Origin of the sequence: Shewanella sp. 38A_GOM-205m (assembly GCF_000518445.1) — a bacterium.
Lineage (GTDB): Bacteria > Pseudomonadota > Gammaproteobacteria > Enterobacterales > Shewanellaceae > Shewanella > Shewanella algae.
Map to the genome: position 1 here is coordinate 57,672 of NZ_JADP01000004.1, position 57,671 is coordinate 115,342.

General features: G+C 54.6%; 50 protein-coding genes (1 of these 50 only partly in view). 30 read left to right on the forward strand and 20 right to left on the reverse strand.

The window, feature by feature from the left end; all coding sequences use genetic code 11:
- Positions 1-71 precede the first annotated feature (71 nt).
- The 6 genes from N512_RS0104785 to N512_RS0104810 form a co-directional block, all read right to left on the reverse strand.
- Positions 72-869, reverse strand: a complete 798-nt coding sequence (locus N512_RS0104785) for a Crp/Fnr family transcriptional regulator (RefSeq protein ID WP_025009260.1) — start codon at positions 867-869, stop codon at positions 72-74.
- Positions 870-1,012: 143 nt separating this feature from the next.
- Positions 1,013-1,663: a TorD/DmsD family molecular chaperone gene (locus N512_RS22260; RefSeq protein WP_051472660.1), complete on the reverse strand. Its 651-nt coding sequence runs from the start codon at positions 1,661-1,663 to the stop codon at positions 1,013-1,015.
- A gap of 44 nt (positions 1,664-1,707) precedes the next feature.
- A complete protein-coding gene (locus tag N512_RS0104795) occupies positions 1,708-2,373 on the reverse strand; it encodes a DMSO/selenate family reductase complex B subunit (protein WP_025009262.1) in 666 nt (221 codons plus the stop codon).
- A gap of 14 nt (positions 2,374-2,387) precedes the next feature.
- Positions 2,388-4,937, reverse strand: coding sequence for a DMSO/selenate family reductase complex A subunit (locus N512_RS0104800; RefSeq protein ID WP_028779591.1), 2,550 nt, complete (start codon positions 4,935-4,937; stop codon positions 2,388-2,390).
- Positions 4,938-4,964: 27 nt separating this feature from the next.
- On the reverse strand, positions 4,965-6,959 hold the full coding sequence (locus N512_RS0104805) for an MtrB/PioB family decaheme-associated outer membrane protein (protein WP_028779592.1): 1,995 nt from the start codon (positions 6,957-6,959) through the stop codon (positions 4,965-4,967).
- Positions 6,960-6,974: 15 nt separating this feature from the next.
- Positions 6,975-7,919, reverse strand: a complete 945-nt coding sequence (locus N512_RS0104810) for a DmsE family decaheme c-type cytochrome (protein ID WP_028779593.1) — start codon at positions 7,917-7,919, stop codon at positions 6,975-6,977.
- Positions 7,920-8,687: 768 nt separating this feature from the next.
- Here N512_RS0104810 and N512_RS0104815 point away from each other — a divergent pair.
- Positions 8,688-9,128, forward strand: coding sequence for a hypothetical protein (locus N512_RS0104815; protein WP_028779594.1), 441 nt, complete (start codon positions 8,688-8,690; stop codon positions 9,126-9,128).
- 17 nt (positions 9,129-9,145) lie between these two features.
- On the opposite strand, the gene N512_RS0104820 is transcribed toward N512_RS0104815, so the two are convergent.
- The 3 genes from N512_RS0104820 to arfB all read right to left on the reverse strand — a co-directional run bounded on the left by N512_RS0104820 (position 9,146) and on the right by arfB (position 10,587).
- Entirely contained in the window at positions 9,146-9,526 is a 381-nt protein-coding gene (locus N512_RS0104820) for an acetyl-CoA carboxylase biotin carboxyl carrier protein (RefSeq protein ID WP_025886813.1), read from the reverse strand.
- Positions 9,527-9,567: 41 nt separating this feature from the next.
- Positions 9,568-10,011 carry a type II 3-dehydroquinate dehydratase gene (gene aroQ, locus N512_RS0104825; RefSeq protein WP_025009265.1) on the reverse strand — a complete coding sequence of 148 codons (444 nt, stop codon included), beginning with the start codon at positions 10,009-10,011 and terminating at the stop codon, positions 9,568-9,570.
- 159 nt (positions 10,012-10,170) lie between these two features.
- The gene (gene arfB / locus N512_RS0104830) at positions 10,171-10,587 is read right to left on the reverse strand and encodes an alternative ribosome rescue aminoacyl-tRNA hydrolase ArfB (protein WP_028779595.1); all 417 of its coding nucleotides are present in this window, start codon (positions 10,585-10,587) and stop codon (positions 10,171-10,173) included.
- A gap of 171 nt (positions 10,588-10,758) precedes the next feature.
- On the opposite strand from arfB, the gene N512_RS0104835 reads away from it, so the two are divergent.
- The 7 genes from N512_RS0104835 to N512_RS22275 all read left to right on the forward strand — a co-directional run bounded on the left by N512_RS0104835 (position 10,759) and on the right by N512_RS22275 (position 18,869).
- Positions 10,759-11,124, forward strand: a complete 366-nt coding sequence (locus N512_RS0104835) for an STAS/SEC14 domain-containing protein (RefSeq protein ID WP_025009267.1) — start codon at positions 10,759-10,761, stop codon at positions 11,122-11,124.
- A 79-nt stretch (positions 11,125-11,203) separates the two neighbouring features.
- Positions 11,204-11,380, forward strand: coding sequence for a DUF3012 domain-containing protein (locus N512_RS23990; protein WP_037436315.1), 177 nt, complete (start codon positions 11,204-11,206; stop codon positions 11,378-11,380).
- Between the two features lie 99 nt (positions 11,381-11,479).
- Positions 11,480-11,875 (forward strand): hypothetical protein, encoded by a 396-nt coding sequence (locus N512_RS0104845; RefSeq protein ID WP_037474285.1) that lies wholly within the window; start codon positions 11,480-11,482, stop codon positions 11,873-11,875.
- 274 nt (positions 11,876-12,149) lie between these two features.
- Positions 12,150-13,424 (forward strand): TolC family protein, encoded by a 1,275-nt coding sequence (locus tag N512_RS0104850; protein ID WP_028779597.1) that lies wholly within the window; start codon positions 12,150-12,152, stop codon positions 13,422-13,424.
- Between the two features lie 80 nt (positions 13,425-13,504).
- Positions 13,505-14,563 (forward strand): efflux RND transporter periplasmic adaptor subunit, encoded by a 1,059-nt coding sequence (locus N512_RS22270; RefSeq protein WP_231473522.1) that lies wholly within the window; start codon positions 13,505-13,507, stop codon positions 14,561-14,563.
- A 10-nt stretch (positions 14,564-14,573) separates the two neighbouring features.
- Positions 14,574-17,780 (forward strand): efflux RND transporter permease subunit, encoded by a 3,207-nt coding sequence (locus N512_RS0104860; RefSeq protein WP_028779598.1) that lies wholly within the window; start codon positions 14,574-14,576, stop codon positions 17,778-17,780.
- Positions 17,781-17,954: 174 nt separating this feature from the next.
- A complete protein-coding gene (locus N512_RS22275; RefSeq protein ID WP_051472663.1) occupies positions 17,955-18,869 on the forward strand; it encodes a cation diffusion facilitator family transporter in 915 nt (304 codons plus the stop codon).
- 1 nt (position 18,870) lies between these two features.
- Here N512_RS22275 and N512_RS22280 read toward each other — a convergent pair whose 3' ends face one another.
- The 3 genes from N512_RS22280 to N512_RS24320 form a co-directional block, all read right to left on the reverse strand.
- Complete coding sequence (locus tag N512_RS22280; RefSeq protein WP_197021431.1) at positions 18,871-19,452, reverse strand: TetR/AcrR family transcriptional regulator; 582 nt, start codon at positions 19,450-19,452, stop codon at positions 18,871-18,873.
- Positions 19,453-19,524: 72 nt separating this feature from the next.
- Complete coding sequence (locus N512_RS22285) at positions 19,525-20,076, reverse strand: carboxymuconolactone decarboxylase family protein (RefSeq protein WP_051472665.1); 552 nt, start codon at positions 20,074-20,076, stop codon at positions 19,525-19,527.
- Positions 20,064-20,351, reverse strand: coding sequence for a hypothetical protein (locus N512_RS24320; protein WP_156029065.1), 288 nt, complete (start codon positions 20,349-20,351; stop codon positions 20,064-20,066). The genes N512_RS22285 and N512_RS24320 overlap by 13 nt, the downstream gene beginning before the upstream one ends.
- A gap of 318 nt (positions 20,352-20,669) precedes the next feature.
- On the opposite strand from N512_RS24320, the gene N512_RS23695 reads away from it, so the two are divergent.
- From N512_RS23695 to N512_RS0104905, 5 genes are all read left to right on the forward strand, one after another.
- On the forward strand, positions 20,670-24,347 hold the full coding sequence (locus tag N512_RS23695) for a DUF4132 domain-containing protein (protein WP_028779600.1): 3,678 nt from the start codon (positions 20,670-20,672) through the stop codon (positions 24,345-24,347).
- A 66-nt stretch (positions 24,348-24,413) separates the two neighbouring features.
- On the forward strand, positions 24,414-25,466 hold the full coding sequence (locus tag N512_RS0104890) for an AAA family ATPase (RefSeq protein ID WP_028779601.1): 1,053 nt from the start codon (positions 24,414-24,416) through the stop codon (positions 25,464-25,466).
- Entirely contained in the window at positions 25,454-27,664 is a 2,211-nt protein-coding gene (locus tag N512_RS0104895; RefSeq protein ID WP_028779602.1) for a DUF5682 family protein, read from the forward strand. Before N512_RS0104890 ends, N512_RS0104895 begins: the two co-directional genes overlap by 13 nt.
- On the forward strand, positions 27,649-28,758 hold the full coding sequence (locus N512_RS0104900; RefSeq protein WP_028779603.1) for a VWA domain-containing protein: 1,110 nt from the start codon (positions 27,649-27,651) through the stop codon (positions 28,756-28,758). Before N512_RS0104895 ends, N512_RS0104900 begins: the two co-directional genes overlap by 16 nt.
- Positions 28,755-30,593 carry an SWIM zinc finger family protein gene (locus tag N512_RS0104905; RefSeq protein ID WP_028779604.1) on the forward strand — a complete coding sequence of 613 codons (1,839 nt, stop codon included), beginning with the start codon at positions 28,755-28,757 and terminating at the stop codon, positions 30,591-30,593. Before N512_RS0104900 ends, N512_RS0104905 begins: the two co-directional genes overlap by 4 nt.
- Before the next feature lie 40 nt (positions 30,594-30,633).
- On the opposite strand, the gene N512_RS0104910 is transcribed toward N512_RS0104905, so the two are convergent.
- The 3 genes from N512_RS0104910 to N512_RS0104920 all read right to left on the reverse strand — a co-directional run bounded on the left by N512_RS0104910 (position 30,634) and on the right by N512_RS0104920 (position 33,723).
- The gene (locus tag N512_RS0104910; protein ID WP_037474246.1) at positions 30,634-31,308 is read right to left on the reverse strand and encodes a TorF family putative porin; all 675 of its coding nucleotides are present in this window, start codon (positions 31,306-31,308) and stop codon (positions 30,634-30,636) included.
- 15 nt (positions 31,309-31,323) lie between these two features.
- The gene (locus N512_RS0104915; RefSeq protein WP_156029068.1) at positions 31,324-32,673 is read right to left on the reverse strand and encodes a hypothetical protein; all 1,350 of its coding nucleotides are present in this window, start codon (positions 32,671-32,673) and stop codon (positions 31,324-31,326) included.
- A gap of 75 nt (positions 32,674-32,748) precedes the next feature.
- Complete coding sequence (locus N512_RS0104920; RefSeq protein WP_028779607.1) at positions 32,749-33,723, reverse strand: LysR family transcriptional regulator; 975 nt, start codon at positions 33,721-33,723, stop codon at positions 32,749-32,751.
- Between the two features lie 313 nt (positions 33,724-34,036).
- Between N512_RS0104920 and pnuC the strand changes: the two genes are divergently transcribed.
- From pnuC to N512_RS0104940, 4 genes are all read left to right on the forward strand, one after another.
- Positions 34,037-34,768 carry a nicotinamide riboside transporter PnuC gene (gene pnuC, locus N512_RS0104925; protein ID WP_269149838.1) on the forward strand — a complete coding sequence of 244 codons (732 nt, stop codon included), beginning with the start codon at positions 34,037-34,039 and terminating at the stop codon, positions 34,766-34,768.
- A complete protein-coding gene (locus tag N512_RS0104930; protein WP_037474249.1) occupies positions 34,768-35,499 on the forward strand; it encodes a nucleoside phosphorylase in 732 nt (243 codons plus the stop codon). The genes pnuC and N512_RS0104930 overlap by 1 nt, the downstream gene beginning before the upstream one ends.
- 62 nt (positions 35,500-35,561) lie before the next feature.
- The gene (locus N512_RS0104935) at positions 35,562-36,239 is read left to right on the forward strand and encodes a Crp/Fnr family transcriptional regulator (RefSeq protein WP_025009282.1); all 678 of its coding nucleotides are present in this window, start codon (positions 35,562-35,564) and stop codon (positions 36,237-36,239) included.
- 109 nt (positions 36,240-36,348) lie between these two features.
- Positions 36,349-37,056, forward strand: coding sequence for an MliC family protein (locus N512_RS0104940; RefSeq protein ID WP_028779609.1), 708 nt, complete (start codon positions 36,349-36,351; stop codon positions 37,054-37,056).
- Positions 37,057-37,097: 41 nt separating this feature from the next.
- On the opposite strand, the gene N512_RS0104945 is transcribed toward N512_RS0104940, so the two are convergent.
- Together N512_RS0104945 and N512_RS0104950 are read right to left on the reverse strand one after the other, a co-directional pair.
- On the reverse strand, positions 37,098-37,562 hold the full coding sequence (locus N512_RS0104945) for a YhcH/YjgK/YiaL family protein (protein ID WP_028779610.1): 465 nt from the start codon (positions 37,560-37,562) through the stop codon (positions 37,098-37,100).
- 216 nt (positions 37,563-37,778) lie between these two features.
- Positions 37,779-40,172 carry a TonB-dependent receptor plug domain-containing protein gene (locus N512_RS0104950; protein ID WP_028779611.1) on the reverse strand — a complete coding sequence of 798 codons (2,394 nt, stop codon included), beginning with the start codon at positions 40,170-40,172 and terminating at the stop codon, positions 37,779-37,781.
- A 458-nt stretch (positions 40,173-40,630) separates the two neighbouring features.
- Between N512_RS0104950 and N512_RS0104955 the strand changes: the two genes are divergently transcribed.
- From N512_RS0104955 to N512_RS0104980, 6 genes are all read left to right on the forward strand, one after another.
- Positions 40,631-41,686, forward strand: coding sequence for a hypothetical protein (locus N512_RS0104955; protein ID WP_028779612.1), 1,056 nt, complete (start codon positions 40,631-40,633; stop codon positions 41,684-41,686).
- Between the two features lie 168 nt (positions 41,687-41,854).
- On the forward strand, positions 41,855-42,442 hold the full coding sequence (locus N512_RS0104960; RefSeq protein WP_025009287.1) for an LON peptidase substrate-binding domain-containing protein: 588 nt from the start codon (positions 41,855-41,857) through the stop codon (positions 42,440-42,442).
- Positions 42,443-42,524: 82 nt separating this feature from the next.
- Positions 42,525-43,460 (forward strand): pseudouridine synthase, encoded by a 936-nt coding sequence (locus tag N512_RS0104965; RefSeq protein ID WP_028779613.1) that lies wholly within the window; start codon positions 42,525-42,527, stop codon positions 43,458-43,460.
- A gap of 257 nt (positions 43,461-43,717) precedes the next feature.
- Complete coding sequence (locus N512_RS0104970) at positions 43,718-45,109, forward strand: hypothetical protein (protein WP_156029071.1); 1,392 nt, start codon at positions 43,718-43,720, stop codon at positions 45,107-45,109.
- Positions 45,102-46,430, forward strand: a complete 1,329-nt coding sequence (locus N512_RS0104975; protein ID WP_028779615.1) for a glycosyltransferase family 2 protein — start codon at positions 45,102-45,104, stop codon at positions 46,428-46,430. The genes N512_RS0104970 and N512_RS0104975 overlap by 8 nt, the downstream gene beginning before the upstream one ends.
- Complete coding sequence (locus N512_RS0104980; RefSeq protein ID WP_028779616.1) at positions 46,430-47,482, forward strand: HlyD family secretion protein; 1,053 nt, start codon at positions 46,430-46,432, stop codon at positions 47,480-47,482. Before N512_RS0104975 ends, N512_RS0104980 begins: the two co-directional genes overlap by 1 nt.
- Positions 47,483-47,618: 136 nt before the next feature.
- On the opposite strand, the gene N512_RS0104985 is transcribed toward N512_RS0104980, so the two are convergent.
- From N512_RS0104985 to N512_RS22300, 3 genes are read right to left on the reverse strand one after another with little or no spacing between them, the layout of a single operon-like run.
- A complete protein-coding gene (locus N512_RS0104985) occupies positions 47,619-48,218 on the reverse strand; it encodes a TlpA family protein disulfide reductase (RefSeq protein ID WP_028779617.1) in 600 nt (199 codons plus the stop codon).
- The gene (locus N512_RS22295; protein ID WP_051472667.1) at positions 48,215-48,613 is read right to left on the reverse strand and encodes a cytochrome c-type biogenesis protein; all 399 of its coding nucleotides are present in this window, start codon (positions 48,611-48,613) and stop codon (positions 48,215-48,217) included. The genes N512_RS0104985 and N512_RS22295 overlap by 4 nt, the downstream gene beginning before the upstream one ends.
- Complete coding sequence (locus N512_RS22300; RefSeq protein WP_051472668.1) at positions 48,606-50,531, reverse strand: heme lyase CcmF/NrfE family subunit; 1,926 nt, start codon at positions 50,529-50,531, stop codon at positions 48,606-48,608. The genes N512_RS22295 and N512_RS22300 overlap by 8 nt, the downstream gene beginning before the upstream one ends.
- Before the next feature lie 389 nt (positions 50,532-50,920).
- On the opposite strand from N512_RS22300, the gene N512_RS0105000 reads away from it, so the two are divergent.
- From N512_RS0105000 to N512_RS22310, 7 genes are all read left to right on the forward strand, one after another.
- Entirely contained in the window at positions 50,921-52,957 is a 2,037-nt protein-coding gene (locus N512_RS0105000) for a multiheme c-type cytochrome (protein WP_028779618.1), read from the forward strand.
- A 53-nt stretch (positions 52,958-53,010) separates the two neighbouring features.
- Positions 53,011-53,457: a rhodanese-like domain-containing protein gene (locus tag N512_RS0105005; protein ID WP_156029074.1), complete on the forward strand. Its 447-nt coding sequence runs from the start codon at positions 53,011-53,013 to the stop codon at positions 53,455-53,457.
- Positions 53,458-53,495: 38 nt separating this feature from the next.
- Complete coding sequence (locus N512_RS0105010; protein WP_028779620.1) at positions 53,496-54,248, forward strand: FKBP-type peptidyl-prolyl cis-trans isomerase; 753 nt, start codon at positions 53,496-53,498, stop codon at positions 54,246-54,248.
- Between the two features lie 11 nt (positions 54,249-54,259).
- A complete protein-coding gene (locus N512_RS0105015) occupies positions 54,260-54,913 on the forward strand; it encodes a hypothetical protein (protein WP_028779621.1) in 654 nt (217 codons plus the stop codon).
- A 75-nt stretch (positions 54,914-54,988) separates the two neighbouring features.
- Entirely contained in the window at positions 54,989-55,489 is a 501-nt protein-coding gene (locus tag N512_RS0105020) for a nitrous oxide reductase accessory protein NosL (protein WP_028779622.1), read from the forward strand.
- Positions 55,490-55,494: 5 nt separating this feature from the next.
- On the forward strand, positions 55,495-56,799 hold the full coding sequence (nosD, locus tag N512_RS22305; RefSeq protein ID WP_081737089.1) for a nitrous oxide reductase family maturation protein NosD: 1,305 nt from the start codon (positions 55,495-55,497) through the stop codon (positions 56,797-56,799).
- A protein-coding gene (locus N512_RS22310) for an ATP-binding cassette domain-containing protein (protein ID WP_051472669.1) crosses the window boundary here: on the forward strand, positions 56,786-57,671 show its 5' portion. Its footprint extends 26 nt past the window's final position; only the first 886 of its 912 coding nucleotides appear in the window; the start codon lies at positions 56,786-56,788; the stop codon falls past the right edge of the window. The genes nosD and N512_RS22310 overlap by 14 nt, the downstream gene beginning before the upstream one ends.

Below are 57,671 nucleotides of genomic sequence, written 5' to 3' on the forward strand. Positions count from 1 at the left end.
GAAACCAAGTTGCTTTCAGGCAATATAGATTATTATCTGCCATGAATCATATGGCGGTATGGGGCAACAGATTAATATCTATTGTTGGTACTTATCATATTTTGCGGCTTGAACTTTTGCATATTGTTCGACTGACAGCCTCTGGCATCTTCCCTACCCAATGGGCAGGGGGATAAGTCGCTGAAAATATCGATATTAACGCATAGTTTATTACTAACCCGTTTAAGCAAGTCTTGCTTCTTTAATTGACCAAACATGAGGTCCAACTTAATAGTGCTGATATGCAATATGTCGGCAATTTCGTCACGGGTTAATTTAAGATCTATGGTTAACCAATGTTTATCAAAGGGAACTTGAAGCACAACCAATATATCAAATAAGAACTTGATCAGTTTGTCTTCCGGTGATGAGGTCAACAAGAAAATGGCCAATCCGGTCTGGCGTTCTGTATAATAGGCGGCGTCATACATGAACTGCATAAACAGGTCGATATCTTCTGTCACCAGCTTTTTTATCAGTTTCTTATCTATAGTGATGATTTTGCTGTCTCTGGCAGCGAGAATATTCTTACAACAAGTGCAGCCCTCATCCAGCAACAGATGATAGTCGGTCAGTCGCCCTGGGAATATGGCATTCAGAAATTTTGGCCGGGTAAAGTCATTGGTTCTTTTGGAGTAGAAAATCAGACCGCTTTCGAGATAGATAAAGTTGTTCAATAATAGATTTTTATTTAACTGCTCACCTTTTTTTAATTTCTGTGGTGCGCCATTGGCATAGAAAAATTCGGCAATGCGATCATTGACTCCGCCGGGAAAGAACAGCGTCGATTTCTTTTTTTCATCTGCTCCAAGTGAGATTGCAGTCAACATTATTCGCACCCAAAATATAACATTTGTAAGAATTGTAACATGGCTTCGGTTGGACAAATGTGGTGTCGATCCGTAAAACCAGGTTAACTTATGCCATTATGTTTTCTATATATCTACTTATATCCATATTTAACATATTGATTTCAGGCGTCGCTGTCATCGAGCTCATTACTCACGGCTTGCAGATAACGAAAATACTCGCTGGCCAATAGTGATAAACCTAGATAATAGCCGGTTTGAGCATGTTCTTCCGCCAGTGACAGGCAGCGTTGCACCCAAGGTTGGACATGGTCAGTCAATAGCCTTTGCAATATTGGTGAATACTGTTCTCGATTATCTGTCGCCATTTTGTCCAGCAGGTAGTCGATGACTACGCAGATCAGTCCCAGATGGTCGACCGGCTCGTTGCGATCGAAATGGATCTGCAACCCATGCTGTTGATAAAAAGTCAGTAAATCTAGGGTGGAAGAGCCATTCAACAAACCTGAAGGAGACTGATAAACTGAACCCCAGGGCGGCGCAACCGGAGTCCCGGGGCCGTTGAATAACTGGCCATAATCCAATTGCAGTGCAATCAGTTGCTCACGGCTTCCATCCCAGTGCTTGAGATAGTCGCTCAACTTGTTCAAAGCCAAAGATTCGCGTTGGCTGTGAGTCAGCCTGGGCCACTGCGTGGCGATATCGCTCAGCGTAAAGTGTTCAACCAGCTCTGCCGTGGGCAGATCCAGCAACACCTTATGCAATACGTTGGCGATACTCTGCAAACAGAAAAGTGTATCGGTTGAGATAGCCATAAAACTCCAAAGAAGGAGAGCAGCCAAGGCTGCTCTCTTGAGGGTTACACTTCCCTGATATTCAGGATCTGCCCATTGCTGCGGGCATTTCGTGGCGCTTTGACTATCAGGTTGGGTGAGGTGATGGATTGTGATGGCAGCGGGGCAAAATGGCCATCGCCATCGCCGTATTTGGCCCGCAGATTATCCATGGTGTCGAAATCCAAGGCCCTGAGTGGGCAGGCATCAACACAAATAGGCTTCTTCCCCTCCTGCAACCTATCCTGACAACCATCGCATTTGGTCATGATCTTGCGCTGAGTATCCAATTGCGGGGCATCATAAGGGCAAGCTCGGGCGCAGGATTGACAGCCTATACACAAAGATTCCTCGACCAATACCAAACCCTTGTCTTGCTGTTTATGCATGGCACCTGTGGGGCAGGCCTTAACACAGACAGGCTCGCTGCAATGGTTGCAGCCTATGGAGGCGTAGTGGGCAAATACGTCCTGTTCATAGCTTCCGTCACCGTTTTGATTCCAACTGCCACCGCCGTATTCATACACCCGTCGCCAAATCACTCCGGGCAAGGCGGCCACCCCCAGTTCCCTAACGTTGTCTTTTGAGCGTAACAGGCCAACCATGCGGTCTTTACAAGCAATATGACAAGTCTTGCAACCTGTGCACTTGCTGCTGTCAAAGTAGAATCCATATTGAGTTTGCTGAGTCATTTTTTGATCCTCTATTATCTTTTCTTGATAACAGCAACACGGTTGGTGTGTTGAGGGTTACCCTTGGTAATGGGTGACGGGTGATACTTGGTCAAAGTGTTGATGCAACCGCCCAGATCGACAGTATGTCCGGAAGGCCCGGTACTCATTGCCGGATCCGGCCTGTACCAAGCACCCTGTCCCAGGGAACAAACACCGGGTATGACCCTGGGGGTCACTTTCACCGGTACTTCAATGGTGCCTCGTTCGTTATAGGCCCAGACTATGTCACCGTCGGCAATACCATGTTCAGCAGCGTCAGTTGGGTTCATCCACAGTGCGTCTTCCACCGCTTCGCGCAGCCAGGGCACATTGTGGTAACTGGAGTGGGTGCGACCCTTGGTATGGTAGCCACACAATTGCAGATTAAAGCCTTTATCAATCGTTTCCTGATCCTGATATCCGTCCCAGGTCACAACATATTTGGGTAATGCCGTGATTTGATCTCCCGGGCGCAGTGTCCAGGTGGCTGCCTTGCGGGCCAGAGAGATGGAGTACAGCTCGATCTTGCCTGAGATGGTTGGTCTGGCATTGGCAACCGGGTCGGCCACAAAGGCCTGCATGGCAATGGTCGACGATGGCATGTATTTACGGAATACCCCGGCCTTTTGCGCTTCTGCATAAGTATCGGGCCAATTGATGTCCGGATGCATTGCTTTGGTCTGGGTATAAAGGTGCTCACACCACTGTTCGCCTGTACGACCCTCGGTATAGGCGGCTTCTTTACCCATGGCGCGGGCGATACCGCTGCAGATTTCATACATGGATTGAGCCTGGCCCAAAGGTTTCAAAGCGCTGCTCATAAAGGTGGCGTAGGCCATCTGACCCGAAGCATAGCTGTCGTTGGCAAAGTCGTTGGATTCAAGCCAGGTGCTGTCCGGCAACAGATAGTCGGCAAACTTGGCTGATGGTGTCATCCAGCAATCGCAGACCACGATTAACTCACACAGATTTTCATCCTTCAAAATAGCCGCAGTACCGTTGCTGTCAGAGTGTTGGTTAACCAGGGCATTACCGGCGCAGTTGATAATGGCCTTGATGCCGGTTTTCAGCGTGGTGGCATTGTGATCCACCAGCTCGTTGCTGCTGCCGGCGATACGCACACCATCTTTGCTGCCGGTAAACTCCTGGCCGCGAACTATGGCATCGGACCAGGTAAATACCGGAATAGTGACTTCAACCGGGTTAGTGCCGGTAGGCATTGCCGGCACAGCAAAACTGTAGCTGGTGGGCATGGCTCCGTTGTTAACCCCTTCGCGGCCCAGTTTGCCGGTCATGATTGCCAGGGTGTACACGGCGCGGGTGGCTTGATCGCCGTTGGCATGGCGGCTGATACCTGCACCGGCGCTGATATAGGGGGCGCTGGCGTTCATGATATCTGTGGCCAAGGCTTTGATTTTATGTTCCGGCACACCACATATTTCGGCGGCCCACTGGGTGTTGTGGGCACCATCGGCGGCAAATTTACCTACGCCCATGATGTAATCGTGGTAGTTCTCTGCTGGATCTATGTACTGGGCATGGGAGGCAATGAAGGCGTCGCTGTTGAGGGCGACTGCGGCCTTGGCATTTTCCAGGGACTGTTGGTCGAATCCCACCACATATTTATCCAGGAAGCCTTTTACCTCGCGAGTGACAAACCCTGAGGTGATCATTTCATGAATAATGGCTTCAATCAGTGCGGCATCTGTGCCGGGTCTGATGGGAAGCCAGTGATCCTCGTTACCGCGCATTGAGTCTGTGTAGCGAGGCTCGACCATCCAAACTTTGATGCCCTTGGTATTGGCCGCCAGAGACTTGATAAAATCATAGCCTTCGCCGCTGCCGCTCATACGGATTTCATTGGGGTTGAAGCCAAAACCCACAAACAGATCCGAGTTGGCAATTTGATCCAGCGAAGTGCCGCCAATGCTATCCCACTGATCGCCATAGGTTGCAATACAGGCGGCATAAACGCCGGCCCAGGAATAGTCCCAATGGTGGTCCAGGAAGCCACCATTCAGGTTCAGCAACCGTCCCCAGGTTTTGGTATTGGCAGCAAAACCATAGTAAGCGCCGGTGCCATAGTGCATGTAGATAGACTCGGGTCCCTTGCTTTGGTCTTGGGCTATTTGTTGCAGTTTTGAGCCTATCTCGGCATAGGCTTCTTCCCAGGTGATAGGGACAAACTTACCTTCGCCGCGTTCACCGACCCGTTTCATGGGTTGGCGCAATCTATCTGTTGCATAGGTGCGTTGACGCAGTGAACGGCCACGGGGGCAGCAACGGATCTGATGGTTGACGCCGTATTCATCAGTGGTTTCATGATCTGATTCAACGCGGGTGATGACCCCATCACGGCTGAATACCTTGACCGGACAGTTGGAGCCACAGTTCACCAGGCATGCCGACCAATTCAGTTGTTCGTCAGTTACCGGAGGCTTGGGAGGCACCACGTTAGCGTCCTTAGAGCTGGAGTCACAGCCGGATACCGTGGCTGCAGCGCCAAGAGCAGCACTCATCTTCAAAAAGTTTCTACGTTCCATTTTTTATCCTCACAATGTAAGCCTTGCTCAAGGCAGCAGGTAGCTGAAGGACAACATCAGCTGATGGGCGTTGTAGTTATGGTTGAGCACCCCCAAAGTCGTTAAACCCGTCGCTGCGTCTATCCCGACCTCGTTACCATCTGTGTCGAAATAGCGTTCATATCTATAGGTAAGTTTCAGTGCCATGGCGTCGTTCAGGTGGTAGCGGCCGTACAGCTCTACGCTGTGGTTAAAGCTGTAGTAGTCGTCATAGGCCCCGCCTTCTGTCAGGGTGTTACCCTCAGAATTGGCAAATTGATAATCAGCCCCCAAGGTCAAGCGTTCATCCAGCAAACCGCTGTAGGCTATGCCGGCCCCAAGGGAGATAAAGTTATCCTTGATGTCACTGTGCCACGGCGTTAACTGATCCCCGTTTTGTTGGGAACTGATCCACTGTTGACCGGCCGTACCGTAGGCGCTCAAGCGTTCACTCAATTGCAAAGACAGATTCAGGTCGTATCCATAGTCACGGGATTCGGTCAATCCAATTACAGTGTCCCGGTAGTCATCCAGGGCATAGTGGCTGTTGAAATCCAGGGTCATCCAGTTCAGCGGCGTATACTGCAGCCCCATTTCCATGGCCGTCCGCCGCCGATCCGCCAGGTGGTACTTACGCAACAGGCTATTGGTTTCACTGGATGTCAGCTCGCCGGCTTGATAACGACTGCCGCCGCGGTCGCCATAACTGGCCTTGAGATCCAGCCGCAGCGGTGAAACCAACTGCATTCCCAGCTTGGCCCACAGGTTATGGTCGCGGGTTTCTTCCCGCTCGCCATAGCTGCGCTCTACCTGCTTGAATTCATATCCACCTTGCAGGCGATAGCCGGGTGCCAGGCGATAACTGGCATTGAGCCGGGCACTCTGCCGCTCAATATCCAACAGTGGGTTTTGTCGTATGGCGCCACTGACGGGATTGAGTTCAAGCTGGACAAATTCAGCCACACTGGAGTCGTTGTCACGTTTGCGGTAATCCAGTTGTCCGCCCAGGCGTAGACGGCTATTCACCGCGGTACTGACGGCTAGGTTGGCGTCTGTGGTATTGACCTGACCATCCCAGCTCTGCAGAGGATTTCCCGTCATCTGGATCAGTCCTTCATCCTGCAGCATTCTCCCGGCGACTATCCGACCACTGAAAATCGTGCTGGCCAGGCGGTACTGACCGTTCAAGGTCAGTTGGTGCGCCTGGTTGTCCGGCGTAGCGCTGTAGAGGTCTGTGGCATAAGGCAAGCTCAGGTTGTTGATATCATTGCTGTACTGGCTACCTTGATAGGCCAGTTCAGTAAACCAGTTGTGGCCACTGAGCTGTAAACCTGCCCGCAACTTGTCGTTGCTCTCATCCACAGGCAAGGCAAAGTTGACCGGTCTTGGTGTTATCAGGCTGGCACTGCGGTGGCCTTGCTTTTCCTCTCTGTCATAACGCACATAGCTGCTCAAGTCGCCGAGTGATGCCAAGGCGCCGAAGTCATAGCTCAGCCCTATGCCGGCCTGTTGCCGCTCCAGCTCAAGATCCAGATAACGTAGATTGGGGCTGGGTTGCAGCAGCCCCTTGTCGTGCCACAGCCGAGTCGCTGCATCACTGTTTTCAAAGCGCGTCAGATTGCGGTAATCCAACGCCAGTTGATACTGACCTGGGCGACCGGTTCTGAGACTGACGAAGCCGTTATCCAACCCCAAATCATGGGCCCTAAGCTGGCTGCGATAGCCACCTTGGCTGCGGTAACCGAGTTCGGCATCGACACTGGCTATCATGCCGTCTCGGCCATCTCCCAAGGCATTTCCACTATGGATATCATCACTGTCGTTGTACCCGGCATTGGCAGTCACTTCACCGCTTAAGCCGGGAGCCAACTGACACTGGCGACATTGGAAACCTGAGGTATTGACCTTGTCGGTATTGGCGCGGTTGACACTGAAGTCGGCAGCCATGACTGAGCCTGAGAGCCCCAGCAGAGCCATGGTCAACAGATTCAAAGGAAATCTCATCTTCAACACTCCTGCTTAACGGGACAGCAAACTGCCGGCCGGATGATTGGAACCATGGATTTGGCTGTGGCAGTTCAAACAACTCTTGCCGGCCCCAAAGGCGCTGTTGCCACCCTGGGCCACCGCCCTTGCTGCATGACCATCGTCGGCGTGACATTGCTGACATAACTGTGGCACCCGGGCTTTGAGCAAGGATTCGTTAACACTGCCGTGAGCCTTGTGGCAGTTGGCACAGTTTTCCACCACTGGGGCATGCTCCCACAGCACTGGCCCACGCTTGTCGGCATGGCATTCATAACAAGTGGTATTGAGGCTGGTTTGTTTCAGTGCGCTTTCAGTCAGGGAACCATGAGGGTTGTGGCAATCGATACAGGTCATACGATCCCACTTGAGAGGGTGGGCTGAGCGCTTGTTCATATCGGCCTTGGCACGGGTGTGACAACTGGTACAGGCCTCGTTGATCCGCAAAGGGTTGAGCATGGGGTCTTCAGCGGCATGCACCTGATGACAATCGGCGCAGGCCACCTGCTCCAGGTTATGCAAGCTGTTGTGCCAAGCCATCTGTTTGGGGTCATTGTGGCAGCCAAGGCAAACACTGTTTTGGCTATCACTCGACAGTTTTGAACCCGCGCCGAAGCTTATCATCGGCTCTTTACCGCCACGGTTATGTTCGCCCATGGGGCCATGACAGGCTTCACACTGTAATCCGGCCATGGGGGAGCGGCTGTTGTCCAGAGCGCCATGACCCCCCTGAAACAGGGCCATGACTTTCTGATCCCGCTTATGACACATCAAGCAGGAGTCGGCACCCTTGGGGGAATACTTTCCTTCACTGAACTTTTGCTCCAGTTGTTGCTCCAGTTCTGTTTGGCTTAAATCAGCCCAGGGGGCAGCATTCACAGCCGGGAACAATAATATTATCGGCACTATGAATGCTGATATTTTTAATGTGGATATCATATGTACTCCCGTTTATTTATATGCATCAGCATAGAAATAAGGCCAGCCTAAATCTTGCTTGAAATACTTTTCTAATTCGTCATGGATACATTAATCCAAAAGGAATACCCATACCTTTATATGCATATAAAACACTGCACTCTTTCTGGTGATGATCGTCACATTTGTCACTCAAACAATTATCAAACTGAGCTGGATTCCAACAAACTTGTTATTGAGCTGAACGCCTTTCTAGGCTGGAGTCCTTGGGGCAGAGTTTGGCAGGTTTGGTTCTGTGCCTGTGAAATGTCATAGATGCTTTGTATGGTTCTGATTTATATGGTTTTGTGTTCCATTGGTTTATGGGTGAGTTTAGTTGGGAGGGCTTAATTAGTTTTTGGGTGAACAGCCTTGGTTGATACTTACCTTAAATGGAAAAGATATTGAAAAATAGATAATAATCCAATGCAGGTTACCTAAATTTATACATTTACTCTATTTTATTAATTGGTTCTCAATAAGATTTGCCTGATGCTTTTTAGGTATCCTGTACACTAACCAAAGACTATGCCGTTTCTGGATGCAGTGAAATGATGAGTGAATTTTATTGATTAAATCAGAGTTTCAACAGCTTGCTGATACCGACAACGGAAATACTTTATTTCACTGACGTAAATGCGACTGATTTACGGTTAAGAGATATATAAAGTTTCGATTGGGAAAATGCTCACTTTGAGTGACCGCTTTAATTATCTGTTTTTATGTGACTTATCCCTATAGGAGATGGATATGAGCGTGATCCATGCAATAGCAGCCCAGTGGCAGAAGGCCGAATTTGCCGAGCGCTTGGCTGCCACTCTGGCAAGCTATCAGTCTGCTTGCGGTTTATCCGGTGGTGCGACTTCGCTGACAACCCTGTGCAATCTGGTTGCCGCCATCAGCTACCGTCCCGATGACCCTGTCTTCAGACAGGCAAGGATAGATGAGGAGACGTTATTGGCAGTATTTTTTGATTGCTTCAGGCTCTTGTTTATCAAGGAAGTACAGCAACAATCAATCACTCAGGCCGAGCAGCAGATACTGCATTTGGCCCCCAAACTGGCGGCCGAGATGTCCGTCGAGGCTTTGAGCGAGTCTCAGCAATTGCTGCGGCAGCAATTGCTGAGTATCAGTCGCCAGTTGGAGTCCTTGTATACGCAGCGGCGCCAACTCAGCCGCAATATGGGGTGAAGCTAAATTGGGGGAAATTAGTCCAATACAAACAGGGTTTGCTGTAGTCCTACCGCTTCACCGTTTTCTGCCAGTATGGCTTTAACCGTGCCGCTCTGTTCTGCCTTGACCGGATTGAGGGCTTTCATCGCCTGCACATAGCCCAGTACTGTGCCCGGCTCAACTTCTGTGCCCAGCTCCACCAAGGGGACACCATGGTCTCCGGCGCTGCGCAAAAAGGTACCGGCCACAGGCGCCAGTACTTGCACGCTGTCATTACCAATACTGAAACTGGCCTGGGGTTGTTGCGGACCAAAACGGCGGATACGCACGGCTTCCTGGCCTTCAGTAATTTCCAGCTCATTGATGCCGGATTCCTGCACCAATTCGATCAGTTTTTTGATTTTGCGGATGTCCATCGTCATTCTCAGCACTTAAGGGTGACCGGACCTTCCTCTGCTCAGCCTTGTTTGAGTGCCTCTATGGCGGCTTCCAGGGCAAACTCATAACCCTTTGGCCCCAGTCCAACTATCACTCCCTTGGCCTTGTCGGAAAAAAAGGAGTGATGGCGGAACGGCTCTCTGGCATGCACATTGGAAAGGTGCACTTCGATGAAAGGAATGGCGACCCCCAGCAGGGCATCTCTGAGTGCTACGCTGGTGTGGGTAAAGGCGGCCGGGTTGATGATCACAAATCCGGCATCTGTGTTGTGGATAGCTTCTATGAGCTGGTATTCGGCATTGGACTGGATATGTTCCAGTTCCACTCCGGCGGCAAGAGCCTTGTCCTGCAGTCCCTGCACCAGCTGCTCCAGCGTCCGATGACCGTAATGTTCCGGCTCTCTGCGACCAAGCAGGTTGAGATTGGGGCCATTCACCAAGAGTATTTTTGCCTGACTGCTCATATTGTTTTCCTTGCCTTGAGGGAGAGTTCGCACCTGGATCTGTGCCTCCCTGATTTCAGCAAAAGCTGTCGAATTTGTCGACCAATAGCCGCACAATCGCTGCACATTCCTTCCTGTTGTCAGCAATTATTGTCCATTCCCGCAGCGAGACTGGTCTTATCAGAAGCGGATCTTGTTCTGCCGCAGCGATTTTACTTCACCGCGTTGCTTCTTGCTGTCAACCCGGCGCCTTTGGCTGGCGCGGGTGGCCTTGGTGGGAATTCGTCTCTTGGCCACTTCGCCGACTGAGGCGACCAGCTCGATAAACTGCAGCAGGGCAGTCTGGCGGTTGGCGTCCTGGCTGCGGCTTTGCTGGCATTTGATAATGATCTTGCCGCTTGGGCTGATACGATGATCCGCCTTGGCCAGCAGCTTTTCCTTGTAGAAATCCGGCAGTGATGAGGCCTTGATGTCGAAGATGAGTTGGGCCGCAGTGGAGACCTTATTCAGGTGCTGGCCCCCGGCACCACTGGAGCGGATAAATTGCCATTCGATTTCATTTTCTGAAACTTGGACACGGTTTGAGATCTTTATCATGGCAAAATAGCTGTTTTCTGAGGCAGTCGCTATATTACCATCCCATGGGAGAGTTTACTTACTCGACGAGGCGGAAAGTCTTGTAAGGCTAAACTTACTATAAGGGAGTAACCCATAGTCATCAGATGCCGTGCCGTTGGCAGGTGTCGAAGGTTCAATGGAGTTTTGCTTATGTTGTGTCAAATTCCGGATATTGCCAAAGGCGTGATCAGCTTGTTTGCCAGCGGCCGTATCACAGCCGAGGATTACCGCACCTATCTGCGTCCCGCCATCAAGAGCTACCGCCAGGAGTGGGGGCAGGTCTGCCTCTACATAGAGGCAGATGTATTGTTGGAAGGCTGGGAAATGGCATCACTCTCGGGAGCCGGTGAGGTGCAACTGCCCCCCTTCGATGCCTTGGTATTTGTCGGCGGCCCAGACTGGGTAGGCAATGCGGTGCGCCTGCTGGGGCCCTTTGTCAGCGCTGAATTGGCCTGGTATCCGCTGGAGCATAAAGATGAAGCTATTCGTTGGATAGCCAAGCGTTCGGCCTGCTAGTTGCCGAAACCTCCTATAGGGTAAAGCCGGTTATTCTGCTATTCTGTGGCGATTAAGTAACTCAGATAAGGAAATTTCGATGTCATTATCCAAAGTTTTTGCTGCATCTCTGGCGCTGGCTTTTGCCGCTGGATTGAGTGCTTGTGCCCCTGAAGTGGGCAGTGAAGCCTGGTGTAAGCAGATGGATGAAAAGCCCAAGGGTGATTGGAGCGCTAATGAAGCGGCCGATTACGCCAAACATTGCGTGTTTAAATAACTGAACTTTATCTTGGCCTGTAGGTCTATTTGGGCACGGGCCATTTTCTTCCCTTAACCGGAATTATTCTTGACTGTATTTGTCCGCAAACTGACTCATATGCTTATCGCCTTGGTGGTGCTGCAATTTTGCGCCGCTAATCTTGGCGCGCATCAGTTGCATCTGGGCAATCCGGCCGAGGAAGAAAGCAACCATCCTCATCTCAAATTTGTCACCGAAGTCACGGTCATCAGCGAGTGTGTGGATTGTACCTGTGGCACAGATGAAGCCTTGGAAGCCGATATTCCCTTTGTCAGCCACAGTCATCAACTGACCCATACTGAATCCCAACAGTTCGATCTCTGCCTCGACTGTCAGTGTCATGGTGGTCATCTGTCACTGCCGGTTACCCTGGCACTGAGCCCGGCTCCCTTGATGCACCCCAGGCCCCAGAGTCTGGAGCCCGCTTTTCAACCCTATTTCTCCACTCCGGATTACCGCCCCCCAATAGCCTGATCTTTCTGATCATCAGTGCGTGTGAAGCCCGGGCATAGCTTGCCTGTGTCCCATTGCGTTTGTCTTGTGCTGGCTGTCGTCAGAGCCTGAAACGGTTCTCTCTTGCAACCAACTCTGGTCATGCGTCCTGGCGGGCGTTGCGCAGCACTGTGGTCAGCATCAACTCAGAAATTATCAAAGCCAACCCTTGACTTTAGATTTAACTCCAAGGTTTATGCTTTGGCCAATGTTCACCATTGGCTTGCTGCCAAATATGTCTTTCCAAGGAAAGTTTATGTTGAAATTTATAGTCTCTATGAGTCTATTGGGCGTGGGAGCGCTAACCTATCAGCCCGCCCTTGCCGGAGAAAAACCGGATAACACCTCTCTTGTGGCCCAGGTCAAGTCGGGGACCGAACCCTCACTGGCCTGGTTTGGCGAGCTCAAACAACAGATCCTCACCTTACCCGAGTTTCAGGCTCAGGAAGCCAGGATCCGTGAGGCTCAATATCTGGCCAAGGGCGCCGATCGCGCCATCTACAACCCCGAGTTGGGCTTGAGTTATCTCAATGCCCCAGGGGATGACACCTACAGCCTGTCCATTAGCCAAACCATTGACTGGGGCGACAAGCGCGCCGCCGCCAGCGCATTAGCGCTTACGGAGTTGATGCGCTTGGAGAGTGATATCACTCTCGAGCGCTCCCGCTTGTATGCCGAGGTGTTGCAGGCACTGGTCGATCAGAGCCTGGCACAGAAGAAGCTGGGGTTTGTGCGGGCGCAGCAAAACTATGGTGAGCAACAGTTGCAGATAGCCAGGCAAAGGGCCGAGGTCGGTGATTTGTCCCAAGCGGAATTGAATCTGATGGAGTTGGAACAAGCCAGTGCCATCAGTGATCTGGCCTTGGCCCAGAAGGCGCTGCTGGATGCCGATACCCGCATTCTGGCGCGTTTTGGCCGGGCAGAGCTTCCCTTTGGCAGTTTCGCCGGCCGTCTCGAATTGCCTGCGACTGAGGCGCCCGTGCCGGCGCTGACCAGCGCCGGATTACAACTGGAGTTGGCGCGGCTGCAAGTCAATCAAGCCAAGGCCCAGGCGGCGGCCGACCCCAATTTCAGCCTTAACGCCGAGAGGGAAGGCTCCGACAACAAGCTGGGGATTGGCGTCTCTGTGCCGCTGCATCTGCGCAACGACTACAGCGAGTCGATTAAGGCGGCAATGGAGGCGGTCACCGCCGCCAAGGCGCAATACCAAAGCATTGAGATGGCGCTCAAACAGCAACAACAACAGTTCAACTACAGCTTACCCAGATTGAAGCAGAGCTGGCTCGACTGGCAACAGCAGGCCTTGGTGGCCGGTCGCAAGGCGGCCGAGCTCTTAGGGCAACGCTGGCGCAGCGGCGATCTCAGCACCAGCGACTATTTGACCAGCCGGCGACAGTTGGCCAGCAGCTTTCAGGCCGGTCTCGAACTGGAAGCCGCCCTCTACCAAAGCTGGCTCGAGTGGATGGGAGCTTCGGGGCAACTGCCCGGCGCGCTGCCGGAAATAGCCGTATCCCAGGAGAACGCCCAATGACAGCCCCATACACACTAAGGTACCGGACAATGAACAAGACTCTACAATACCCACGGCTGCAGGCCGCTTTACTGGCGCTGATGTTAGGGCTGTCCAGCCCCTTGACTATCGCCGCCGAAGAAGGACATGAAGATGAACATCAGGCGCTTCAACTCTCAAGTGAGCAGCGCCAACTGGCCGGCGTCCAGACCCAGGTGGTCAGCGCCGGTGGCTTTAGCCTCAATGCTTTCGCCAATGCCACCTTGCTGGTGGATCGCGAGCGCACTGTGGTGCTGGCGCCGCAGCTGGAAGTGCGAGTGCTGGAGCGGCATGTGGTGCCGGGACAGGAGGTAAAAGCGGGCGATCCTCTGCTGACCTTGGGTGGCGCCGCCGTGGCCCAGGCCCAGGCTGACTATATCAATGCCGCCGCCGAGTGGAGCCGGGTCAGCCGCATGAGCGAGAGTGCCGTCAGTGCCAGTCGCAGGCTGCAGACTCAGGTCGATGCCAGTTTAAAACGCGCCATTCTCAAGTCGCTGCAGATGACAGATCAACAGATCAAGGCGCTGGAAAGCCGGCCGCAGGGAATAGGCCAGTATCAACTGCTGGCGCCCATAGATGGTCGGGTGCAGCAGGATGAGGCGCGCCTCGGGCAGTTGCTCGGTGCCGGCAGCCAACTGCTGCAACTGACCGATGAGCGCTCACTGTGGGTGGCCGCCGAGCTGACCCCATCGCAGGCCGAAGGCTTGAGTGAAGGCAGCGAAACCCTGGTGCGGATTGGCGATCGCAGTGTCAGTGCCAGTGTGATAGGCCGCTCCCATGAGTTGTCCAGTGTGACCCGCACCGAGCGGGTGCTGGCGCGACTGGATAACACCCAGGTGCGTTGGCACGCAGGTCAATTTGCCGAACTGTTTTTGCCCGATCCCCGCGGTGAAGGTGTGATGCTGCCGGATGCGGCGCTCAGTCGCAGTAGCGACGGCGATTGGCAGGTGTTCATCGAGGATGATGACGGTTTCGAGGCCAAAGAGGTGCAACTGCTGGCCAGCGAGCGCGGCATGAACCTGGTATCCGGCATAGAGCCCGGAACTCGGGTCGTTACCGCCGGGGCCTTCTTCCTGGCATCCGAGCTGGCCAAGGCCGGCTTCGACATCCACAACCACTGAGGACAGCACTATGCTGCAATCGTTAATAGATTGGGCGATCCGCAACCGCTTTCTGGTGTTGCTGGCCTTGATTGTCGTCCTGGTAGTGGGTGTGTTTTCCCTGCCAAAGCTTAATCTTGATGCCTTTCCCGATGTGACCAATGTGCAGGTCACTGTCAATACCGAAGCCGAGGGGCTGGCGGCCGAAGAGGTGGAAAAACTCATCTCTTATCCGGTGGAGTCCAGCATGTACTCACTGCCAGCGGTGACAGAAGTACGTTCACTCTCCCGCACCGGCCTGTCCATAGTGACTGTGGTGTTTGAGGAAGGCACGGACATCTATTTTGCCCGCCAGCAGGTGTTTGAACAGCTGGCCGCCGCCAAAGAGATGATCCCGGACGGAGTCGGGGTGCCGGAAATCGGTCCCAACACCTCAGGCCTTGGGCAGATTTATCAGTACATACTGCGGGCCGAGCCGGACAGTAATATCGGCGCCGATGAGCTGCGCAGTCTCAATGACTATCTGGTGAAGCTGCTGCTGATGCCGGTTGGCGGCGTGACCGATGTGCTCTCTTTCGGTGGCGAAGTGCGTCAGTATCAGGTCAGAGTCGATCCCAATCGACTGCTGGCTTACGGTTTGTCTATGTCACAGCTGGAGCAGGCGCTGAATGCCAATAACCGCAATGCCGGCGGTTGGTTTATGCCCAATGGTCAGGAGCAACTCGTGGTGCGCGGCTATGGTCTGTTGCCTGCGGGCCAGGCCGGGCTGGATGCCATAGGCCGCATTCCGGTGAGCGAATACCAGGGCACACCGGTCACTGTCTCAGATTTGGCCGAAGTGGATTTTGGCAGTGAAATCCGGGTCGGCGCCGTCACCATGACCCGTCGGGACGACAATGGCGAAGCCAAGGCCTTGGGCGAAGTGGTTGCCGGGGTGGTGCTCAAGAGGATGGGCGCCAACACCAAGGCCACCATTGATGAAATTGCTGCCCGCGAGCAACTGATAAGCCAGGCGCTGCCCGAGGGGGTCACCTTCGAAGTGTTCTACGATCAGGCAGACTTGGTGACCAAGGCGGTGACCACAGTGCGTGATGCCCTGTTGCTGGCCTTTATGTTTATCGTGGTGATCCTGGCACTGTTTCTGGTCAACGTACGGGCCACCTTGCTGGTTCTGCTGTCGATTCCTGTCTCCATTTTGCTGGCATTGCTGGTGATGAGCTATCTGGGAATGTCGGCCAACCTGATGTCGCTCGGTGGTTTGGCGATCGCCATAGGTATGCTGGTGGATGGCTCTGTGGTGATGGTGGAGAACATCTTCAAACATCTGAGTGAGCCGGATAGGCGCCATCAGGACCAGGCTCGGCAGCGCAGCGACTGCGAAGACGATCCCTACCATGCCGACGAAGACCAACACAGAGGCTCGATTGCCATGCGGGTATGGCAGGCCGCCAAAGAGGTGTGCAGCCCGGTGTTCTTTGCCACGGCGATCATTATAGTGGTGTTTGCGCCGCTGTTCGCCCTGCAAGGGGTCGAAGGCAAGCTGTTTCAGCCGATGGCGGTGAGCATCATCCTCGCGATGGTCTCGGCGCTGTTGGTGGCACTGCTGGTGGTGCCTGCAATGGCCGTTTATCTGTTCCGCAAGGGGGTGACTTTCCGTCAAAGTCCAGTGTTGGCACCGCTTGAGCGGGTGTACCGTCCGCTACTGCAAAAGGTATTGACCGCGCCTGGCAAGGTGGGGCTAGTGGCGGTAGTCATGCTGGGCATGAGTCTGTCGCTGCTGCCAAGATTGGGCACGGAATTTGTGCCTGAACTGGAAGAGGGCACCATCAACTTGCGGGTCACCCTGGCACCCACTGCGAGTTTGGATACTTCACTGGATGTGGCGCCCAAACTTGAGGCCCTGCTGCTGGAGTTTCCCGAGGTGGAGTATGCCCTGTCACGCATAGGGGCACCTGAGCTGGGCGGCGATCCTGAGCCTGTGAGTAATATTGAAATCTATATCGGTCTCAAACCGCTGGAACAGTGGACTTCTGCAAATAGTCGCGCCGAACTGCAACGCCTGATGGAGCAGAAGCTCAGTGTCTTCCCCGGGTTGTTGCTGACCTTTTCCCAGCCAATCGCTACCCGGGTCGATGAACTCCTGTCCGGGGTCAAGGCACAGTTGGCCATCAAGCTGTTTGGTCCGGATCTCGATGTGCTGGCGGAAAAAGGCGAACAACTGTCGAAACTGGTGGCCCAGGTGCCCGGTGCCGTGGATGTGTCTCTTGAGCAGATCACCGGCGAGGCGCAATTGGTGGTACGGCCGAAAAACGCGATGCTGGGGCGTTACGGCATCAGCGTCGATGAGGTGATGTCGCTGGTGAGCACAGGCATAGGCGGCAGCAGCGCCGGCCAGGTTATCGACGGCAACGCCCGTTACGATATCAACCTGCGTCTGGCCAGCCGTTTCCGCCAGAGCCCGGATGCGATAGCCGATCTGCGTCTGGTAGCCGCCAATGGTGCTCAGGTGCGTTTGGGTGAAGTGGCCGATGTCAGCATAGAGATGGCGCCGCCCAATATCCGCCGTGACGATGTGCAGCGGCGGGTAGTGGTGCAGGCCAATGTCTCCGGCCGGGACATGGGTTCCGTGGTGCAGGATATCTACAACCTGGTGCCCGAGGCCCAACTGCCGCCCGGCTATACCGTGATGGTGGGCGGCCAATATGAGAATCAGCAGCGGGCTCAGCAAAGACTGATCCTGGTGGTGCCCATTTCTGTGGCGCTTATTGCCTTGCTGCTTTACTTCTCTTTCGGCTCCATCAAGCAGGTGGCGCTAATCATGGCCAATGTGCCACTGGCGCTGATTGGCGGCGTGTTGGCGCTTTGGCTCAGCGGTACCTATCTATCTGTGCCCAGCTCCATCGGCTTTATCACTCTGTTTGGGGTGGCGGTGCTCAATGGGGTGGTGCTGGTGGACTCAATCAACCAGCGGCGCAACAGCGGTGAGTCATTGGAGCAGGCAGTGTATGAAGGTACGGTCGGCCGTCTGCGCCCTGTGTTGATGACGGCGCTGACTTCGGCGCTGGGGCTTATCCCCATCTTGATGTCAACCGGTGCCGGCAGTGAGATCCAAAAGCCGCTGGCCGTGGTGGTGATAGGCGGCCTGCTGAGCTCAACCGCATTGACCCTGCTGGTATTACCAACCCTGTATCGAGCCCTGTATCTCAAGAGCGACAAGGATCTGGAAGCCTTGGAATAACAGCTGAATTGCTCCGATAGAAAGCATTGTACTGATTGGAGTGTGACGCCCCAAAGTGGAAGATGAGAGCCGCTTTGGATCATGGCCGGACTGCCTACCTGGCCTGCGTCATAAGGCCCGCCGCTTTGCGGCTGGGCCTGGGCAGGGATGCCCTCTTTTATAAGGAAACATGCTATGCAGAAATCTTCTCAAGACTGGCAGCCGCTGGAGTTGGAGAGCAGCGGCCACCCCCACAAACATGGCCCGGATCTCGGCAGTCGCCGCTTGGGACTGGCTGTGATCATCAATATGTTACTCACTCTGGCGCAGCTGTTTGGCGGTATTCTGGCCGGCAGTTTGTCGCTGATTGCCGACGCGCTGCATAATTTCAGTGACGCCATCGCGATATTGATTGCCTTGATTGCCCGCAAAATAGGCCAGAAAGCCAGTCACCCCGGTATGAGCTACGGTTATAAACGCGCCGAAGTACTGGGCACCTTTATCAATGCGGCAACCTTGCTGTTGGTGGGTGTGTACCTTATCTATGAGGCCTTGCAGCGCTTCTGGAGCCCGCAACCTGTGGATGGCATGCTGGTGTTCTGGTTGGCGGGACTGGCTTTGATTATCGATATCGGCACCGCCATGCTGACTCACAGCGCCGGTGCCAAGGACAATATGAACATCCGCGCCGCCTTTATTCACAATGTGTCGGATGCCATGGCGTCTGTGGCCGTGCTGGTGGCCGGTGGGCTTATCATCCTCTACCAATGGTATTGGGTCGATCTCCTGGTTACTGTGTTGATCTCAGCTTATGTGATCTACCACGGTGCACTGTTACTGGCGGAGTCCGGGCGTATTCTGATGCAGCAGGCGCCGGCCGGCTTGGCCCCGGAGCTGCTGCAGGAGCAATTGGCCGCCAGGCCCGAAGTGGCCAGAGTCGAGTCCATGCACCTGTGGCGTTTGGATGAAAAGCAAAACGTGTTGACTGTGGTGGTCTATCTGGAGCCTGGGCTGGACGGTGAATTGCCATTGGTGCAGCAGCGGCTCAGGCGTTGGTTGAGTCGGCGCACCCTGGGGGCTGAGATAACGCTTGAGTGCAGGTTTGCCTGAATCAGCATCCGTCGGCGCCGAGCATGCGCTGCAGCAGTTGGCTTAGCCTGGTTGTTGCTTCTTGCGGCTGGGCATGGCCGCAGGCCACGGCATTGGCGACTTCATTGATGGCGCCATGTATGGCCCAGCACAGCAGCTTGCTTTGCGGCGCAGGCAGCTTGAGGTAATCGGCAAAGAGTTCGCTGTAGAAGTCGGTGAAGAAGTCGCGAATATCTGTGGTGATGTTCTGATACTCAGGATAGCCGCGCAGCGCCGCAACTATTGCCTCATACTCTGGGCCGCAGCGTACGGCGCAGTCCAGATAGGCGCGGCAGACCAGGGTGCATAGCTCTGCCTGCGAGGCTTTTTGCTCCGCTGCGGCTTGTTTCACCGCCTCGACAAATAGATTGTCGTAATGGCGGTACATCTGTGCCAGCAATCCTTGCCGGGTGGCGAAGTGACGATAGGTCAAAGGCTTGGTCACTCCGGCTCTTTGAGCTAGGGTGTTCAAGGTCAGTGCATCGGTACCGGCTTCGCGGACAATCTCGCAGGCAACTTCGAGCAGTTGTTCGCGGCGCTGATCTTTGAGCATTCTCTTCTTCACGCATCCCCCACAGATCGCTGGTTTAATAAAATTGAAAAAGCGGCAATGCATCGCATTGTCGCTTCTCTTTTGTCACTCAGTATAGGGTTGCAGTGGAACCCTTGGGAAGTCGATTTTCGGCTGCACTGTGTTGTTAACCCAGTTACTGAAGTTATTCAGGCCACTCCAGGCGCAGACCTGCATCACCTTGGCCTCACTGATCCCGGCATCCAGACAGGCTGCCAGCAAGGAGTCCGGTAACTTGCCTTTGTGTTGCAGCAGCGCCAGGGCGACATCCAGCAGCAGCTGGTCTTCGCGGTTATCGGCCTTGCCCTGCTGCGCCTTGATGCAGGCATCGGGGCTGAGTCCGGCACGTTTCCCGGAAAAACTATGGCCGCTGACACAGTATTCGCAGCCATTATAGTTGGCAACCGCCAGGGAGATCATCTCCCGCTGGGCCAGGCTCAGCAGACTGTGTTCTTCCAGATTGGCCTCAAACTCCAGATAGCCCTTCATGACCGCACCATTTATGCCCAGAGCCGAATAGAAGTTGGGGATCATGCCGTAACGACTCTTGATCTCCTGCAATATGGGTTTGGCCAGTTCATCGGCATTGTCCAGAGTGCACTTGGTTAACCTTTCCACACTAAAACTCCTGTTGCTGTTATTGGCCGTTTACGGCTTGAGCGCAACGGCAAAAAAATACCAAGCTGTGCCGGTCGGCTGCTTTGCCTGTCCTCGAAACGGACGGCTGCTTTGCCTGTTCTTGAAACGGATGCTCTTGAAACAGATACCCTTGAAACAACAGCCACCGGCGCTTGGTTAGTTAAGTTACTTATGGTAACAAGAGCAAAGTTACCATTGGTAACTTTTGTTTGCAATCTCCAGCTAGCCTGTTTTTCAAACAAGGTTTGAGACATTGACCATGACCCCTTGCCGGATATTGCTGATTTTACTGTTGGCGTGGCCGAAGCCGCTGGCGGCTTCAAGGTCAATCAACCGCTCTCTATGGGTAAAGGCTGCTAATATGGCGTCATCCCGGGGGAGGGCAGATCACATTTGGCGGCATTGAACTGTAAATGGGTGTTTTGTAAACGATATTGTTTTTGCGTTTCCGTTAGAATTGCCCTTCCTCGTCCGAAAAGGAGGCTCGGCCTCCGGCTTAAGCAGGTGTTTACTGAATGTCTGCTATTGGGGGAAGGAAGACATATTTGCTAATGACTCAAGGAATATGAGAGATGCTGGACGTATTAAAAAACAAGCTTGAAGCCTTCACTCGCCCCAATACAGACAAGTTATTGCTAGACGCTTGCCGGATTATCGATGAGCAGCAAACGGGTTTGGCACAAGCCGTCAGTCAGTATATTTTGACCGGTGAACCTGTGGCGTGCCTGTCGCAGCTCCAGCAGCTCAGTGCTAGAGAAACACTGGCGCGGCCGGGTGTTCCCTATGGCTACGGACAAAATGATGAGCGGCTGGTTCAGGCCCGTGAAGCCATCAACCAGTTTGTGGCAACCGGTGCCTGTAATGAACCGGCCGTTATGCGCCGTCTCGGCTTGGTGTGTCATGCCTGCAACCCAGATATAAGCATCTACGGCGTGCAAAACACCTCGAGCGGCTGGCTCAATGGCGTGCTGATGCTGTTCCGAGAGTTGGCGGAAGAGTATTACGGTTGCCGTTTGGCGGGCAAAGATCTGCCCAGTCGTGACTATCTGGCTTCGCTGGTCGCGCAATATGAGCACCCGCCCCATGAGCTGGAAGCCTTTGTTCTTGAAGGTTCCGACTCTTATTATAACGATACATTCCGCACCGCGCTGAGGAAGAGTACCGACTGGCTCAAGCTCAGTGAAGATCCTGAATATCTGCAGCTGTTGAAACAGTTACATTTCAGCGGCCGCGAAACCTTTTGTGCTTTGCTTAATAAAGCCTGTCAGACCCTGTCACAGGCGCAGCTGCCGCTGGTCATGGCGTTGGCCGCCGATGGTTCGGCGACTGTCCGTGAAGAGGCCCTGAAACTGCTGAAAAAGAGCCCGCAACAGCAACTGCTGGCGTTTCTGGAGCGGGAATTTCCGGGCGCCAAGGCGGCTACCCGTGGTCACTGGCTGGTTGTGGCTGGCCTCTATCCTGAAGCGACCCCCTTGCTGCAGCGCTGGCACAGTGAAGAGAAATCCGCTGCTGTAAAAACGGCACTGGCGAAAATGCTGGATAACACGACCCGGCAGCAACAGAGTGACCAGTTTAGCTGGGATATTCCGGCCGTTGCGGCCATTGATAAAAACGTCAAAGTGCCTGAAGAATGGCTCGGTCTGTGTGAAAAGCAGTTGGCTAAAGAGATCAAAGAGTTCGAAGAAGATATCGCTGCGGCGGAGCACCCAGATGCCCCCAGCTATCGCAAAAGGCATTTGGCCGACTACCGGAAAAGTCTGCAGCAGTGGCAGCAGATCAGTAGTGCCAAGCTGCAAGCGGCGCTGATGGATCTCGAAAATGGCCGGCAATCATCTCTGTCAGGGTTTTATTCTCTGATCAGCCACGCCGATCTCGATGAGCACCCCAAGGCCTGTCTGCGGCTTATTTTGCGGATGGAACGTCATGAGCTCTCCTGCCATTCCTGGGAACGTATGCTGGGGCAGGAACATATTCTGAAAAGTCTGCAGGGAATGACGGATTTACGGCAACTCTTGAGCCTGTGCAACCAAGAGAATCAACCCGCCGCGGCCTTGGTTGAAGCCCTGTTTGGTTACGAAGGCCGCGAAGATGACTGGTTGCCTGCCGCCTGTGAACAACTGCTGATCTGGCCCTTCTTTGCCGAAAACCCCGACTATATAGAGCATGGCCTCAATGGCCGGGTGCTCAATGGCACCTATCGACACGATGCCAATCAGGTATTGATACAGACCTTGGCGATTCTGGCCGAATTTCCCAAGCTGCCGCAGCACTGGCAAAGAAAGGTTCATGAACATGCCTTCCATGGTCGCAAAGCCATACAGGCGGCGGCTCAGTACTGCGCCGAACGCCACGGCGCCGATATCAGCCTGATTACTCCTGAGCTGGCCTCCGGCAGCAAGGATAACCGGGTGCTGGCCGCCACTTGGCTGGGTCGCCTCAAGGCGGCTTCGGCGCAGGAGGCATTGAGCCAGGCGCTGAAGAAAGAGAAAGATATGCCAACCCGGGTAGTGTTGCTGGAAGCCTTGTTGCAAACCGGCGCCGATATCAGCCAGTTCCTTGGCAAGGAAGCGCTGCTGGCCGAAGCCAAGGCCGGCCTTAAAAAGGCGCCACCCAAGTCTATGGATTGGTTCCCGCGTGAAGCGCTGCCCGCATGCCGTTTTGAAGATGGCAACCCGGTCGAGCCCGAACTGGTGTTCTGGTGGGTCGTCTTGGCGGTGAAGCTCAAGCAGCCTCAGGGTAACCCATTGCTGAGTCACTATCTGTTGCTGCTGGATAGCGAAAGCCGTCAGCGTCTGGGGCATTTTATTCTGGCGGCATTTATCGCCCAGGATACCCGTTGCCCTTCGGATGATGAGGCGCTGGCATACGCCAACGCTCACCAACATCAACAGTTGCAAATTTTCCAGCAATGGGCCCGGTATAACTGGGGTAAAGAGTATCAACACAAGACCCTTGAGGATGCGTTTCAGGCCTGCTTTGCCGAGAAAAAGAATGAGCTCCTGGGCTCGGCCATCAAAGACAAGGGGATGTTGGCCCTGATCGCTGGCGGCGATGCGCAAACCCTGCTGGGCATGATCCAACCCTTTATGAAGAAGCGCTATGAGCGGCGGGCACAGATAGAGGCCATGTTGCAGGCTTTGGCCAACTCGGACGATCCTGTGGCGATTCAGTTTCTGCTGAGTATTTCGCGGCGTTATCGCACCAACTCGGTGCAGGAGCTGGCGCGGGCGCAAGTCAGTCAAATTGCGGCCCGTAACGGCTGGACTCAGGATGAACTGGCGGATCGCACTGTGCAGACGGCCGGGCTCGAACATCTGACCCAGCCCAGCCCGTTTGAATTCGGCAGCCGTACTTTGGCGCTGGCACTCGGGGACGACCTCAAGCTGAGATTGCTCAACGAAGAGGGCAAGCTGCTCAAGAGCCTGCCGCAACCTCGGCAGACAGACAACGAAGGCGATATTGCCGAAGTGAAAAAATGGTTCAGCAACTGCAAGAAAGAACTCAAGCAGGTGGTTGAACAGCAAAGTGCCAGATTGTATGAGGCCATGGTCACAGAGCGGCATTGGCTCGCCGCGGACTGGCAGCAATACCTGCATCAGCATCCGGTCATGTATCGCCTGTTGCAGCGCACCCTCTGGCAGGTGGAGATTGATGGTCAATGGCAAACCTTCAGACCCACGGAAGACGGCGCCTTTATCGATATTGACGATGAAGAGCTGCAACTGCCCGCTGCGGCGAGTATACGCCTGGTGAGCGGTAACCTGTTACCGGTGGCAGCGCTGGATGCCTGGCGTTCACATCTCAAGGATTACAAGGTCAAGCCGTTGTTCGAGCAGCTGCGAAGTGCCGAAGTGACGCTAACTGAAGGTCAGGAGGCACTCAATGACCAGCACGGCCGGATGACCGACTGCTATACCCTGCGTGGCCTGTTGACCAAGAAAGGTTATCAGCGCGGTGAAGCGGAAGACGGCGGTTTCTTTGATCACTACTTCAAGCGTTTCGATACCCTGGGGCTGAGAGTGGAGTTCGGCTTCAGCGGTAACTGCGTGCCGGAAGAAAACGAGGCCGCCGCCATCTATGACATCAGGGTCATGGAGCGGACCAACCCCCGTGGCCGCTATGCCCGCTACCGTCAATTGCCGTTGGCCGAGGTGCCGGTCAACCTGCTCAATGCCATCGCCGTTGACTATCGTGAAGTCGGCGACAAGTGTGTGGCAGATCCGGACTGGGAATCGAAACTGCCCTGGTAAAGGTCGATAACGGATGGATTAGGCTGCTTCCTTACTGGTGGCAGCCAATAAGGAGAAGCAAACAGGATGGAACAAGTCATTCGGGCTCATGCCGAGCAGCGTTATCGGGATGAATTGCAACGCTTGATGGCGGCCGACAAGGGCGTTATTCCACCGGGTTGGGCGATGTCGGCCGGGGCGGTGCGACGTTTTATCTGCGGCGATGCGGCGCTTGATATCAGCCGAAAATACTACGGGGAAGATGCCCTGGTGGAGCGGGCCATTGTCAGCCTGATGGGCAACAACGGCCTGATGCTGGTCGGTGAACCCGGTACCGCCAAGTCGATGCTTTCTGAGCTGTTGAGCGCCGCCATCAGCGGCAGCAGTGAGTATCTCATTCAGGGCACAGCAGGCACCACGGAGGAGCAGCTCAAGTACAGCTGGAACTTTGCCCTGTTGCTGTCCGGTGGCCCCAGCCTGGAGGCTTTACTGAAAAGCCCCGTCTATCAGGCGATGGAGCAGGGCAAGCTGGTGCGTATTGAAGAGATCACCCGCTGCCCGCAGGAGGTGCAGGATGTGCTGATCTCGCTGATGTCGGAAAAAAGCCTCAGTATCCCCGAACTGGGCGTCTCGATTCAGGCCAAACCCGGCTTCAACCTGATAGCCACCGCCAACCTGCTGGATCGTGGGGTCAACGAGATGTCCAGCGCGCTCAAGCGCCGTTTCAACTTCGAGACAGTGCCTGTGCTCAGCGATCCTCTGCTGGAGCGCCAGCTGATTTTGGCTCAGGTGAGCCAACGTCTGGCGGACAGCGGCCAACAGGTGCAGCTGGATGAAGCGCTGGTGGACTTGCTGGTACGGGTATTTCACGACCTTCGCAGTACCGTCGGCCCACAGGCGATGGATGCCACTCTGTCCACGGCCGAGGCGGTTAATATAGTGCATGGCTGCGCCCTGCACAGCCTCTATTGGCAAGAGCCCATGAGTGCCGCCCAGTTGGTGCAGCAGATGCACGGCACGCTAATCAAGGACAAGGCCGACGATGTGAAGAAGCTGGCTCATTACATGGATGTGGTCGCCCGTGAACGCCAGGGTTGGCAAGCCTTCTTCCAGGCAGGAAAAGCTCTGTGGATGAGGTGATGTTCCTTAGAGGGGAGTTTGGTGAACTGCTCAAGGCCGCCGCGGCCGATCCCGGGGTGTGCTGGTTGCCGCTGCGGCATCACAGCCCCGCCTGCGCCGCCATGGCGCTGGAGCAGTTGCAGCGCCGGCAGCCTCAGGCTGTGTTAATAGAAGCCCCCGGCAGTTTTATCCGCCATCTGTCGCTGCTGCAGCGCGATACTGTGGTGCCGCCCATTGCCATCTATCAGAGTGGCAGCTACTACCCTCTGGCCGAGAACAGCCCTGAATGGCAGGCGCTGCGCTGGGCGACGGCGCAGGGCATTGAGGTGATCTTCATCGATCTGGATGAAAAGGCGCAGGAGGGCGGTGTAAGCAACCGTTGGAGTGATAGCCGCTTTTTAAGCTCGGACTACAGCCGCCGCCTACAGCAGCAACTGGGATGCCGGGATGCCGACGAACTCTGGCAGCGTTTGTTTGAACAACAGCATTTCGCCTCGGCCGAGAGCTTCTTTACCCAGGTATTGCTGTTCTGCGCCGCCAGTCGTGCCTGCTTTGGCACAGACAGCCTGGAAGAGATGGGCGATCTGGCCCGTGAAACCCAGATGCGGGCCCATATCAAGGCGGCCCGCCGCCGCTATGAGCGAGTGGCCGTGCTCACAGGTGGTTTTCATACCCCGGCGTTGATTAACTTTGCCGACGAGGCCGAGGCGATCGTCGTCGATGACACGCAAGACAGCTTTGTGATCCGTTTTAGTGACGCCTTGCTGGATGCCCGCAAAGGCTATGGCGCCGGTATGCCTTATCCGGCCTTCTGTCGCTGGCAGTTTCAGCAGCGGCAATTGAACGCCGATGATTGGTTGCTCTACCTCTTGGAGCGGATGCCGCAACTGCCGCTGATCTATAAAAAAAACTGCTTTGAGCATCTGCAGGCCCTCTGTCGTTTGCGTGGCTTGGCGCGCCCCGGCAGCTATGATCTGCTGGATTCTCTGGGCAGCTGCCTGATTAAACAGCAGCTGTCGGCATCGACACTCGAACCCTGGCAAAAGGTGCTCAGCGGCGATGCCCTGGGGCAGTTACCGGCCGACCAACCCAGTTTGCCGCTGGTGGAAGAGGTGTTGGCGCTATGTCGTAAGGCCAGATTGCAGACGGATAAACCGGGCCGCTGCCACTTCGATCTCTACGCCATGACGGACAAGCATATTGAGCGCCGTCGCCTCCTGTGTCGGCTGCTGTTTGTGGGCAGCGGTTTTGCCAGGCCGCAAAATGGTATGCCGGTCATCCGGCAATTGAAGTTCAACCATCGCCACGAACATTGGGACTATCATTGGACTCCGGCGGTGGAAGTGGCACTGGCCGAGAAATCCAGCCTGGGGCTACGTCTCGAGCTGGTGGTGAAATGGCGGCTCAGTGAGTTGCCCCAGGAAGATTTGCAGCAACTGGTGGAAAAACTGGTGTTGACATTACATCTGGGGATGCCGGAAGAGCTGAGCGCCCATGCCATTGCGCAGCAGATAAGCCAATGTAGCGACATTCAGCAACTGGCCAATAGCTTTATGACCTTGCTGGCGGCAGCGCATCATCCACTGTTTGCCGATATTGAGCTGCTGGCTTACCAAAAAGCCCTGTGGCATCAGGTCGGCTTTCATTTACCGGCAATCAACCGCCTGAGCGATGAAGAGGCGGTGAAGTTACTGTTGGATCTGCAGAGCGTAGCTGTCTTGCATCAGGATGAGCTCGAGTCTCCCTGGCGTGACAGACTGCGCTGGTTGACAAGCCATAACGCCCATCGACCCGTGCTCTATTTTGTCCTGCAGGCCTTGGCTATCGAGCTGGACAAGTTGGACCCGGCGCCACTGCTGCAACAGTTGCAGCTGCAAAACGATCCCTTCCCTGTGATTGAGGCGCTGCTCAAGGTGGTGCCACACTGGTTGCGGCAAGACCATGGCCTGTTGCCCATGCTGAATCACTGGCTCAGTGAGCTGAGTGAGGCACAGTTTATCGACAAGCTACCGGCCATGAGGGGCTTGTTCTGCGCGCTGGATGCCAGAGAGGTGGATGAGCTCTGCCGCCGCTTGCTGCAGCTGAATCAGTGGGATAATGGCCTGAATTGGTTGCAATACGGGATATCTGAACAGGACTTTCAACAGGGGTTGGCGCTGGAGCGGCAGCTGCGAATTGACCTGGAGCAACAAGGATTGAGTCAATGGATGAGCAACTGAAGCAGCGCTGGCGTCTGGTATTGGGGCGCTATGCCAACGCGCTTGATACCCGTCTCAGCTCCCGGCAACAGCAACAGGATGAGGTGTTGCAGCAGCTCTATCAGGAGGGCCAGCTGCAGCGTGGCTTCAAGGTAAGCGCAGGCTTGGGGGAAAGCGAGTTGGCAGTGACCAACTGGCTGGAGGCGGCGGAGACCCTGTTTCCCCGTTCGGTCAACGACAGGCTGCAGTCCGATGCGGTCGAGCGCTTTGGGTTGCATCAGGTGTTGGAGCAGCCGCAGGTGCTGGAAAAGATCACTCCCAGTATGGGGGTGCTGAAGCAGTTGCTGAAACTCAATGCCCATCACAAGCCGGCCATTCGGCAACAGGTAGAGCGAATTATTCAGGGAGTGGTCGAGGAGTTGCTGCGTCGCCTGCGGCCGACCTATATCAACAACTTGAGTGGCAGGCTCAACCGCCAGGCCCACAGTCCGGTGAAACGGCTGGCCAATCTGGATTGGCAGACCAGTATTCGCCGCAACCTCAAGCATTTTGATGGCGAGAAGGTCTGTTTCGAGCGGATCTATTTCCATGCCCGTCAGCAGCACCAACTGCCCTGGCACATAGTGCTCTGCATAGATCAGTCCGGCTCCATGGCGACTTCGCTGATCTACTCGGCAGTGATCGCCGGGATCCTGACCCGCTTGCCATCGGTGAAGTTGTCGCTGGTGGTGTTCGACACCCAAGTGGTGGACTTGAGTGAGCAGGCCCAGGACCCCGTGTCTGTGTTGCTGAATTGCCAGTTGGGCGGCGGCACCCTAATCTCCCAGGCCTGGCGCTATTGTCAGCAACTCTGCTCCGAGCCGGGGCGCTCTGTGGTGGCAACCGTGTCCGACTTTGAAGAGGGCGGTTCGATGCAGGCCTTACTGGCCCAGGCCCAGGGGATGATAGACAGTGGTATCAAGATGCTGGGGATGACCGCCATGAATCACGATGCCGAGCCTTTCTACAGCACTTTTAGCACCGACAACCTGCAGCGCCTGGGGATGGAGATAGGTTCACTCAGCCCGGATAACTTTGCCGAATGGCTGGCGCTGACTATGGGGCTACGCCGATGAATGAAACCATACTCACCAGCCTAGGTAGTGCAGGTTTGGTGCGCCGGGCCCGCAAGGCGTTGGAGAAAAGCCAGCCGCAGATGCTGGATTATGGCTTTGAGTTTGAAGGGCAAAAGGGGCAGCTGGATTGGGATAACCCGCTCGCCAGTCGCTGCGATTGCGGCGCCTCCGGCCTGTGTAAACACATAGTGGCTGCGGCGCTTTATCTGCTGGAGCGGCCCGCATCTCCTGAGACTCGCGCCGAAGAGCCGCCCCGGGTGGAACTCCATCTGGCCGAGCTTTTGAATGATGCCGGCAAGACTCAGGTTCGCCGCCTGTACCAGCAGAGTCAGCGCCGCTGGGCGGCGAAAATTAAGCTTGCGCAAGGCACCGTCTGCGTCGAACTGGAGGGGCAGCAGCTGTATTTTCGGTGCGTACAGGGGCTGCAGGATATTATCTGCACCGAAGAGGCGCAGCGTTATGCGCTGCTCGCCGTCTGGCTCTATTGCCAAGAACAGGCCATCGCCTTTGAATGGCCGCAATGGCTGCTCGATGAGCAGGCGCAGTTGCAGTATCTGGGGCAGCAGAGCCGCGATCAGTTAAAGAGCCGTTGCCTTAAGTTGCTGGAGCAGATGACTGAGCTCGGCATCGAGAGGTTGCGACCCTCGTCCCTGGTAGAGCTGGAACTCCTGCTGGTGCCCATGGACAGGCAAAATCTGCCACTGACCGCTTTGAAACAGATGCATGGCACGCTGGAAAAATATGTCTCGGGCCAAGGCGTCAGGGATAGAAAATTGCTGCTCAGCTGTCTGGCCCGCTCCTTGGCGGCTCTGGAAGGCTGCCAGCCACAGACGCTCAGCCCCTATCAACAAGCGCCGGAGCAGGTGCTGGGGCTGGGCGCTTTTCCCTGGCAAAGCGAAGGGGGCGCCCATGGTGTGACTCAGGTATTGCAGGATGAGCAGGGGCGTTTTATCACCCTGGCCGAGAGCCGCCCCAAAGCCGAGCAGCGGCTGGATTATGCCAGCGTATTTCGCGGTCTGCCCATGCTGGAAGGCGCGCCGTCGGCCCTGGGTTGGCAGGGTAAGACCCAAACCCTGGCTCAGGCCGAACTCAATGCCTGGGGACGCCTGCGGCGTTTGCAGGATACCCGGGTCTACCCCGCGACCAAGCCGCTGGAGCCCGTGAGTCTCTCTGTTGCCGGCGAGATAGACTGGCAACAGGAGTACCTTTGTTTTCGGCCGAGCGGTCTCTACCTGAGTGGTTTCAACCAGGCCAGTCAGTGTATGGAATTGCACTATTGGGACAGGGAGCGGGCGCTGCTGAGTTTCTCACTGCCTTACAACAAGTTGAGTCAAAGAGCCGTGACCAATCTGGAGTTGCTGGGCGAGCGGGTACCCGAGCTGATAGTGGCGCGCATCGAGCGCACTGCCAGCCACTTATACCTGCGGCCAGTGTCCCTGCTGCTCAATAACTGGTTCAGCCTCTTTTTCGATACCTTGCCCCAATCCGGCGACCAGCAACTACTCGCGCAGGCGCTGGCCGAGCCGTCAGCCCCCCAGGCGCCGCAACCGCGCCTGGGCCTGATGCAGCAAACCCTGCATGGGGTGCTGGATGAGCTGGCCGATGGCCTGCCGGCACCAAGGCCAACATTGGCGCAAAGGGCCGAGCGTCTCGGGCTGATGACGCTGAGTCACAACCTCAAGGGAGCTAAAGCGCGGGACTATCTGCGCGCCGCCTATTGCGCCGAGAAAATGCTCGCTATGTGCCTGATCAAGCCGGTGCATTACCCGGAGGGCTGCGATGAGCCTAAAAAAAGCCCCGCTGCAGGGGCGGGGCAAGGGTTTGGGAGTTGCTAATTATTGTTATGGTGAGGAATTCGTCGTCAGCTAGCTTTGATTAGAAGTTGAACGCGAGTCCTATCATATAGTGGTCGTGCTCAAACTCCTGATAGCTGGCTTCCAGCAGTAGATCCAGCTGTGACAACAGGGGATAGCTGTAGCGCAGCGCCAAATCGTAGGCGCTGTCTTGCAGTTCCCCCTTATCTTCAAAGCCCATGGTTTCGGCATCGAAGTAATAGCCGCCATGGATAACCAGCTCGCCATACTGCGCCAGCGGCAGCGCATAGTTGGCCTCGCTGTACCAGGTTTCAAAGTCCTGATCATAGTTGAGCGCCAAGTTTAAGCTGTTGTAATCCATGGATAGGGCATATTCGAGATTGGAGTGACTGTCGCCATAGGTGTAACGCATGGCATTGAAGCCAAAGCCCAACTCGTCGCTGACCGTCAGGTAGTAACCTGCGTAGTAGTCGATTTCATAATCCTTCTCTATGCCCTCATCACCTTGATACCTATAGGTTTCAAAGGAGACTCCGGCATAGAAACCTGTCTCATGCTCCAACATGAGGTCGGCCTGCAGTGAGGGTTTGTCATCGCTGATGGTCAGGCCACGCCACAGATAGTTGCTCAGCCCCATGATCACTCCTGAGGTCTGAAAGGCGCTTTCCTGGGCCTGAGCGTATTGCATGCTGCCAAGGCCGCACAGCAGTAAACTGATTATCATCTTATGTTTCATGTTCGGCTCCTGGGCTCAGTGTTTGGGTAAACGTTCTTTAGGGACTATCCATTGGCTTTCGGAGACGGGATCTGTCTCTCCCAAGCGCAAATCGCTTTCTTTGAGGAAGATATCCTCATCAGTGTTGTGGCAGTTTTCACACATGCGCCCACTTTCGCGTGCCTGCTTGGTGGCCAGAGGGTTCTTGGCGGTAAAGTGAGTAGAAAAGGGCACCCAATAGGATTTGGTGGCCGGATCTTTGAGATCCACCTTGACCCCGGCATCGATACTGATCCCGGCCGAATGGCTCAGCGGGATCAGCTTGCTGTTTTTATCATTGGCTATGCTTAGCCCCAGCTTGATGTTCTGCTCCGGAGTCTCGGCTGTTTTTAGACTCTGCCAGTTGCCCACGGATAAGGTGTCATCCTGGTGGCAACCGAAGCAGTTGCTGTAGGGCTGGGTGTGGCAGGCGGTACACTTCAGCTTGGCATTGTGATCTATGGGAGATGCCTTGCCGCTCAGAAGTTCGGTGTGATCGGCGACTTTATCCTGGTGGCAGTCTTCACATTTCACCGCTACTATGTCGCGTTTCTGGGTCTGCTCGTAAGGGCCGGTCTTGTTGCTGTCCGGGCCTTCGCTGTAGAGTCTGCCTTCGGGGATCTGCTTGATGTCCCGACCGTGGAATTCCTGCTGGGCACTGTGACAGTCGATACAGCTCATATCGTGCTTGGTGACGTGCACATCTTGCTCTTTGTGCTGCTCGGCATTTTCATAGTGGCAGGTTTCACAGGTTTTGACCGGATCCGGAGTCGCGACAAAGGCGTGCTTGTTCAAAAGGCCGCCACCGGCGAAGTCGGGAGCACTGACATGGCACTGGCCGCAGGTTGCGTGACAACTGGCGCAGCCTTCTTCGCCGTTATGCATCTGTTCAAACAATTGGGCCCGCTCTGGAGTCTGCTGCAACCTTTCCATCAAGCCCTTGGCGACACCATTGACTGTGAAATGCAGTGAGTGACGGAAGTTGGTAATCATCTCCTCGCCATGGCAATCGCCACAGACACTGCCACCATCGGCACTGGGATCGGCCAGAACGCCTGGGTGCCAGGTTCTGTCCCCGGGCTTGTCGACCTTGCTGTGGCAGTCACGGCAACCGAGTTCGGCGTGACTACCCATATCTGTTTGGCTTACCAGGAGTTGCAGTGATTGTTGCTCGACGGAGAGCGACTCTTTTTCCATCTGATGCTGCTTTATCAGCGCCTGTAACTTTGCTTGATCACTGTGACAATTCAGGCAGCTGTCTGCTGCTTGAACCCCTTGCCCCAGCAGACAAAGGAGCGCAGCCAGCCCTGCCGAATATGTGGTCATATTCAGTATTCTTGGTTTCATCTTGTTATCCCTTAGGTAATAGCTCCCCCTGACAAGAGCGGACTCTTGCCATTTTTCATTCCGGGAGACTTTTTGTTATGAGTTGGGTTTTCTAAGGTTCCATTCGCTTTTCAGTTCTCTGACCAATACCTCCTTAAGCCAGTCTCTGGCCTGTGATTTATTTAGATCACTGACCACGACATAATGGCCTATATCTCTGTTGGTGTTTATTTCGCTCAATAGGGTCTGACTTATTTCGAGGGGCAGTTTTCTATAAATAAGATTGGGAAAACCGGCAACATAATCTGTGGTAAAGAGATTGCAGGAGATGGAGTAGTAAGGCATGTCCAGCAATACGCTGGCGAGGCTGGCCAGACTTCCCGTAGAGCCGGCGATGACACACTCCTGGTTGCGCCGCTTGGCTGCAGAGACAATTAAAGGCTCGGGCAAGTCGCAGAAATTATCCATCTCATAATAGGGATACTTGAACAAGTCTTCTAAAGTCACCTGCACGTTATCCTGCAAGAAAGGATGTTTACGGTTGCCCAATAAATATAGGTTTTTCACTTCGGCAAATAGATTTCCCTTTAAATGGGCGCCGGTATAGCTTTCTGACATCACGGCAATATCTATATTGCCGTTTTCCAGTTCTGTGGTGTATTCGTGGGACAGAATTCGAATATCAAAACTCATATCAGGTGCGAAAGGGCGCACCTTATTATTGAGTATTTTGTGAATAATGGGGCTGAAGTCATCATAGACGGAAATAACAAAGTGCTCCCGTGATTTGGCCGGTTGATACTCGGTGAACTGATTCTCCAATTCCTGATAGCGCTGACACAGGTCCTGAACCATGGGAAGCAACTGGCTTGCCTTATGGGTGGGAATAAAACCACTGGCACGGCGGATATACAAGGTGTCATCAAAAATTTCCCTGAGCTGCTTGAGGTGCCTGCTGATGGCGGAATTGCTTATCCTCAAGGCATGGGCGGCATTTTGACAATTTCTGTGCTCATCTATGGCGATCAGCACCTGCATTAATTCATAGTCCAGTCGTTTTATATCTTTCATAGCTGGTTAAATGCTTCCAAGGTATGCCCGCATCATGGGGGCAAGCCCAGCCCTGGACAGTGAACTGAGTCACATCTGACTTGAGTGAATTAACCAAAATGTTACATAGCGCCCAATGTTGCCGAATCGAAAAAAGCGAATCCCGAAAGCGGAAAATTTCCTTTGTGAACATCTGCGTCAGGGCACAGCTTCAGTGCTGAAGGCGCCACACAAGAGTGAGCTGTGACTTAAATCAGCCAAGGTGGACAAATGTCCTTAACTTGAGCTTTGCCATCTGCTTACATTGGCGCAAACACAATAATGCAAGGAATAGATGATGGATATTGCCGCTTGGTTTGATATCAACAATACCCTGGTGAACATTCCCATTGGCAGTGGCTATGCCATGTCATGGATTGAAGCCGTGGGCACAGTATTTGGTTTGCTCTGTATCTGGTTCGCCAGCCAGGAAAAAACGATTAACTATCTGTTTGGATTGGTTAATGTAACTCTGTTTGCGATTATTTTTTATCAAATACAGCTCTATGGCATCTTGCTGCTACAGCTGTTTTTCTTCTGCGCCAATCTCTATGGCTGGTATGCCTGGACCCGGCCGGATCAGCAAACCGGCGACACCCTCAAGGTGCGTTGGCTGTCGAAGCAGAAACTGGCCTTTACCGCGGCGGTTTCAGTACTGGGCATCGGCCTGATGACTGTCTATATCGACCCGGTATTTGCTCTCTTTGCTCAGGTCAGTGTCGATACGCTCAACCTGTTTGGTGCCGGGCTGGCCCAGCCTGTGCTGGAGCCGGATGCATTCCCCTTCTGGGATTCAGTGATGACAGTGCTGTCTGTGGTGGCGCAAATTCTGATGACCCGAAAATATGTCGAGAACTGGATCCTCTGGGTACTTATCAATGTGGTCAGTGTCGGCATCTATGCCGCCCAGGGGGTTTATGCCCTGTCGATTGAATACATCATCCTGCTGTTTATTGCCGCCAACGGCACCCGTCAGTGGATGCGTACCGCCAAAGACAATGGCAGCCGTCCGGCGGAGGCTTGCTGATGAGTGCCGATAAACAGCCGCATATCTGTCTGTCTCCGGCGCAGGTGAGTGAGCGGGTGATTCTCTGCGGTGAGCCACAAAGGGTCAATCGGATTGCCGCGCTGTTGGACGATGGCCGGTTGCTGGCAGAGAACCGCGAGTTTCGCAGCATGGGCGGATTTTACCAAGGCGTGGCTGTCACTGTTTGCAGCACAGGCATAGGCGCACCATCGGCGATTATCGCCCTGGAAGAGTTGTATCAGTGTGGCGCCCGCCGTGTCATTAGGGTCGGCTCTGCCGGCGCGCTGCAGCCGCAGATAGCCTTGGGCGAATTGATTCTGGCGGAGGCCGCAGTGCGCGATGACGGTGGCTCCGGCTGTTATGCGCCGCCCGGCTATCCGGCGCTGGCGAGTCGGCAGCTTATCAATGCCATGGCGGCTTATTTGCAGCGCCGCGATTGCCGTTTCCACTCCGGCATAGTGCGCTCACACGACAGTTTTTACCGGGATGATGAGCTGGAGATTTGCCGTCATTGGCATCGACTCGGAGTCTTGGGGGCCGACATGGAAACAGCAGCGCTGCTGACACTCGGCCGCCTGAGAGGCCTGGAAGTGGCTGCGGTGCTCAATAATGTGGTCTTGTATGGTGAAGATGTGCAACAGGGCATCAACCAGTATGTCGACGCCGATAGCGCCATGATGCAGGGGGAAAAGCTGGCGTCTTTGGCGGCGCTGGAGGCGCTCTGTTGCTGAAGTTTGTGCCCGTAAGGCTGATGGGCTAGCATGAGCCATCATCTTTACGGGATCTTGTTGTTATGCAGCTGCAACCATACAGCACCGGGCGTTTCAGTGCGCATCTAAAGCAGTCTCACCAGGCGTTTTGCGACGCCATGCTCGAGTGCTGCGGCCAGAGCCAATTGCTGCAGGCCGGTGAAGATCTCTTGTCTCAGGGGCGGGAGTTGACCCATATGTGCCTGGTGCCCGAAGGCCGGGTGTCGATGAATATCTGCGCCGTCAACGGTCGCAGGTTTCAATTGGGGGAGCTGGATTGCGACTGGCACCTTTTCGGTGAGATGGAGTTCTTTACCGCCACCAGTTGTCAGTGGAGTGTGGTGGCCGAAGAGCCGATGGAAATCCGCCAGTTATGCCTGAAGAAAGTCAGGCAGATGCTGCTGCAACAACCCGAATTTACCCTCTTCTTTGCCAGCGCCCTGGCCTGGGATTATCAGGATTCGCTGGACATCTACACCAATAGGCTCTTGCACCCCATCAGCTATAACATCGCTTTCGATCTGCTCAGGCGTCAACACGAAGAGGTGATGCTGGGTTCCTGTGGCAGCCCGGATCAGGAGGCGGAGCGATTCGGCACCTCAGGCCGGGTCTATCGTAGGGCGGTAAAAGAGCTTATCGACAAGGGCCTGGTCATAAAACAGGGTGCCTTGCTGAAAATTGCCAATCTGCAGGCATTGCAGGATTTTGTCGATAAGGCTTAATAGCCAACTCATTGATCTGATATTTAATTCAGCCAGCGGACAGGCGCGGGGTTTTAGACTAGGCTTAGGCATCCGCGAGTAGGTTTAGCCAGAAGATTAAGGAGCAAAAATGAGTTTGGGGACAGTTTCACAGGCAGGGCTTTTACTGGTGTTGGTCGCAGCGGCGACGCTCAGTGGCTGCGGGCAGCAGGCACTGGATAACAGCCAGGATGTTGCCGCCGCATTGGTTACAGGTGGTGGCTCAAGCTCGCCCCAGGCAACAGAGCGGGAACTGCCGACATTTGATTGCAACGCCTTGGGCGAGCGGGCTTCCAGCATAGAGATGCTTATTTGTCAGGAGCCAGAGCTTGCCAAGCTGGATCAGCAGTTGGCCGAAGTTTATGCCAAGGCCAGTGACAAGGCGGTCAATGAACAGCCACCCCTGCTCAAGGCCGAGCAGCGCGGCTGGATCAAGGGCCGCAACGAATGTTGGAAGAGTGAAGACAAGCTGCAATGTACCAGGGATTCATATCAAAGACGGATAGTGGAGTTGCAGGCCCGTTATCATTTGGTGGCGTCTACCGGCCCGGTATTCTTTGCCTGTGACGGCAACCCGGCCAATGAGTTGGTGACTACTTTCTTCGAGACAGAGCCGGCAACCATGATTGCCGAGCGCGGCGACAGAAGCATTTTGATGTTCAGTGTGCCTAGCGGCAGCGGTGCCAAGTATCAGGGCGGTGACTACAGCTTCTGGGAGCATCAGGGCGAGGCCAGGGTGACCTGGGGCTATGGCGCCGAGGAGATGCTTTGCAAGCCCACAACCCAGGACGATAAGTAAACCACTGACCCAAAAACGCCCGCAATCGCGGGCGTTTTACTCTAATCCAACAGTACTTTTACGACTACCTTGCGGACAGCAACGGCTTTGGCCAGCGTACCCGGCATATGCATGTCTCCGGGGAAGAAGATGGCAAACATGCCGGCCTTCAAAGGGATAAATGCCGCGGCTTCGCGGTTGGATTGATAATCAAACTCGGCATAGTCGTGCGCCTCATGATAGGGGCGACTGGGCGTTTGGGCTCCCAGCGGCAGGTAGCCAAACTCCTCTTCACCACTGACCACATACTGCACGTCCAGATAGCGTCTATGTACCTCGAATGGCTCGGTTTCTCTGGGCTTGGTGTGGTAATCGTTGATTATGGCAAACAGCTTTTTACCATCCAGTTCATAGCTGCCGGGGGCCAGTTGGCTGAAGTCTGTTGCGGCCAGATAATCCAGGGCAGCCTGAATACGCGGGCCCAGCACTCGGTAATGGCCACGGTTGGCCAGAGTATCCACTATCATTTTGTATCTTCTGGGGAAAGGGGTTGGCTCAGTATAATAGCATTCCTGCTGGAAGTTTGATCTCTTTGAGAAGCTGCAGGCGCCTGACAGGCGCTTGAGTTGCCAAGCGGCCGATATCAGGGGGGATCAGCGCCAAAAAGCACAAGGGCCAGCGATATCGCCGGCCCCCATGTTTCCCTGCAAATATGTTTCCCTGCAAATGTGTTTTCCGGTAAATCAGTAGCTGTATCTGGCTTCGAGGAAGTAGTAACCGCCGTTGAAACCAAAAGGTGTGTTGGTCAATGGATAGACGAAGATCCCGTTGAAGTTGTTGTCGTCCGGGCGTTTTTCCGGATAGGTATCGAACAGGTTCTGCACCCCGGCGGTGAAGCTCAGGTTATCTGTGGCCGCATAGGTCAGCGACAGATCCACGGTGAACTTACCGTCGTACTCCACGTCTTCACGTGAGTAACCTATGGTGTAGGGGCCAAAGTAACTCAGGCGCAGGTTGGTCTTGAAGTCGCCCAGGCTGTGGGTCAGCCCCAGGTTACCTGTGTTCTTCGGATTGGCCTTGGTCATCCGGGTCTGCTCTATACGGTCAAACAGCTGATCTTCCAGGCCATCCAGAAGGTTTGGCAGATGGATATCGCGGATTTCCGTGTCGTTATAGGCATAGGCCAGGCTCGCGCGCAGATCGCCGTAGCTGCCGAGATCAAAGTCCTGGGTCACCACCAGATCCACACCTCGGGTGCGGCTATCTACGGCATTGATAAAGAAGCGTGCCGACTCGGCGTTGGTACCGGCCAGTGCATCTGCCACCACCTGGGAGTCGGCCGGTGTCAGTGAGCTGGAGAGCACGATTCTGTCATCTATGCTGATCTGATAGGCATCCAGAGTCACCGCCAGACCGGAATCATTGGTGTACACCAATCCCAGGCTGAAGGACTCTGACAACTCGGGTTGCAGCTTGCCTACCTGCAGCGCCTGGGTCACGGAAGACAGGTTGTTGAAGGTGCCCGACTCGGTCGGTACCAGCTGGCCTGTCACGGGATCCGGGTTGAACAGGGTCGAGATATTGGTGAAGTACAACTGCTGCACGCTGGGTGCGCGAAAGCCTGTGTTGGCAGTGGCTCTGAGTGCCAGGTTGTCGGTCAGATCGTATCTGGCGGCCAGCTTCCAACTGGTGTTGTCACCAAAGTCGGAATAGTCTTCATAGCGCACCGCGGCGGCCCAGTAGAAGTCGTCGGTCAGTTGGTTTTCCACCTCGAGATAGACACCTATGTTGTCTCTATCCTCATCTACCGCCGATTCTGGGGTAAAGCCGCCAAAGCCTTGGCTGCCGCCGGCCTTGTTCTGATAACCGCCATTGATATAAGAGGCTTGCTCTCCGGCTTCCACCTGATAAGCGTTCTGGCGCCAGGCTGTGCCTACAGCGACCAGGAGCTCTGAGTCATTGTAAAAGTAGAAGTAACGTGAGGCATCCAGAGTCAGGTTCCACTCTTCGGTGGACAGGGTACCTGCGTCGAATTCGGTTTGGCTGCCGGGGCCCAAAGAGGCGTTGAGTGTGTTCTCAACCCGGTACTTAAAGCGGTTCTTGCCGTATCCGGCCGAGGCATCCAACTGCCACTCGCCCAGGTTAAATTCATAACCCAGCAGCAGAGACTGATCTGTGATCTTGGGCGTTATCTGCGGCAGGAAACCATCGGGATAGATTTCGGCAACATTGCGGCTATCCAGTGGACGGCGGAAGAAGGCGCCGGAGCGGGTCTCGCGCTGGCTCAAGCCACCGAAGGCGTACAGTTTGCTGTCATTGGCAAACTCCTGAGCGGCATTGAGAAACAACCCCAGGTTGTCATATTCGGCGTCACCCACATGGTGATTCTTGCGGTTAACGGTTTCTTCGCGGGGATCCGGGCTGCCATCGGCCAGCAATGGATATTGCTGACGCGGATCCAAACCGGCGCGATTGGTGCTGTTCTTGTGATGTGCTTCCAGCGACAGATTCACAAAGCCAGTGTCACCAATGCTGAGGCCGTGGTTGAGGCCGACACGCCACTGCTCGCCATCACCCTGATAGGTTTGACCGGCTTGGGCCGATACCATGCCACCTTCACTGTTGTCTTTGAGCACTACGTTGATCACCCCGGCTATGGCGTCAGAGCCATATTGGGCCGAAGCGCCATCACGGAGAATTTCGATGCGTTTGATGGCCGTCATAGGGATCGCGTTCAAGTCAACGTTGGACGAGCCCTTGCCCACAGTACCAGAGAGATGGACCAGTGCCGAGCCATGACGGCGTTTACCATTAACCAGCACCAGGGTATGGTCCGGTGACAGGCCGCGCAGACTGGCTGGACGCACGGCATCTGAGCCATCGGTGACCGAGGAGAAGGGGAAACTGTAGCTAGGTGCGGCAAACTGCAGCGCCTTGGCGGTTTCCGTCATGCCAGTGGCTTCAAGTTGTTCGGCCGTAATGATATCGACCGGTGCCACGCTGTCGGTTGCGGTCCGCAGGGCGATACGTGAACCTATGACGGAGATGGTTTCGATACTGGGCTGCTCTTCGGCAGCAAAGACGGCAGGAACAGTCAGTTGACTCGCCACTGCCAGTGAAATAAGAGCTAAGCGCATACGACCTCTTGAATGATTCAAAACTGCATTTTTATTGCGCGGATAGTAGCATTGTTACAATTGATGCATTTAGACGTAAAAGTGATAACTCAGAGCGCAGCGTTCTAGAAACATTTAGTTTTTTTGGATAGAAACCTTTCCCTGACCTTGGCTATCCGGGGTTTTGGCTGTTTGGGTTATATAAGGGAAATATTGGGTTTGTTTGGGGTTTAATTGGCTGTTTTGCTTTTATTTCTACAGTGGTTTTTGAGTTAACAGCCTATTTATGACTATCTCGACTTTCAAAGCTGTCTTACGAGCGTTTGAACTTGAGTCGTCCCGGCCGTTTTTCGGAGCAGCCGGGAGGAGAGGGGGAACACTCTGGCAGTGCAAAAGCCAGGCACTCTTGAGTCAAACTTGGCTGCCGTGCAAGGCTGCGGTATCTTGCCTGTGACTTTTGCGGCTCAGGGAGTGACTTTTTGGCTAACTTGCGATTTCTTGCCGGTACAGATGCCTATCAGACATTGATGGAACAGGGATTAAAGCCTGAGAGTTTTACTCAACTATTGGCGGCGTCCGGTGGTCCCAAATGGCTGGGGATTGCCGGGCTCGACAAATACCTGTTTGCCGAGTTTTTCAAACAGAGGCAGACACCGCTTTACACTCTTGGCGCTTCATCCGGCGCCTGGCGTTTGGCCTGTCTGGCTCAGGCAGATCCGCTGGCGGCTTATCAAAGGTTGGAACAACTTTACATAGGCCAGTGCTATGAAACCCGTCCGAGCCGGGAAGAGGTCAGCCGCCAGGTCCGTGGTATAGTCAGCGGGATTTTAGGCTCAAGCGGCACCGAAGAGATCCTCAAACAGTCGCATATTCGCAGTCACATAGTGGTGTGCCGCGCCCGTCACTTGAACCGGGCCGGCAGCAAGTTGGCGCTGGCGGCAGGCCTGGGCGCTACCGCCATGACCAACCTTGTCAGTCGCCGCACCTTGGGGTGGCACTTTGAGCGTCTGGTATTTGCCTCTGCCATAGAGGGTTCCCCCTTCGCTCAGTTGAAAGATCTCCCCGGAAATAGCGCCTTGCTCAGCAGTGACAATATCGAAGCCGTATTGCTGGCTACAGGTTCTATTCCACTGCTGCTGTCACCGGTAACCGAAATCAGCGGTGTGACCAGCGGGCACTTCTATGATGGCGGCATCACTGATTACCACTTCGACCTGCCGCTGTCACGGGCGCCGGGGTTGACCCTGTATCCGCATTTTTATCCCCATATGGCGCCGGGATGGTTCGATAAATCCCTGCCATGGCGCCGGGCCAAGTGCCGTTATCATAATGCTTTGGTGTTAGCTCCCACCGAGGAATTTGTCGCTTCGTTGCCCTATGGCAAAATTCCGGATCGCAAGGACTTTGAAACCTTGGATACCGCCAGTCGTACTCAATATTGGCGCCGTGCCGCCGATATCAGTAACAGATTGGCTGATGAATTTGCCGAGGTATTTCTCGGTGGCAGGATAGCCCAAAGGCTGGAGCCTCTGTAAGCAAGCTTGCAACAAAACCCACTCAACGCCTGTCTAACTCATTAGCAGACCTAAGGACTAGCCCAAATTGCCAATGGATGAAATTTCAGCAACTGCTAGACTTTAAAGCGAATGTTGAACCTCAGGTTCGCTTTCGGTTACTCACTCCCCGAGGGGAAGGAGGTTGCTATGCATACACAGGAAATGGCGTTACTGACCTATGATGCCTTGTTGTTGCCAGGTGGACGGCTTGAGATCAGGATCCTTGACCCCATCACCCTGAGCATGGTGGCCGATGTCCTGAAGGGGAAATATCCGCTGGCTTTCGGAATGCGTAACAGCGTTGCCATGCCGCCCAGTTTCCCCATTGCCACTCGCTGCGAGCTCATCGACTTCAATCAGTTGGAAGATGACTCGCTGAGTATCACCCTGGAAGGCAAGCAAAGGGTCAAAGTCCTGTCCGCCAAACAGGAAAAAGATGGCCGCTGGCTGGCCGAGGTAATGGATTGTCCCAACTGGGCCGAGGAGCCTATTCGGGGCGAGTTCACCCTTATCAGCGCGGCGCTGGAGCAGTTTTATGAGGTCAACCCGGACTTGCGTGGGCTCTACTCATCAGAAGTGCATCTGGATGATGCCGCTTGGGTTAGCCAGCGTTGGTTGGAAGTTTTGCCCTTATACAACAAGGACAAACAGCTGTTGTTGAATCAACCTGATTGCCACAAGACCATGGACTTTGTGCTCAAGTTGATTAAGTCCCATGTTCAGCAGCAGCTTTGAGAGTACCTGCCTCGAATAATTTAAGGTAGATGGAGTAGAATGGCGGCCTTGAGTCGCCATTTTTTATTTTGCCGGAAGAGTTATGAGCCAAACAGACAGAGCCGCACAGCCCTCCTACGTTGTCTTGCCAAGGGATGTGACCGACAAGCCCACTGTTTTGGCCTTTCTTATCGACCATTTCAGGCGCATCGATGCCGATGTTTGGCGTGAGCGGGTCGCTGCCGGCAAGGTACACTGGCAAAATGGTGAGCCTATCCAGGCTGATACTCCTTATCGGCCTACCGCCAGGGTCTACTATTACCGTGAAGTCCCCAAAGAAACCCGGATCCCTTTTGAAGAGCGGATCCTGTTTCAGGACGAGCACAGTATTCTGGTATTCAAACCGCACTTTTTACCTGTGACTCCCAGCGGTAACTATGTCAACGAGTGCCTGGTGCACAGGTTAAGGCGCCGCACCGGGATAGAAACCATAGCGCCGGCGCACAGGCTGGACAGAGAAACGGCCGGAGTCATGCTGATGTCCGCCGATCCCGAAACCCGGCATGCCTATCATGCGCTGTTCCGTGAAGGCCAGATACGCAAGGACTACCAGGCGCTGGCGCGGCTGACACCTGAGCTTCAGGCGGGATTGGCAACTGGCGAACTTAGCCTGCCGCTGCACTGGACGGTGAAAAATCGCCTCATCAAGGGCGAACCCAGTTTTATCATGCGTTTGGCAGAGGGTGAGGCCAACAGTCACTCGGAAATCAGTCTCATCGCCGTTAATGGCGATATGGGGCTGTTCAGTCTGAGTCCAATTACCGGCAAGACTCACCAACTCAGGCTGCATATGCAGAGTCTTGGAATGCCACTGCTGAACGACAGGTTTTACCCCGAACTGCAACCCAGGAGCGAAGATAATTTCAATAAGCCCCTCAAGCTGATGGCTTGTCGCTTGCGCTTTATCGATCCCATCAGTGGCAAACAGCAGGATATAAAAGTGGATGGTTTTGAAACTGAACTGAAGGATACAGTTTGATACTTTTGGAGATAAAAAGAAGGATATTGTTTAGGGGTAATTAAGTATATTTCAGAGTTTTATTTTAAATATAATTAATTATGAGTTGTTCTGAATAATAAAGTGGCAGGTTCTCTTTTTTCGTCAAAATATTGGCGGTTTTGTTTTTTTGGTTATATAATCTCCACCGCTTAAAAATAGATTCTAATTGATTCGTACAAACTTCGCCAAGGATGTTTTCATCTTTCATTGGCGGGCTTGTCGTTGCCGAGATTTATATGTCCATTACCAGAGCCGATATCAGTGTTGAGGCACAGGCCATCCCCTGTTGGATTGGCTTTCGAAATTCAGAAAGTTATAGCACTGATTTTGAAGTGTTTAATGATGTTAGTGACTTCTTGGCTGCCGGTCTTGATTATGAAGTCATCTGCCTGAACCTGCCGGCTGAAGCTCAGGACCAAGCGCTGATTCAGCTGAGATGCCAGCCATCAAGCTTTATGGCCATGATCAAAGTGATAACGCCAAGCCCTCTCTCTGAATATCTGGCCAATGGTTTATTTCAGCCAGACTTCAAACAAGAGTTGGAAAATTATTGGCAAAGGAAGAGCTTAATTAAATTACCCAGCCAGGATGATGTCAGTTATCGTCTGTTGAGTTTTATGTGGTTATTTCCTGAATATCGTTTACAACCTGTGGCTACGCCGGAAAAGCCACATCTTTATGAGTATCCACTGCTGCAGCTATTGACTGGGTCAGCAAAGGCAAGCCAACTGCTGTTGGATAAATTATTGAACCGGCATTGGCTGGCACCCACCAAGCTGAAGGACAGAGTCAGGCTATGCTGCAAGTGCCACTCAGGGCACCTCAACTATATCGATCTCTGTCCCCAGTGCCGCAGCATAGAAATTGATATGCAGACCAGTTTGCACTGTTTTAACTGTGGTCATGTGGATAGTCAGCAAGCCTTCAGTCGCAGTGGCGGACTCAGTTGCCCCAACTGTTTGCAGCGGCTGCGTCATATAGGTGTCGACTATGACAGACCGATAGAAAACCAACATTGCAATAGCTGTAATAGCCTGTTTTTGGAGGCCAAGGTCGAGGCTGTTTGTCTGCACTGTGGTCATGGACATCAACCGGACGAACTGACCATACGTCGCATCTCTGACTTTGAACTGGCGGAGCAGGGAAGGGAACTGGTGCGCCATGGCGTTCAGCAGCAACTGTTTGCCGCGCTTGGCGAACAGATGAGCCGGGCTCACTTCCTCTGGTTACTGCAGTGGCACAATCAGTTGGCACTGCGTCATGGCCATGAGCACCTGTTGTTGGTATTGGATCTGGAGGCATTGGCGCCGGATCTGGCCGGCAGTGGAGAAGCCCGCGCTTTGACTCTGCTCGATGCACTCAAGCAGCGCTTGTTGAGCCTGGTTCGGGTGACCGATGCCTGCAACAGCCATGATGACCAAGGCGTCTTGTTACTATTGCCTTACACTGGCGAGTCACAGTTACCGGCATTGAAGCAAAAACTACAGCGGCTCAATGACAGCGTGCCAGAGGGAGAGTTGAGGTTAAGGCTCAAGGCGGTCAGCCTGCCGGATCAACAACTTGGTGCCGAAGTTGAATCCTGGTTGACCAGCCGTCTGCAGCAGGCCGAGGTATTGGACGGTGAGTGAGTTCAATACCCTGGCTTTTATGAGCCTGGATATTTGGCACAACCTGGCGACAGACGTCAGCCTGTTTCTCTGGCTGGTGCCGATGATTTTTCTCTACGAAATGCCATTGATGCTGATAGTGGTCTCAGGCGTTATCGGCTGGCATTGGCAAACGTTCCGCCGCCCCAAGGTTGAGAAGGCTTATCGACCTAAGGTCAGTTGCATCATCACTTGCTATGCCGAGAAAGAAGCGGTGCGGCAAACCATAGCCACCTTGGCCGAACAGGACTACCCGGGGGAGATGGAGATCATTGCCGTGGTTGACGGCGCGGTGCAAAACGCCGAAACCTTCGAGGTCGCCAAGGCAGCAGCGGCACAATGCCGCCGCCCGGGGCGGGAGATTATCGTGCTGCCCAAGTGGCAACGTGGCGGCCGGGTTTCAACTCTGAATGCCGGTTTGGCCAGGGCCAGCGGCGAGCTGGTAATGAATGCCGATGCCGACACTTCGTTCGACAATGATATGGTTTCCCAAATCGTGCCGCTGTTCGCCGATCCCAACGTGCCGGCAGTCGGTGGCTCTTTGCGGGTGCGCAATGTCGATGATTCGCTGTGGACCAGGATGCAGGCGATTGAATATTTGATCTCCATGCAAGGCGGCAAGACCGGCCTTGGGCATTGGAATCTGCTCAACAATATCTCAGGAGCATTCGGCGCTTTTCGCCGTGACTTGCTGGTCAAAATCGGCGGCTGGGATACCCATACCGCCGAGGATCTGGATCTGACGCTGAGATTCAAACAGTACTTCGGCCGTCATCCCAATTGGCGCATTCCCTTTGCCACGCTGGCCATAGGGCATACCGATGCCCCCATGGATCTCAAGACGCTTGTCTGGCAAAGATTACGTTGGGATGGCGACCTTTTGTTTCTCTACTTTCGCAAGCACTGGCCAGCCTTTACCCCCGGGCTTCTGGGGGGCGCCACCTTCGCCTTTACTCTGGTCTACGGCTTCTTGCAAAACGTGCTGATGCCCTTTGTCATCTTGCTCTACAGCTTAGGGATAGCACTGGCGTACCCCTGGCAGTTTTTGACAACCATTGCCCTGACCATCTACCTGGGATATTTGGGATTCTTGCTGTTCTTCTATCTGCTGGTACTGGTAGCGATTTCCGAGCGGCCACGTCAGGACCTGAAGCTGCTGCTCTGGTTGCCGCTTTATCCCTTCTACGCCTTGTTTATGCGCAGTATCTGCTTGTTTGCCTTGCTTAATGAAGTGGTCAGACGCTCACATGAAGAGAGTTCCATGGCTCCCTGGTGGGTGCTGAAACGCGGGAGAAAATTTTAGTGAAAGTGACTTATCAAGCGGCTGCCAAGGCGCAACAACCCACCCGGGATCAAGGTTTAAAGGTGGACTATGCCCCGGCAAAACGGGGCGGAATGAAATGGCGTTGGTATCTGCTGCTATTGCTGGTTATCGCCCCTGTGGTCTTGCTGCTTTGGGTGTTGCTGCGCCCCAGCCTGTTTGTGCTGGCACCGGGAATACTGACCTCTGAGCCGCTGGAGATGCGGGCAATGCAGAAGGGCCGATTGCTGGAACTTTCGGTACAACCCGGGAGTAGGGTCGATGCCGGTCAGGCGCTTGGGCGCATAGCCGATGCCGGTCTGGACGCCAGCATTGACGAGTTACAGCGCCAGTTGGCCGAGCTGACACCGCCATCGCTGGAGCAGGACCTGGCTATTCTGGGGCAACTGGAACAACGGGTGCTGGTGGCCGAGCAGGGGGTAAAGCGTCAGGATGAACTATTGTCGCAGTTCGAGTCATTTCGTAAGCAGGGGGTGGTTCCCACTGCAGATATGGCGGCGGTGATGCAGGCCCATACCAGTGCCAGAATGGCGCTGGAGCAGGCCAGGGCCGAGCTGTTGCAGCAAAGGCAGTTGCAGCAGCAGGAGCGGGAGGCGGGGGTGATAGCCCAGAGTCGCAACAGCCTGCTGCTTAAGCTTGCGGAGCTGCAGGCCAAACGCCAGCAGTTGACCATACAGGCGCCGTTTGCCGGCCGGGTAGCCGATGTTTTGGTGCAGCAGGGGGAAACCATAGCCGAGCAGCAGCCTATGCTTTGGCTGTCGGGGCGGGCACAGCCTGTGGTGGTCTGTTATCTGGCGCCCAAGTATCTCAACTATGTTGCTCAGGGACAGCAGGCCAGTGTCAAACTGCCCAATGGAACCCGGATCCGCGCCGAAATCAAAGAACCGACCGAATTGGTGGGCAAGGTGCCCAAGCAGCTGTCCGGTCCTTTCGATGGTGACAAACCGGCACTCAAGGTTACGCTTGCTTTGCATCAGAGCCTGCCTTTGGCGATTGAGGGGGTTCCGGTGGAAGTGAGTTTCGATCGTTTCTGAGAAAAAAGGCTTTCCCGACAAAAATTGGCGTGCGTGACGGGAAAGCGGGCAAAAAGTATGGCGGAGAAGTCACATTGTTCTTTGCCAAAGAGTTGCCCGGAGTGACTTGGGAGATGCTCCGGGACGGTTGCACGGTTTACTGTGGCACTTTGCTTTGGGCCAGCGTTTGATACTTGGCGGCAAAGCGCAACAGATAGTCGGCGATATCCGGGTCATCCCAGTCCAGATAGCCGCGAATAAAGCCGACTAAGTTCCCATTGGGATCAAACACATAAGTTGCCGGTACCACGTTGGCCGGCATGATCTTCTCTATCTCTTTCTTGCTGTCTATCCAGCTGTCATCCAACTTGAGCTCATGCTTGGCCAGAAAAGGGGCCACCGCAGCCGGATCTTCATCTATCGACAGCGGCACTATCTGAATACTGCTGCCCTGCAGTTTACTGCGCAGCTTGGCCAGTGCCGGCATCTCACGCAGGCAGGGCGGGCACCAGCTGGCCCAGAGATTCAGCAGCACCAAACGCCCTTGATATTCAGCCAAGGTTTTGGGATTACCCTGCAGATCGGCAAAGGTTACCTTTGCCACCTTTCTGGCGTGCTGCATTTCAACAAATTCACGCATAATCATAGGCTTGTTTGGCACAGGCTCACCTGTGTGATAAGCCTTGTGCTGCATTATGCCCCCTTGGGCTGACAGCGGCAGCAGCAGGGCAAGACATAGAAGAAAATAGGATCTCAAGATGGATTCTCCTGATCGTGAGGGGATTGATTGTTGCTGCGGCCGAAAAACAGCAACACGCCGGGGAGCACCAGCAGCAAGAGTATTGGCCCCAACCACAGCAGCGCCGTACCTGCGTTCAGCGTGGGTTGATAACGGATCTGCTCGCCATAGCGTTCCACCATAAAGTCGAGTATCTGTTCCCGGCTCTTGCCCTGTTGCAGCATCAGATAGATCTGCGCCTTGAGCTCGCTGGCAATGGCGGTTTCCGACTCAAACAGGTTTTGGTTGGTGGCCATGGGGCAGCGAAGTTCCTTGGAAATATCTATGCTGAGACGGGCAATATCCATGTCGGTCGCCTGGGCTTCGGCGCAACCCAAGCTGAGCCATAATCCAAGCAGCATTAGCTTAATCATGTTGAAGTCTCCCTGAGGCGGTTAATACATCGGTTTGCAGCAGGCGTCGTCGGCTTCCGAGGGCCAGCAGGCCGCCAATGGCCATCAAACCACCGCCGAGCCAGATCCAACTCACCAGCGGCTTGATGCTGAGACGCACCAGAAACTCTTCATCACTCAGTTGGGTGCCCATGGAGACATAGAGATCGCCAAAGGCCCCGCGATAGATGGCAGCCTGGGACAGCGACATGCCGTTGGAGTTGAATTCCTGACGCTCCGGATAGAGATAAGTAAGCAGTTGCTCATTGCGCTCAACCCGAATTACGGCCTGTTCACCGCGGTAGGCTGGCTTGTCCAGCAAACGGGTCTGCTCATAGATAAAGGTGTAGTCGCCCAGAATACTGCCTTGGCCCGGGCCCATACGCAGCAGAGAGTGCTGCTCGAAACAGCTGACTCCGGTAGCACCCATGATGCTGACAAGAAGGCCGGTGTGGGCCAGCAACATGGGAATATTGCGGCGCTTACCGGCAATCTGGCCCAGCGGCAATAGATACAGCAGCAGAGTGCAGAGCAGAAAGAGGCTCATGGCACCGCCCGCCAGTAGCCAGGGGTCGAGCCTGCCCTCGAAAAACAGTGCCAGAGCGGTTGCAGCTACAGTGACCAGCGCCAGCAGTCCCAGGCGCCTCGGCGCCATATGGGGCAGGGTGCTTAGCGCCAGGGGTAAGAGCAGCAGCGCCAACATGGGCACAAACAGAGTATTGAAGTAGGGCGCCCCTACCGACAGGCTTCCCAGGCCAAGTGCCTGATAGAAAAGCGGGTAAAGGGTACCCAGCAGGGTCGTCAGCGCCATGGTCAGCAAGATCAGGCTGCCGAGCAACAGCTGACCGTCCCGGCCAAGTGGTGCCAGCTTGCCCGGTTGCCAGTGATGGCGACATCTGAGGCCAAACAGGCAGAAACCGGCGCCTCCGTAGAGCAGCAACAGCAATAGAATGATCACCCCGCGTTCGGGATCGGCAGCAAAGGCATGCACAGACTGAATAATGCCGGAGCGCACAATAAAAGTGCCCAGCAGGCACAGGCTGAAGCCCAGCAACACCAGTGCCAGAGCCGAGAGCTGTGCCAAAGGGTTGTGGTTTTTGATTAACAGGCAGTGCAGCGCGCCTGTGGTCACCAGCCAGGGAATAAAGGCGGCATTTTCCACCGGATCCCAGAACCACCAACCACCCCAGCCCAGCTCGTTATAGGCCCACCAGGATCCGAGGGCATTACCCGCGGTGAGAAACACCCAGGTCAGCAGCAGATGGCGTTTGAGCTTGCCAAGGCGGGCGGCGCTGAACTTGTGGCTGACAAGCAATGCCAGCGCGATACAAAAACAGATCCCAAGGCCTGCATAGCCAAGAAACAGCAATGGCGGGTGCAGGATAAGGCCTATGTCCTGCAACATGGGGCTGAGATCGCGTCCTTCTATCGGCACTTCCGGTAGCAGGCGGGCAAAGGGATTGGCGTACAGCAACATAAAAAAGACAAAGCCACAGAGAATCGCCGAACAGCTACCGTGCAACATCAACAGATAGTTCTGGTCTTGCGAGCGCTTCGGCAACCCCAGCCAGGCCCATAGTGCCATTACTGTCATCCAAAACAGCAAAGACCCTTCATGGCTGCCCCAGACTGCGGCCACTTTATAAAACAGCGGCAGGGCCGAATTGGAGTTGTTGGCCACATAAGCCACAGAGAAGTCGTTGAGGATAAACGCCAATGCCAGCAGGAGTATGGCGCCTGTCAGTCCCAGCGCTTGCCCCAGCAGCAGTGGCCGCAGTGGCCATTCGATACCTGGGTTGCGATATTTGAGCAGCGCAAGCAAGGTGCCAAACAAGGCACAACTACCGCCCAGGATCAGCAGGAAGTGTCCCAGTTCGGGCAACATGGTGATGGAAAACATGGCCGCTCTCTTGTTATGCCGGGATCTCCCGGAAATGGATCTATGGCACTGAGACTAGGGTTATTACCCCTTTGGCTCTGTGATCTGTCACGCCTTTATCAGCCTATGTTTGCCGGTGCGGCATTTTTCAATTTTCAGCCGGGGTTTTGAGGTTTTTTGAGAAATAAAACGCTCAAAAAAAGAACTGAATAGTTCTGTTACTCAAGATTAAAGTTACTGTTTTTAAAGGTAAATGTAAGGTGTTGCTTTCTTGAGTTCTCAAGCGGGGGCGAGCTGTGCTCTGGCGCAGCTTTTTGTCCTTGTACATATGAAGAATGAGTCGTGACCGGTCAAGCCGGCAATAACAAGTTCGTTTGTGAAATAACCGACGACAAATTCAGGAGTATATGATGAGACGATGGCAACAAAGGACAACACTCAGCATGTTGTTTTGTTTAACTGCCGTCAGCGGGGCTGGTGCGCTCGCGGCAGATAAACCAGGTCACGGCAATAAGCAGATGGGAGAGTCGGCGCAGAAGGTGATCGCCAATCCCAACGGCATGGAAAAGGTAAACGGCGTCAAAACGCTGCAGGACTATATCGTTCAGGAAAAAGAGCTGTTCGACTACCTGTTCCAGAATCACCCTGTGTTCAAGTATCAGGAGCAGGGCAAGTTAATTGGTATGTACAAGGTCAGTGACCGCGGTGAAGAGTACATGGACCAAGGTAACGGCCAGAAGTACAGCAAGCGGGTGGGACGCCCCTCTGCGGTGCAGTATCGTTTGGCGGCCAAGTCTATTCTCGACTTCCCCAATAAGTTTGTTGGCCCTGAGAAGTGCGGTGAGTGTCACGCGGTGCAGTATGAGAAGTGGCAGCGCTCGCGTCACGCCAAGACCATACGTTTCCCCGGTGAACACCCGGAAGTGGACAATGATCTGAAGAAAAAGCTGTATGGCTCTGATGCTTCCGTATTGCCGGACGGCATAACTCCGGATGCTATCTACGCCACAGTCGGTACTCCAAGAACCAAGTATGGCTATATCGACAGCTTCCTGGTGCGTGGTTCCTACCATATTGAAGGCGGTCTGCTGAAAGACGGCACAGGTACCATGGTTGCCGGTGGTAACCAGTTCTCCCGTGGTTGGGCCGAATGGTTGACTCCGGAAATGGCCAAGAAGATCCAGAAGGTGATTCCTGACTTCCCCACCAAGATGGAAGACTTCGGCGCCAGTGGTTCTCACCAGTGGGGCATGACCTCCTACGGTGCCAAGTACAAGAAAGAGTTCCTGTTCCAGCCTGCCAGTTCCTACTGCGAGGTTTGCCACAGCTTCAAGTTTGACTTCAAGAACAAGCAGGAATACCTGGATGCTCTTGGCGATCCCAAGAAGCTGCAGGAACACACCATCAGCCGTGGTATCGCTTGTGAAGAGTGTCACGGCGCCGGTGGTCATCTCGATGGTGGTAATGGCGGCGGCATGCCTTCCAACTGTGAACGTTGTCACCAGCGTTTCAACTATATCGATGAGCTGGCCGAGACAGAGCAAGGCAAAGAAAAGCTGGAATATGCCTTCAACGTCAAGATGAAGTCTGCCTGTCCTTCCTGTGGTACCGAAGGTTCACAGATGTTCATGTCTTCTCACTATGACAAGGGCATGCGCTGTTCTACCTGTCACGATCCACACGAAGTCACCAGCAATGACTGGAAATCAGGTTATACCAAGCCTGCCATCAAGAAAGACTGTGTTGACTGTCACCAGGTTCAGGCCGAAATGGCAGCCAATACAGGTACCCACGCCAAGAACAGCTGTACCAGCTGTCACATGCCCAACATGGGCAGCTGTGAGAACTTCACCGCGATTCAGTATCCGGATATGGCCGGTTTCGACGCAGTGCGTAAGTCTCACCTGTGGAAGATTGATGTCAGCCCGGATCGCAAGACCCTTAACCCACCCGAAGGTCAACCTCGCAAGTCCACCACCAAAGGTTGGACTGTGGCCAAGGATGAGAATGGTCACGGCTATCTCGACCTGATGTGGACCTGTGCCCGTACCTCTATCTCTGACCACGATGTGGTTGAGCGTAAAGGTTGTCACAGTCAGTTCCAGTCTGAGCTGAGCAAGGGCCTGCACTTCAAGGATCAGAAAGAGATCTACGGCAAGGTCATGAAGTGGCAGACACCTGTTAAAGACAGCCTGGCCAAAGTGGAAGAAGCGCTCAAGCGTGTTGATCGCAAGGTCGCCAAGAACAAGCTGTCTATCGAAGACAAGACTCAGGTACTGCTGCTGACCGACAAGGCCCGCGACATAGTTGAGTTTATTCGTAAAGACGGTTCCTGGGGTGTTCACGCTCCCCGTTACGCAGCCAAGCGTATGGATGCAGCTGTCACTTATGTGACTCAGGCTGAAGCCATCGCCGACGGCAAAGGCACCAAGACAGCCTCGCTGTAATTAGGCAACTCAGGCTCCGGGCGCTCGTCCGGAGCCTTTAATGGAGGATAAAGATGCGAGTCCGACTCTCATTGAAACAGGCGCTGAAACAGTCCTTGCTGCCACTGGCATTCATGGTTGCGACACCGGCGGTGTTGGCGGGCGGTGGCGGGGAGCTGGTTCCTGCCCCTTACCATGAAGAGATACTCAACCAGATCTCCATGCGTGAGGCCGAGATGCTGCTCAGCCAGCCCGGAGTGATCTTCTATGACGTCAACACTCTGGAGATATGGGGGGATGGCTTCATTCCCGGCGCCATCTACTTCAACGTCAATAACTGGAAGACCTTGTTGCCGGAAAACAAGGACACCACCATGGTGTTTTACTGTGCCAACCGCCTCTGCACCGCCAGCAATGTGGCCGCCAGAGAGGTGATGAAACTGGGTTATACCGATGTCAGACAGATGCCGGATGGTATTTATGGCTGGCGTATTTCCGGACGGCCGATTGAGCGTCCTTGAAAATAGATTATTTGGGCATTGAATTTAGAAATTGCAGGATGAAAACCATGAAATTACAAAAACTTGCTACTACTATCTCCCTCTCGCTTTGTCTGAGCCTGCCCGCGCTGGCGGCCGATTTGAAGACAGAGACAGACAAGACCTCCTACGCCCTGGGTGCCTCAGTGGGCAACTATATTTCGGGCCAGGTTTACCAACAGCTGGAGCTGGGCGCCGAAGTCAATATGGAGCTGCTGATCACCGGCTTTACCGATGCTCTTAAAGACAAGCAGCAACTGACAGATGAACAGATCCTGGATCTGCTCAACCAAAGAGCCATCGCCCTCAATGAAGAAAGAGAGGCGCGCTTCGACAAACTGGCCGAGGAAAATCTCAAGGCCGGCGAAGCTTTCCTGGCCGAGAACAAGAAAAAGTCCGGCGTTAAGGTTACCGACAGTGGCCTGCAGTACGAAGTGCTGAGCATGGGCAAGGGCAAGAAGCCCAACCCGGAAGATGTGGTGACAGTCAATTATGTCGGCAAGCTCATCGACGGCACTGTGTTTGAAGACAGCAGCAAAAACAAGGCTGCCGGTCGTTTCGCGCTGATGACAGTGATCCCCGGCTGGGAAGAAGGCCTGAGACTGATGCCCGAAGGGTCCAAGTTCCGTTTCGTGATCCCTGCCAAGCTGGCCTATGGCGAGCAGGCGCCCGGGGTGATCCCGCCGCAGGCCACTCTGGTGTTTGAAGTCGAGCTGGTCAAGGTCGAAAAGCCGGGTAAAGACAGCAAGCACCCAATGCCTGGCCACGGTTGACAGGAGGCACTATGGCTAATCCGCTCTGGTTGGGACTGGCCCTGCTGAGCCTGGCATTTATGAGCCTGTTTGCCCTCTATCAGTGGCAAACCTGCCGTGGGGACAGAGTTCTTCCTGCCCTGTGGCACTGGAGTCTGCTGCCGCTGCTGATCATAGGCCTGAGTCTTGGGACTTACTCCTATACCGGCCGCTACCAGGATTGGCAGTCGGCCGAGGCCGACGACAGCATAGACTACCTGCTGGCCGCCGAAATTGTCCGGCTGCGACGCGCCAGTGCCGAGGCGCCACAAGACAGTGCCTTGATGCAACAGCTGGCCCAGGCCTATGTGCGCGGCGGCATGTATCTGGATGCGGTGGCTACCCTGAAGCAGCAGTTGCAGCTTCAGGGCAAGAGCGCCGCCTTACTGGGGCAGTTGGCCGAAGCCGCCTATTACCGAGATCAACGCCAGTGGTTGCCGGAATCCCAGGATTGGGTCGAACAGGCCCTGGCGCTGGATAGTGCCGATCCCGGCACCCGGCTGCTGCTGGCCAATGATGCCTTCCTCAACCAAAGATATGCCGAGGCCATAGGCCACTGGCAACTGCTGCTGGACAGCAACAATACGCAACTGGATCGTGAGGCGTTGCAATATGCCATTGCCAACGCCCGCAGCCGACTCGAGTGATTTTTCAACCCTCGCCAAATGGGTTGTCCCTGCAAGGCCCCGGCGAGGCGTTGAATCTATTGATTGGAGAGAAAGATGAAAAAGACACTGCTGGCCATCGCCATTCCCATCCTGCTGCTGGGGCTGCCCGGATGCACACCGGCGCAGAGCCACAATCATGAACATCACGCCCAGCACCTGAAACAGCATGACAGGTGCCATATGTGCGGCATGATGATCACCAAATACCCTGGGCCCAAGGGGCAACTTATGCTCAAAGACAGTGATGCCGTGCCCAAGTTCTGTTCCAGCCGCGACATGTTCAGCTTTGCGCTGCAACCGGAAAATCAACGCCGTATTGCCGCTATGTTTGTTCATGACATGGGCACAACCGACTGGGAGCAGCCGGATGACAACGCCTTTATCGATGCCACCAAGGCCTGGTATGTCTATGGCACCAGCAAGAAGGGAGTGATGGGGCCTGCCGTTGCACCGTTTTCAACCAAGGAAGCGGCGCAGGCTTTCGCCGAAGCCTGGGGTGGCCGGGTACTGGCCTATGAAGAGATCACCCTGGAACTGCTGGAAGGAGCCAACTGAGACAGATGTTACGCACCCTGCTGGCGCTGATGCTGCTCTCTTTTGGCTGCCTTGGCAGCCAAAACCCACTGCAGGCACGCATAGATGCACTGAGTGAAGGCGAGGTGCTGACTCTCTCTGCCGCCGAGTATGTGGGGCCGCTGGTGATCGACAAGGCTATCGCCATTGTCGGTGAGCCAGGCACCATAATTGATGCCGGTGGTAAAGGCAGCGCCGTGACTATCAAGGCCGCCGGCGTGCGCCTGCAGGGGCTTGAGATACGTAACTGGGGCGGCGATCTTTATGAACATGATTCCGGGGTGCGTCTGCTGCCGGGGGCCGATGATGTCCGCCTGCTGCAGCTTGAGCTGTCGGGGCCTGGATTTGGCATTCATGGCGAGCAGCTCAAACGCCCGGAAGTGGAATACTGCCACATAAGCGGTGACGACAGGCGTTATCTGCTGGACAGAGGTGACGGCATCTTTCTCAAATATGTTGAGGCCCCCGAGCTGCACTACAATCAGATAGCTTCGGTGCGCGACGGTATCTATCTGGAAAACGTCGACGCCAGCCGGGTCAGCCACAATCAATTCAGCCGCCAGCAATATGGCATTCACTATATGTATACCCGCAATGACAGTGCCTGGAACAATAGCGCCAAGTGGCTACAGGGCGGCTATGCGCTGATGAGCTCCAAGGGGATCACCCTGGAACACAATCAAGTCAGCGCCGCAATCGATTTTGGTATCTTGCTCAATGTGACACAGCAGAGCGAGGTGCACCATAACCGGGTGACGGCTATTCACAACCCCAAGGGCGATCCCGCCATCGCCAGTGAAGGCAAGGGGCTGTTTATCTACGGCGCCGCCGACAACCGTATCAGCCATAACCATTTCAGTGACAGCGATACCGGTATCAGTGTTGCCCTGGGCGGTGAGGGCAATAGTCTGTGGCGCAACAACATAGAAAACAATCTGACTCAGGTGCGTTATGTCGGCAGTAAATCGCAGGAGTGGAGCCTTCAGGGACAGGGCAACTATTGGAGCAGCTATCAGGGCTGGGATCTTGATGGTGATGGCATAGGCGATACCCCCTATCTACCCAACGATGCCCTGGACAGGCTGTTTTGGCTTTACCCCGAGGCCAGATGGTTGATGGACAGCCCAGTGGTGCTCCTGCTGCGCTGGCTGCAGCGCCAACTGGCACTGGCCAAGGATATAGGTATTCGCGACAGTTTTCCTTTGCTGCAACCCATTGATATTACGCCGAAACAAGAGATTAAAACCAATTCGCAACAGAGTGACGAGGAGACCCACTATGCCCAGCATTGATTGTCGGCAATTGGCCTATGTCCGTGGCGACAGGCCTGTGCTGGAGGATATCAGCTTGCAGCTGCCCCAGGGGAAGTTGCTGGCATTGCTGGGCCATAATGGTGCCGGCAAATCGACCCTGATCAAACTGCTGCTGGGGCTGCTGAAACCCGCCGGTGGCGAGCTGAAGATTCTCGGCAAGGCTGCCGGTGAAAGCCCAATGCAGGTGGGTTATCTGCCGGAGAACGTCAGCTTCTACGACAATATGCCCTTGGGCGAACTGTTGAATTATTTCGCCGGGCTCAAGGGCATAGGTGCGGCCAGGGTCAAAGAGCTGCTGGTTGAGTTTGAACTGGACGGCTTGGTAAAACGCAGGTTGGGACAGTGTTCCAAGGGCCAGAGACAGCGACTTGGGTTGGCGCAGGCGCTACTGAGCCGCCCCAGATTACTGTTGCTCGATGAACCGACAGTGGGCCTGGACCCCTCGGCCTCGGCGCTCATGTATGCCCAATTGGCGGCGCTGAAACAGCGGGGCTGTACCATAGTGGTTTGCACCCATGAACTGGCTTTGGTTGAGCCGCATCTTGACTTGGCGCTCATGCTGGCAAATGGCCGGATGCGGGCGCTGGGAAGCCTGGATAACCTGAGGCAAGAGGCTGACTTACCACAGGAGATCCTGTTGCCATCTCGGCTGGACCTCAGTGGCGATCCCTTGCTGGGGCCGAGCTTTTCCGCTGGCCGGTTGAAACTGGCTAAGGCCAGCGTGCCGGAGGCGATAGCGGTACTGACGGAGCAGTACCGCTGCTTTGACTTTCAGTTGCCCCTGGCCTCGCTCGGTGAGCTGTTTCATCATTTTATGGCACCGCTTGACTCAAATCGCCGGAATGTCGCGC

Excerpts from the sequence above, each read along its gene's own strand:
- N512_RS0104785 (WP_025009260.1), bottom strand. The coding sequence starts at position 869 with ATGTTGACTGCAATCTCACTTGGAGCAGATGAAAAAAAGAAATCGACG.
- N512_RS22260 (WP_051472660.1), bottom strand. The coding sequence starts at position 1,663 with ATGGCTATCTCAACCGATACACTTTTCTGTTTGCAGAGTATCGCCAAC.
- N512_RS0104795 (WP_025009262.1), bottom strand. The coding sequence starts at position 2,373 with ATGACTCAGCAAACTCAATATGGATTCTACTTTGACAGCAGCAAGTGC.
- N512_RS0104800 (WP_028779591.1), bottom strand. The coding sequence starts at position 4,937 with ATGGAACGTAGAAACTTTTTGAAGATGAGTGCTGCTCTTGGCGCTGCA.
- N512_RS0104805 (WP_028779592.1), bottom strand. The coding sequence starts at position 6,959 with ATGAGATTTCCTTTGAATCTGTTGACCATGGCTCTGCTGGGGCTCTCA.
- N512_RS0104810 (WP_028779593.1), bottom strand. The coding sequence starts at position 7,919 with ATGATATCCACATTAAAAATATCAGCATTCATAGTGCCGATAATATTA.
- N512_RS0104815 (WP_028779594.1), top strand. The coding sequence starts at position 8,688 with ATGAGCGTGATCCATGCAATAGCAGCCCAGTGGCAGAAGGCCGAATTT.
- N512_RS0104820 (WP_025886813.1), bottom strand. The coding sequence starts at position 9,526 with ATGGACATCCGCAAAATCAAAAAACTGATCGAATTGGTGCAGGAATCC.
- aroQ (WP_025009265.1), bottom strand. The coding sequence starts at position 10,011 with ATGAGCAGTCAGGCAAAAATACTCTTGGTGAATGGCCCCAATCTCAAC.
- arfB (WP_028779595.1), bottom strand. The coding sequence starts at position 10,587 with ATGATAAAGATCTCAAACCGTGTCCAAGTTTCAGAAAATGAAATCGAA.
- N512_RS0104835 (WP_025009267.1), top strand. The coding sequence starts at position 10,759 with ATGTTGTGTCAAATTCCGGATATTGCCAAAGGCGTGATCAGCTTGTTT.
- N512_RS23990 (WP_037436315.1), top strand. The coding sequence starts at position 11,204 with ATGTCATTATCCAAAGTTTTTGCTGCATCTCTGGCGCTGGCTTTTGCC.
- N512_RS0104845 (WP_037474285.1), top strand. The coding sequence starts at position 11,480 with ATGCTTATCGCCTTGGTGGTGCTGCAATTTTGCGCCGCTAATCTTGGC.
- N512_RS0104850 (WP_028779597.1), top strand. The coding sequence starts at position 12,150 with ATGTTGAAATTTATAGTCTCTATGAGTCTATTGGGCGTGGGAGCGCTA.
- N512_RS22270 (WP_231473522.1), top strand. The coding sequence starts at position 13,505 with ATGTTAGGGCTGTCCAGCCCCTTGACTATCGCCGCCGAAGAAGGACAT.
- N512_RS0104860 (WP_028779598.1), top strand. The coding sequence starts at position 14,574 with ATGCTGCAATCGTTAATAGATTGGGCGATCCGCAACCGCTTTCTGGTG.
- N512_RS22275 (WP_051472663.1), top strand. The coding sequence starts at position 17,955 with ATGCAGAAATCTTCTCAAGACTGGCAGCCGCTGGAGTTGGAGAGCAGC.
- N512_RS24320 (WP_156029065.1), bottom strand. The coding sequence starts at position 20,351 with ATGTCTCAAACCTTGTTTGAAAAACAGGCTAGCTGGAGATTGCAAACA.
- N512_RS23695 (WP_028779600.1), top strand. The coding sequence starts at position 20,670 with ATGCTGGACGTATTAAAAAACAAGCTTGAAGCCTTCACTCGCCCCAAT.
- N512_RS0104890 (WP_028779601.1), top strand. The coding sequence starts at position 24,414 with ATGGAACAAGTCATTCGGGCTCATGCCGAGCAGCGTTATCGGGATGAA.
- N512_RS0104900 (WP_028779603.1), top strand. The coding sequence starts at position 27,649 with ATGGATGAGCAACTGAAGCAGCGCTGGCGTCTGGTATTGGGGCGCTAT.
- N512_RS0104905 (WP_028779604.1), top strand. The coding sequence starts at position 28,755 with ATGAATGAAACCATACTCACCAGCCTAGGTAGTGCAGGTTTGGTGCGC.
- N512_RS0104910 (WP_037474246.1), bottom strand. The coding sequence starts at position 31,308 with ATGAAACATAAGATGATAATCAGTTTACTGCTGTGCGGCCTTGGCAGC.
- N512_RS0104915 (WP_156029068.1), bottom strand. The coding sequence starts at position 32,673 with ATGAAACCAAGAATACTGAATATGACCACATATTCGGCAGGGCTGGCT.
- N512_RS0104920 (WP_028779607.1), bottom strand. The coding sequence starts at position 33,723 with ATGAAAGATATAAAACGACTGGACTATGAATTAATGCAGGTGCTGATC.
- pnuC (WP_269149838.1), top strand. The coding sequence starts at position 34,037 with ATGATGGATATTGCCGCTTGGTTTGATATCAACAATACCCTGGTGAAC.
- N512_RS0104930 (WP_037474249.1), top strand. The coding sequence starts at position 34,768 with ATGAGTGCCGATAAACAGCCGCATATCTGTCTGTCTCCGGCGCAGGTG.
- N512_RS0104935 (WP_025009282.1), top strand. The coding sequence starts at position 35,562 with ATGCAGCTGCAACCATACAGCACCGGGCGTTTCAGTGCGCATCTAAAG.
- N512_RS0104940 (WP_028779609.1), top strand. The coding sequence starts at position 36,349 with ATGAGTTTGGGGACAGTTTCACAGGCAGGGCTTTTACTGGTGTTGGTC.
- N512_RS0104945 (WP_028779610.1), bottom strand. The coding sequence starts at position 37,562 with ATGATAGTGGATACTCTGGCCAACCGTGGCCATTACCGAGTGCTGGGC.
- N512_RS0104950 (WP_028779611.1), bottom strand. The coding sequence starts at position 40,172 with ATGCGCTTAGCTCTTATTTCACTGGCAGTGGCGAGTCAACTGACTGTT.
- N512_RS0104960 (WP_025009287.1), top strand. The coding sequence starts at position 41,855 with ATGCATACACAGGAAATGGCGTTACTGACCTATGATGCCTTGTTGTTG.
- N512_RS0104965 (WP_028779613.1), top strand. The coding sequence starts at position 42,525 with ATGAGCCAAACAGACAGAGCCGCACAGCCCTCCTACGTTGTCTTGCCA.
- N512_RS0104970 (WP_156029071.1), top strand. The coding sequence starts at position 43,718 with ATGTCCATTACCAGAGCCGATATCAGTGTTGAGGCACAGGCCATCCCC.
- N512_RS22295 (WP_051472667.1), bottom strand. The coding sequence starts at position 48,613 with ATGATTAAGCTAATGCTGCTTGGATTATGGCTCAGCTTGGGTTGCGCC.
- N512_RS22300 (WP_051472668.1), bottom strand. The coding sequence starts at position 50,531 with ATGTTTTCCATCACCATGTTGCCCGAACTGGGACACTTCCTGCTGATC.
- N512_RS0105000 (WP_028779618.1), top strand. The coding sequence starts at position 50,921 with ATGAGACGATGGCAACAAAGGACAACACTCAGCATGTTGTTTTGTTTA.
- N512_RS0105005 (WP_156029074.1), top strand. The coding sequence starts at position 53,011 with ATGCGAGTCCGACTCTCATTGAAACAGGCGCTGAAACAGTCCTTGCTG.
- N512_RS0105010 (WP_028779620.1), top strand. The coding sequence starts at position 53,496 with ATGAAAACCATGAAATTACAAAAACTTGCTACTACTATCTCCCTCTCG.
- N512_RS0105015 (WP_028779621.1), top strand. The coding sequence starts at position 54,260 with ATGGCTAATCCGCTCTGGTTGGGACTGGCCCTGCTGAGCCTGGCATTT.
- N512_RS0105020 (WP_028779622.1), top strand. The coding sequence starts at position 54,989 with ATGAAAAAGACACTGCTGGCCATCGCCATTCCCATCCTGCTGCTGGGG.
- nosD (WP_081737089.1), top strand. The coding sequence starts at position 55,495 with ATGTTACGCACCCTGCTGGCGCTGATGCTGCTCTCTTTTGGCTGCCTT.